56 protein-coding genes and 1 pseudogene (2 of these 57 only partly in view) are annotated in these 56,023 nt (G+C 53.3%); 31 read left to right on the forward strand and 26 right to left on the reverse strand.

The annotated features are described in order from the left end of the window. On the forward strand, positions 1-245 hold the 3' portion of the coding sequence (locus AC6I8C_RS20920) for a LysE family translocator (RefSeq protein ID WP_497823695.1). The gene continues 382 nt to the left of window position 1, outside the view; the window shows 245 of its 627 coding nt (coding positions 383-627); its start codon lies off the left edge, out of view; its stop codon occupies positions 243-245. 155 nt (positions 246-400) lie between these two features. After that, positions 401-1,201: an SDR family oxidoreductase gene (locus tag AC6I8C_RS20925; protein WP_013196107.1), complete on the forward strand. Its 801-nt coding sequence runs from the start codon at positions 401-403 to the stop codon at positions 1,199-1,201. Between the two features lie 178 nt (positions 1,202-1,379). On the opposite strand, the gene AC6I8C_RS20930 is transcribed toward AC6I8C_RS20925, so the two are convergent. Next, positions 1,380-1,928, reverse strand: a complete 549-nt coding sequence (locus AC6I8C_RS20930; protein WP_497823768.1) for a TetR/AcrR family transcriptional regulator — start codon at positions 1,926-1,928, stop codon at positions 1,380-1,382. Positions 1,929-2,061: 133 nt separating this feature from the next. Here AC6I8C_RS20930 and AC6I8C_RS20935 point away from each other — a divergent pair, with 133 nt between their 5' ends. The 3 genes from AC6I8C_RS20935 (at position 2,062) to AC6I8C_RS20945 (ending at position 4,603) form a co-directional block, all read left to right on the forward strand. Beyond that, on the forward strand, positions 2,062-2,880 hold the full coding sequence (locus AC6I8C_RS20935) for an oxidoreductase (protein WP_497823696.1): 819 nt from the start codon (positions 2,062-2,064) through the stop codon (positions 2,878-2,880). 55 nt (positions 2,881-2,935) lie between these two features. Beyond that, positions 2,936-3,958 carry an NADP-dependent oxidoreductase gene (locus AC6I8C_RS20940; protein WP_497823697.1) on the forward strand — a complete coding sequence of 341 codons (1,023 nt, stop codon included), beginning with the start codon at positions 2,936-2,938 and terminating at the stop codon, positions 3,956-3,958. A gap of 168 nt (positions 3,959-4,126) precedes the next feature. Continuing rightward, positions 4,127-4,603: a glutathione peroxidase gene (locus tag AC6I8C_RS20945; protein WP_497823698.1), complete on the forward strand. Its 477-nt coding sequence runs from the start codon at positions 4,127-4,129 to the stop codon at positions 4,601-4,603. 470 nt (positions 4,604-5,073) lie between these two features. On the opposite strand, the gene AC6I8C_RS20950 is transcribed toward AC6I8C_RS20945, so the two are convergent. Both AC6I8C_RS20950 and AC6I8C_RS20955 read right to left on the reverse strand, forming a co-directional pair. Continuing rightward, the gene (locus AC6I8C_RS20950) at positions 5,074-5,526 is read right to left on the reverse strand and encodes a GNAT family N-acetyltransferase (protein WP_497823769.1); all 453 of its coding nucleotides are present in this window, start codon (positions 5,524-5,526) and stop codon (positions 5,074-5,076) included. A 332-nt stretch (positions 5,527-5,858) separates the two neighbouring features. After that, positions 5,859-6,587 (reverse strand): SDR family NAD(P)-dependent oxidoreductase, encoded by a 729-nt coding sequence (locus tag AC6I8C_RS20955; RefSeq protein WP_497823699.1) that lies wholly within the window; start codon positions 6,585-6,587, stop codon positions 5,859-5,861. 98 nt (positions 6,588-6,685) lie between these two features. Between AC6I8C_RS20955 and AC6I8C_RS20960 the strand changes: the two genes are divergently transcribed. Further along, positions 6,686-7,069 carry a winged helix-turn-helix transcriptional regulator gene (locus AC6I8C_RS20960; RefSeq protein ID WP_497823700.1) on the forward strand — a complete coding sequence of 128 codons (384 nt, stop codon included), beginning with the start codon at positions 6,686-6,688 and terminating at the stop codon, positions 7,067-7,069. Positions 7,070-7,179: 110 nt separating this feature from the next. On the opposite strand, the gene AC6I8C_RS20965 is transcribed toward AC6I8C_RS20960, so the two are convergent. After that, the gene (locus tag AC6I8C_RS20965; protein WP_497823701.1) at positions 7,180-8,427 is read right to left on the reverse strand and encodes a diguanylate cyclase domain-containing protein; all 1,248 of its coding nucleotides are present in this window, start codon (positions 8,425-8,427) and stop codon (positions 7,180-7,182) included. Positions 8,428-9,186: 759 nt separating this feature from the next. Between AC6I8C_RS20965 and AC6I8C_RS20970 the strand changes: the two genes are divergently transcribed. Beyond that, positions 9,187-9,960 (forward strand): COG4705 family protein, encoded by a 774-nt coding sequence (locus tag AC6I8C_RS20970; RefSeq protein ID WP_497823702.1) that lies wholly within the window; start codon positions 9,187-9,189, stop codon positions 9,958-9,960. Positions 9,961-10,087: 127 nt separating this feature from the next. On the opposite strand, the gene AC6I8C_RS20975 is transcribed toward AC6I8C_RS20970, so the two are convergent. Beyond that, on the reverse strand, positions 10,088-11,158 hold the full coding sequence (locus AC6I8C_RS20975) for a LacI family DNA-binding transcriptional regulator (protein WP_497823703.1): 1,071 nt from the start codon (positions 11,156-11,158) through the stop codon (positions 10,088-10,090). Positions 11,159-11,423: 265 nt separating this feature from the next. Here AC6I8C_RS20975 and AC6I8C_RS20980 point away from each other — a divergent pair, with 265 nt between their 5' ends. Continuing rightward, on the forward strand, positions 11,424-12,686 hold the full coding sequence (locus AC6I8C_RS20980) for a maltoporin (RefSeq protein WP_497823704.1): 1,263 nt from the start codon (positions 11,424-11,426) through the stop codon (positions 12,684-12,686). A 106-nt stretch (positions 12,687-12,792) separates the two neighbouring features. Here the strand turns inward: AC6I8C_RS20980 and AC6I8C_RS20985 are convergent, their stop codons facing one another. The 6 genes from AC6I8C_RS20985 to AC6I8C_RS21010 form a co-directional block, all read right to left on the reverse strand. Beyond that, positions 12,793-13,107 carry a PTS sugar transporter subunit IIB gene (locus AC6I8C_RS20985; protein ID WP_033735499.1) on the reverse strand — a complete coding sequence of 105 codons (315 nt, stop codon included), beginning with the start codon at positions 13,105-13,107 and terminating at the stop codon, positions 12,793-12,795. 213 nt (positions 13,108-13,320) lie between these two features. Continuing rightward, positions 13,321-15,378: a beta-galactosidase gene (locus AC6I8C_RS20990; RefSeq protein WP_497823705.1), complete on the reverse strand. Its 2,058-nt coding sequence runs from the start codon at positions 15,376-15,378 to the stop codon at positions 13,321-13,323. 41 nt (positions 15,379-15,419) lie between these two features. After that, on the reverse strand, positions 15,420-16,613 hold the full coding sequence (locus tag AC6I8C_RS20995; RefSeq protein WP_497823706.1) for a glycoside hydrolase family 53 protein: 1,194 nt from the start codon (positions 16,611-16,613) through the stop codon (positions 15,420-15,422). 3 nt (positions 16,614-16,616) lie between these two features. After that, positions 16,617-17,468: a sugar ABC transporter permease gene (locus AC6I8C_RS21000; protein WP_013196085.1), complete on the reverse strand. Its 852-nt coding sequence runs from the start codon at positions 17,466-17,468 to the stop codon at positions 16,617-16,619. 10 nt (positions 17,469-17,478) lie between these two features. Continuing rightward, positions 17,479-18,828, reverse strand: coding sequence for a carbohydrate ABC transporter permease (locus AC6I8C_RS21005; RefSeq protein WP_420371904.1), 1,350 nt, complete (start codon positions 18,826-18,828; stop codon positions 17,479-17,481). After that, on the reverse strand, positions 18,828-20,048 hold the full coding sequence (locus tag AC6I8C_RS21010; RefSeq protein ID WP_497823707.1) for an extracellular solute-binding protein: 1,221 nt from the start codon (positions 20,046-20,048) through the stop codon (positions 18,828-18,830). Before AC6I8C_RS21010 ends, AC6I8C_RS21005 begins: the two co-directional genes overlap by 1 nt. Positions 20,049-20,362: 314 nt before the next feature. Here AC6I8C_RS21010 and AC6I8C_RS21015 point away from each other — a divergent pair, with 314 nt between their 5' ends. After that, positions 20,363-21,481: an ABC transporter ATP-binding protein gene (locus AC6I8C_RS21015; RefSeq protein WP_497823708.1), complete on the forward strand. Its 1,119-nt coding sequence runs from the start codon at positions 20,363-20,365 to the stop codon at positions 21,479-21,481. A gap of 174 nt (positions 21,482-21,655) precedes the next feature. Here the strand turns inward: AC6I8C_RS21015 and AC6I8C_RS21020 are convergent, their stop codons facing one another. Further along, on the reverse strand, positions 21,656-21,967 hold the full coding sequence (locus AC6I8C_RS21020) for a cupin domain-containing protein (RefSeq protein WP_497823709.1): 312 nt from the start codon (positions 21,965-21,967) through the stop codon (positions 21,656-21,658). A 450-nt stretch (positions 21,968-22,417) separates the two neighbouring features. Here AC6I8C_RS21020 and AC6I8C_RS21025 point away from each other — a divergent pair, with 450 nt between their 5' ends. Both AC6I8C_RS21025 and AC6I8C_RS21030 read left to right on the forward strand, forming a co-directional pair. Further along, positions 22,418-23,152 carry an SDR family oxidoreductase gene (locus AC6I8C_RS21025; RefSeq protein WP_497823770.1) on the forward strand — a complete coding sequence of 245 codons (735 nt, stop codon included), beginning with the start codon at positions 22,418-22,420 and terminating at the stop codon, positions 23,150-23,152. A gap of 559 nt (positions 23,153-23,711) precedes the next feature. Then, positions 23,712-24,224 (forward strand): GrpB family protein, encoded by a 513-nt coding sequence (locus AC6I8C_RS21030; protein ID WP_497823710.1) that lies wholly within the window; start codon positions 23,712-23,714, stop codon positions 24,222-24,224. A gap of 191 nt (positions 24,225-24,415) precedes the next feature. Here AC6I8C_RS21030 and AC6I8C_RS21035 read toward each other — a convergent pair whose 3' ends face one another. Further along, entirely contained in the window at positions 24,416-24,841 is a 426-nt protein-coding gene (locus tag AC6I8C_RS21035; protein ID WP_497823711.1) for a VOC family protein, read from the reverse strand. A 56-nt stretch (positions 24,842-24,897) separates the two neighbouring features. On the opposite strand from AC6I8C_RS21035, the gene AC6I8C_RS21040 reads away from it, so the two are divergent. The 4 genes from AC6I8C_RS21040 to AC6I8C_RS21055 all read left to right on the forward strand — a co-directional run bounded on the left by AC6I8C_RS21040 (position 24,898) and on the right by AC6I8C_RS21055 (position 27,787). Next, complete coding sequence (locus AC6I8C_RS21040; protein ID WP_497823712.1) at positions 24,898-25,083, forward strand: hypothetical protein; 186 nt, start codon at positions 24,898-24,900, stop codon at positions 25,081-25,083. 108 nt (positions 25,084-25,191) lie between these two features. Further along, complete coding sequence (locus AC6I8C_RS21045) at positions 25,192-25,806, forward strand: protein phosphatase CheZ (protein ID WP_497823713.1); 615 nt, start codon at positions 25,192-25,194, stop codon at positions 25,804-25,806. A 440-nt stretch (positions 25,807-26,246) separates the two neighbouring features. Further along, positions 26,247-26,948 (forward strand): glutathione S-transferase family protein, encoded by a 702-nt coding sequence (locus tag AC6I8C_RS21050; protein WP_275222106.1) that lies wholly within the window; start codon positions 26,247-26,249, stop codon positions 26,946-26,948. 248 nt (positions 26,949-27,196) lie between these two features. Beyond that, the gene (locus AC6I8C_RS21055) at positions 27,197-27,787 is read left to right on the forward strand and encodes a TetR/AcrR family transcriptional regulator (protein ID WP_497823714.1); all 591 of its coding nucleotides are present in this window, start codon (positions 27,197-27,199) and stop codon (positions 27,785-27,787) included. A 172-nt stretch (positions 27,788-27,959) separates the two neighbouring features. Here the strand turns inward: AC6I8C_RS21055 and AC6I8C_RS21060 are convergent, their stop codons facing one another. Then, entirely contained in the window at positions 27,960-29,318 is a 1,359-nt protein-coding gene (locus tag AC6I8C_RS21060) for an esterase-like activity of phytase family protein (RefSeq protein ID WP_497823715.1), read from the reverse strand. Positions 29,319-29,696: 378 nt separating this feature from the next. Here AC6I8C_RS21060 and AC6I8C_RS21065 point away from each other — a divergent pair, with 378 nt between their 5' ends. From AC6I8C_RS21065 to eptA, 11 genes and pseudogenes are all read left to right on the forward strand, one after another. Continuing rightward, positions 29,697-31,907 (forward strand): DUF2157 domain-containing protein, encoded by a 2,211-nt coding sequence (locus AC6I8C_RS21065; protein ID WP_497823716.1) that lies wholly within the window; start codon positions 29,697-29,699, stop codon positions 31,905-31,907. Continuing rightward, on the forward strand, positions 31,900-32,430 hold the full coding sequence (locus AC6I8C_RS21070; RefSeq protein WP_497823717.1) for a GDYXXLXY domain-containing protein: 531 nt from the start codon (positions 31,900-31,902) through the stop codon (positions 32,428-32,430). Before AC6I8C_RS21065 ends, AC6I8C_RS21070 begins: the two co-directional genes overlap by 8 nt. 594 nt (positions 32,431-33,024) lie before the next feature. After that, a complete protein-coding gene (locus tag AC6I8C_RS21075; protein WP_497823718.1) occupies positions 33,025-33,336 on the forward strand; it encodes a hypothetical protein in 312 nt (103 codons plus the stop codon). A 70-nt stretch (positions 33,337-33,406) separates the two neighbouring features. Continuing rightward, the gene (locus AC6I8C_RS21080) at positions 33,407-33,829 is read left to right on the forward strand and encodes a hypothetical protein (protein WP_497823719.1); all 423 of its coding nucleotides are present in this window, start codon (positions 33,407-33,409) and stop codon (positions 33,827-33,829) included. A gap of 116 nt (positions 33,830-33,945) precedes the next feature. After that, positions 33,946-34,200, forward strand: coding sequence for a hypothetical protein (locus AC6I8C_RS21085; protein WP_497823720.1), 255 nt, complete (start codon positions 33,946-33,948; stop codon positions 34,198-34,200). A 140-nt stretch (positions 34,201-34,340) separates the two neighbouring features. After that, positions 34,341-34,568, forward strand: a complete 228-nt coding sequence (locus AC6I8C_RS21090) for a hypothetical protein (RefSeq protein WP_497823721.1) — start codon at positions 34,341-34,343, stop codon at positions 34,566-34,568. 638 nt (positions 34,569-35,206) lie between these two features. Then, entirely contained in the window at positions 35,207-35,893 is a 687-nt protein-coding gene (locus AC6I8C_RS21095) for a hypothetical protein (RefSeq protein WP_497823722.1), read from the forward strand. Between the two features lie 364 nt (positions 35,894-36,257). Then, positions 36,258-36,878, forward strand: a complete 621-nt coding sequence (locus AC6I8C_RS21100) for a dTMP kinase (protein ID WP_497823723.1) — start codon at positions 36,258-36,260, stop codon at positions 36,876-36,878. A 182-nt stretch (positions 36,879-37,060) separates the two neighbouring features. Beyond that, positions 37,061-38,374, forward strand: coding sequence for an NAD(P)/FAD-dependent oxidoreductase (locus tag AC6I8C_RS21105; protein ID WP_497823724.1), 1,314 nt, complete (start codon positions 37,061-37,063; stop codon positions 38,372-38,374). Between the two features lie 66 nt (positions 38,375-38,440). Beyond that, a pseudogene (locus tag AC6I8C_RS21110) lies at positions 38,441-38,785 on the forward strand (LysR substrate-binding domain-containing protein); the annotation flags it as partial. 715 nt (positions 38,786-39,500) lie between these two features. Continuing rightward, a complete protein-coding gene (gene eptA / locus AC6I8C_RS21115) occupies positions 39,501-41,150 on the forward strand; it encodes a phosphoethanolamine transferase EptA (protein ID WP_497823725.1) in 1,650 nt (549 codons plus the stop codon). 119 nt (positions 41,151-41,269) lie between these two features. Here eptA and AC6I8C_RS21120 read toward each other — a convergent pair whose 3' ends face one another. Further along, on the reverse strand, positions 41,270-42,178 hold the full coding sequence (locus AC6I8C_RS21120; protein ID WP_497823726.1) for a LysR family transcriptional regulator: 909 nt from the start codon (positions 42,176-42,178) through the stop codon (positions 41,270-41,272). Between the two features lie 128 nt (positions 42,179-42,306). On the opposite strand from AC6I8C_RS21120, the gene AC6I8C_RS21125 reads away from it, so the two are divergent. Genes AC6I8C_RS21125 through AC6I8C_RS21135 form a run of 3 tightly spaced genes read left to right on the forward strand, consistent with a single transcriptional unit; the run spans position 42,307 to position 45,982 of the window. Next, on the forward strand, positions 42,307-43,617 hold the full coding sequence (locus tag AC6I8C_RS21125) for an MFS transporter (RefSeq protein ID WP_497823727.1): 1,311 nt from the start codon (positions 42,307-42,309) through the stop codon (positions 43,615-43,617). A gap of 14 nt (positions 43,618-43,631) precedes the next feature. Beyond that, positions 43,632-44,720, forward strand: a complete 1,089-nt coding sequence (locus AC6I8C_RS21130; protein ID WP_497823728.1) for a tartrate dehydrogenase — start codon at positions 43,632-43,634, stop codon at positions 44,718-44,720. 2 nt (positions 44,721-44,722) lie between these two features. Next, complete coding sequence (locus AC6I8C_RS21135; protein ID WP_497823729.1) at positions 44,723-45,982, forward strand: glycerate kinase type-2 family protein; 1,260 nt, start codon at positions 44,723-44,725, stop codon at positions 45,980-45,982. Positions 45,983-46,204: 222 nt separating this feature from the next. Here the strand turns inward: AC6I8C_RS21135 and AC6I8C_RS21140 are convergent, their stop codons facing one another. The 4 genes from AC6I8C_RS21140 to AC6I8C_RS21155 form a co-directional block, all read right to left on the reverse strand. After that, complete coding sequence (locus tag AC6I8C_RS21140) at positions 46,205-46,882, reverse strand: anti-sigma factor (protein ID WP_497823730.1); 678 nt, start codon at positions 46,880-46,882, stop codon at positions 46,205-46,207. Further along, complete coding sequence (locus AC6I8C_RS21145) at positions 46,879-47,427, reverse strand: sigma-70 family RNA polymerase sigma factor (RefSeq protein ID WP_497823731.1); 549 nt, start codon at positions 47,425-47,427, stop codon at positions 46,879-46,881. The genes AC6I8C_RS21140 and AC6I8C_RS21145 overlap by 4 nt, the downstream gene beginning before the upstream one ends. Positions 47,428-47,488: 61 nt before the next feature. Continuing rightward, entirely contained in the window at positions 47,489-48,049 is a 561-nt protein-coding gene (locus tag AC6I8C_RS21150; protein ID WP_095707976.1) for a fasciclin domain-containing protein, read from the reverse strand. A gap of 129 nt (positions 48,050-48,178) precedes the next feature. Continuing rightward, the gene (locus AC6I8C_RS21155; RefSeq protein ID WP_497823732.1) at positions 48,179-48,580 is read right to left on the reverse strand and encodes a RidA family protein; all 402 of its coding nucleotides are present in this window, start codon (positions 48,578-48,580) and stop codon (positions 48,179-48,181) included. 143 nt (positions 48,581-48,723) lie between these two features. Here AC6I8C_RS21155 and AC6I8C_RS21160 point away from each other — a divergent pair, with 143 nt between their 5' ends. Next, positions 48,724-49,317 (forward strand): TetR/AcrR family transcriptional regulator, encoded by a 594-nt coding sequence (locus AC6I8C_RS21160; protein WP_497823733.1) that lies wholly within the window; start codon positions 48,724-48,726, stop codon positions 49,315-49,317. A 64-nt stretch (positions 49,318-49,381) separates the two neighbouring features. Here AC6I8C_RS21160 and AC6I8C_RS21165 read toward each other — a convergent pair whose 3' ends face one another. The 7 genes from AC6I8C_RS21165 to AC6I8C_RS21195 all read right to left on the reverse strand — a co-directional run bounded on the left by AC6I8C_RS21165 (position 49,382) and on the right by AC6I8C_RS21195 (position 55,450). Further along, complete coding sequence (locus AC6I8C_RS21165) at positions 49,382-50,161, reverse strand: ABC transporter ATP-binding protein (protein WP_052271289.1); 780 nt, start codon at positions 50,159-50,161, stop codon at positions 49,382-49,384. After that, positions 50,158-50,844, reverse strand: coding sequence for an ABC transporter permease (locus AC6I8C_RS21170; protein ID WP_135910984.1), 687 nt, complete (start codon positions 50,842-50,844; stop codon positions 50,158-50,160). Before AC6I8C_RS21170 ends, AC6I8C_RS21165 begins: the two co-directional genes overlap by 4 nt. A 9-nt stretch (positions 50,845-50,853) precedes the next feature. Further along, positions 50,854-51,579, reverse strand: a complete 726-nt coding sequence (locus AC6I8C_RS21175; RefSeq protein WP_497823734.1) for an ABC transporter permease — start codon at positions 51,577-51,579, stop codon at positions 50,854-50,856. 6 nt (positions 51,580-51,585) lie between these two features. Continuing rightward, a complete protein-coding gene (locus AC6I8C_RS21180) occupies positions 51,586-52,434 on the reverse strand; it encodes an ABC transporter substrate-binding protein (RefSeq protein WP_497823735.1) in 849 nt (282 codons plus the stop codon). Between the two features lie 21 nt (positions 52,435-52,455). After that, complete coding sequence (locus AC6I8C_RS21185) at positions 52,456-53,643, reverse strand: M20 metallopeptidase family protein (protein ID WP_497823736.1); 1,188 nt, start codon at positions 53,641-53,643, stop codon at positions 52,456-52,458. A gap of 274 nt (positions 53,644-53,917) precedes the next feature. Continuing rightward, on the reverse strand, positions 53,918-54,784 hold the full coding sequence (locus tag AC6I8C_RS21190) for an alpha/beta fold hydrolase (protein WP_497823737.1): 867 nt from the start codon (positions 54,782-54,784) through the stop codon (positions 53,918-53,920). Between the two features lie 51 nt (positions 54,785-54,835). Then, positions 54,836-55,450 carry a TetR/AcrR family transcriptional regulator gene (locus tag AC6I8C_RS21195; RefSeq protein ID WP_497823738.1) on the reverse strand — a complete coding sequence of 205 codons (615 nt, stop codon included), beginning with the start codon at positions 55,448-55,450 and terminating at the stop codon, positions 54,836-54,838. Positions 55,451-55,638: 188 nt separating this feature from the next. Between AC6I8C_RS21195 and AC6I8C_RS21200 the strand changes: the two genes are divergently transcribed. Beyond that, positions 55,639-56,023: the beginning of an AI-2E family transporter gene (locus AC6I8C_RS21200; protein WP_497823739.1), read on the forward strand. The gene runs 647 nt beyond the window's last position; only the first 385 of its 1,032 coding nucleotides appear in the window; it begins with the start codon at positions 55,639-55,641; its stop codon lies beyond the right edge, outside the window.

A 56,023-nucleotide genomic window follows, 5' to 3' on the forward strand; every position in this document is an offset into this window, starting at 1 on the left:
TCGCTTTCTATCTGGCGATACTGCCTCTGGTTATCTCTCTGGATAATGTTTCGCTACAGATTTGGGGAGGGATTCTGGTCCCACTTACCGTGTTCGTGCTGTTAAGTGTTGGCGCGGTTTTTATTATGGCCGCGCTCAGAATTCGTCATTTTCTGACCAGTGCAAAAGCGCAGAGACTCGTTTTTCGTTCAGCCGGAGCCATTATGATGCTGGCTGCGGCTGGGATGGTGGTAAAAACGCTTTAAGTTCATTACCACCTGTTATGGATCAACTCTTTTCGACCCTGCATGTCAGGCAAACCCACGGGCAACCCTGCACTTCGCATCTATAATTCAGTGACTCAGGCCTATGCACTCGTCCAGGTTAATACGCTCATCATTCACAGAATTAAGGAAGCCTCATGATCTTATCACTCGAAAATCAGGTTGCGCTGGTTACCGGCGCCAGCTCAGGTCTGGGCTATGCCTGCGCAGAAGCCCTCGCCAAAGCAGGTGCCGGTGTGGTGGTTAACTACCACAGCCAGGCGGAACCTGCCGAAGAATTGGTTGATAAAATCCGTGCAGACGGTGGACGCGCCATTGCGGTAAAGGGTGATGTCTCAAAGGAAGCTGATGTAGAAAATCTCTTTGCTCAGACGATTGCTGAATTTGGCAGGCTGGATATTCTGGTGGCGAACTCAGGGCTGCAGAAAGATGCGCCTTCCATCGAGATGTCGCTTGCAGACTGGAATACCGTCCTGGATGTGAACCTGACCGGGCAGTTCCTTTGCGCTCGGGCTGCGCTGCGTCAGTTTCGTGACCAGGCGCACCGCCCGGAGATCAGCCGGGCTGTAGGTAAGATCATTCACATGAGCTCGGTGCATCAGCTCATTCCCTGGGCCGGACATGTTAACTATGCTGCCTCAAAAGGCGGGGTTGATTTGCTGATGAAAAGCCTGGCACAGGAAGTGGGTGAAGATCGCATACGCGTCAACTCAGTCGCACCTGGCGCTATTGCAACCGCCATTAATGAAGAAACCACTCAGGGCGAAGCGGGCAAAGCGCTGTTAAAACTCATCCCTTACGGACGTATCGGTGCGGCGGAAGATGTGGCGAATGCGGTGGTCTGGCTGGCCAGTGACCTTTCCGACTATGTTCACGGCACCACACTGTTTATTGATGGCGGAATGAGTCTTTATCCCGGATTCCGCGACAACGGCTGAGTCATGCAGTACTTTACAAGCCTGGCGGCCGACTGATTGGTAACCTGTATGCCAGAAATATATCCGGAACGGGAAGTCCGGATTACGCGCTCCCGCTGCCGCAATTGAGACGCCAGCAGGCTGGGCAGTCCAGCCTGTGTCGCATTGGCTTCATTCCAGTTAAACGGAAAAGCACCGCTCAAATCCCACTGGCATCCGGACAGAGCAAATGCGCACGGCAGACCTCCAGAATCTCATCAGCGAGTCCGGAACCATCCGGACAGGCTCGCGAAAGCATCAATGCACCAACAAGCTGCGCAATGGTATTTATCAGCTCTGCCCGCGTGATATTTTGGGATTCCAGGATGGCAATCTGTCGTTCAATCCCGGCCGCAAATGTCTCGCGGATTGATTCAGACTGCCGGGCTGCATCGGTGCCCAGAGCCGACATCACGCACCCCTTTCCCATGTCATCACGATGCTGACGGGAAAGGTAGTACTCCATAAACGCTTCCCGACTTACCCCTCTGGTTTTTTCTGCCGACTGCTTAAAACCACAACTTATCGCTTCAGCTAACAAATCCGCTTTCGACCCAAAATGCTTGTAAAAACCGCCATGTGTTAATCCGGCGGCTGACATCAGTTCAGCGACGCCTACCCCATCGTAACCACGCTCACGAAAAAGCTCTGACGCCGTTTCAACGATCCGCAACCGGTTCTCGCGAACCTGCTCTTTAGACACTTTCATGTTTTTTCCTCCTGAAACAGAACCCAAGCATACATTGATGATGATCATAATCAAACCAGTTGACTTTAATGATTATGATCATCATCATTAAATCAGTTATTCCTTCGAACCCTATTACAAGAGCGTACACAGAATGAGCCAAAAACGTGTAGCACTGGTGACCGGCGCCTCTTCTGGCATTGGTGAAGCCTCTGCGAACAAACTTATAGCAGCGGGTTATAAAGTGTATGGCACCAGCCGTCGTGGCCCACAGGCGAATAAACAGCCCTTTCCATTACTCACTCTTAATGTGACTGACGACGCTTCGGTGGAGGGTGCTATTAACGAATTGATGCAGCTTGAGGGTCGAATAGACCTGCTGGTGAACAACGCAGGCTTTGGCGTCGCTCCGGCAGCGGCGGAAGAGAATTCTGTCGAACAGGCGCAGCATATCTTCGACACAAACTTCATGGGCATCGTCAGGCTGACACGCGCCGTACTGCCTTACATGCGTCGCCAGGGCAGCGGGCGCATCATCAATATCGGTTCCATTCTGGGGGTTGTGCCACTGCCCTATGTCGCACTCTATGCGGCCAGTAAGCATGCGGTCGAGGGGTATACAGGCGCACTTGATCATGAACTGCGCACCCAGGGCATCAGGGTTTCTGTCATTGAGCCGGCATACATAAAAACGCAGTTTGAAGTCCACAATATCGAACCGGATGCGAAGCTTGAAGAGTATGAACTCATCCGGGCTAAGTTGAAGAAAGTGGTTGGTAAGGCAATGGCTGAAGCGGAAAGTCCGGAGGTCGTGGCCGCGGTGGTGCTTAAAGCGGCCCAATCCTCACGGCCAAAAATACGCTACACGGCGGGAACGCTCGCAGCAAAACTGAATTTCGTCCTACGCTTTGCGCCTGCAACCCTGCTGGATAAGGTCGTGCGGAACAGCCTTCAGCTCGATACGAGAATCTGAAAATGAAATTTTTGGGACGGGCTACGGTGTGGGTGTTATTGCACAGGATGAATAAATGAAAACCAGGATGATGAAAGCCTTTACGTTTAAACGCTACGGAAAATCACCTGAGCTGGGATTTGATAATGTGGATTACCCTAGCCCCGGTCCCAATGAAATCCTGGTGAAAGTTTATGCTGTGGGTCTGAATCCCATAGACAACATGATCCCTACGGGAATATTCAAACCGGTTTTACATTTTAAACTTCCAGCGACTCTGGGCAGTGATCTGGCGGGTGTGGTTATTGCAACAGGAAGTCGGGTAACGCGTTTTAGTCCGGGTGATGAAGTGTTCGCCAGCATTTTCGACAGGGGCAACGGCTCACTGGCCGAGTTTGCCCGGGTTCCTGAAAGTCTCGCGTCCATCAAACCTGAAAATCTGGATTTCGTTCAGGCTGCTTCGCTCCCGATGGTCAGCCTCACCGCCTGGCAGGCTTTCACAGAGCGAGCCCGTCTGCGGCCAGGGCAGAGGGTGTTCATTCCGGCAGGTTCGGGAGGAATTGGCAGCTTTGCGATTCAGCTGGCGAAATATCTTGGCGCAAAGGTCGCGACGACGACCAGTTCAGCTAATGTGGAGTGGGTCAGTCAGCTGGGCGCAGATCAAGTCGTTGACTATAAAAAGCAGGAATTCGAAAACGTGCTGAGTGGCTTTGATCTTGTCCTCGGCACGCTTCGGGGTGATTCGATTGAGAAATCTATGAACATCCTCAAGCCAGGCGGAAAAATAGTCTCTCTGATCGGGCCTTTAGACGTTAATTTTGCGCGTACCAGACAACTCAATATCGTCCTGCGGATGATATTTGGCCTGATGAGCCGCAGGATTTTGCGACTGTCAAAAAAGCGCGGTCTGGATTATTCCTTTCTTTTTGTTCGTCCTGATGGCAACCAGCTGGGCCAGATGAGCAATTTAATTGAAGCTGGAAAAATCAGGCCAGTGATCGACCGTGTGTTCCCTTTTGCAGAAACTCAGGATGCTCTTAACTGGCTTCAACAGGGACATGCAAAAGGTAAGGTCGTGGTTAAAATTCATCATGAATAACAACCAGGATTTACATCAGAAGCGGAAATAATCATCAGCGCCTGGCGATAACGTCTGAAATCCGGATGCCGGGCATTCTCACTCAGTACCTGCTCTCCATGTTCCACTTTCCTCATGTGCTCTGTGCTAATGTTGGCGTAAAACAGTTTCCGCACTGAGGATTACAACATGTCTCCCTTTTATAAACTCACGGCCACCAGCCTGAACGGCCAGCCTGTACCGATGTCCGACTTCGCTGGCAAAATCGTGCTGGTCGTTAACACCGCCAGTCACTGTGGATTCACGCCACAATACGCCGGCCTTGAAACCCTCTACAAAAAATATGCCGATCAGGGGCTGGTGGTACTGGGTTTTCCCTGCAATCAGTTTGGGAATCAGGAACCTGGCGGAGCCGACGAAATTGCGCAGACATGCCACATCAACTACGGGGTAAGTTTTCCGATGTTTGGCAAAGTGGATGTCAATGGCACCTCAACGCACCCGATTTTTCATTACCTGAAAGATGAATTACCCGGCGTTTTGGGTGGTCGTATTAAGTGGAATTTCACTAAGTTTCTGATCGGGCGCGACGGCAAACCGATTAAACGATTTGCCCCAACCACCAAGCCGGAGAAAATGGAAGCCGCCATTCTTGCTGCCCTTTGAGGGCATGGCTGTGGCTGGTGACCATCAACCAGGAGGATGAATTAACAATGTTCAGGCTCCGACATTTATTATCCCTCGTCTCCTTCTCGCTCGGGATATTTTGCCTGCCGGTATCAGCGAATACTCAGATCCTACTCACTCCGCAACTCACTGCCTGCGAAAGCCAGAATGGTCTGGATGGTCAAAGCGATTCCCCTGATGGTCAGAATGGCAGGAATGGCGTTTCTGGCACCGATTGTCTGAATGGCGGCAACGGCGGCAATGGAGCTTCAAATGGAGGCCGTGGCGGGAATGCGGGCCCTGGAGGTCTGGGTGGTCACGGAGGCAGTTATAGAGGCCAGAACGCATCTTGCCGTGCCTGAAAGAGCGGAAGATGTGCGATCCAGGTATGAGCCGGATTGACGCGGATTTGGGAAATAGCCTCGCCTGCTTCATCTCTGATGGGAATCCATCAGGTCAGATTAATACAATCAGCGCAATGCCTTTGAGAAACAGACAGCTTCTGACCTGCCTATGTAGGGGCCGTAATTTTCAATAGAAATATAACCATTTTTCTTGTAGAAATTTACAGCCCGATAGTTGATGTGTCGGGTTTCCAGCCTAAGCTCGGTATATCCCATCTCTTTTGCAGATTGTTCAAGAAAAGTGAGTAAAGCACAGCCAATCCCAGCCACACTTCGGTCTGAAAACATTCTCTTAAGCTCGGCTATATTTTGCGTTAAAGGCCGTATAGCACCGCATCCCACCGCTTTACCTTCAGAATTCTTTGCTAATGCCCATAAAGCTTTATCATCACTCATTGCTTCAACGAGGAAATTGCTTTTGCCGTTATCACCTGTAATAGCGGCAAGTTCTGCTGATAGCAATTCGATTAAGTGATTAGACTCTGAAGAAAATGGAACTGATTTCTCTACTGTTATCATGGTCATACCCTTCTCAGGATGAGTGTGACCAGCATAAAGCATCCGGCTAAGGAAAGCAGCAGTCCAAAAAGGATGATGGTAAAACACTATTCCCACACCATCCCCGGGGTGGCATGTCTGCAACTCACTCAAACCGAAGTGAGTCTGACCCGTTTTATATTTGATATTCCGTAAATATAAACCCTGATGCTACCGAAGCCAGATAGACCTCCTCTTTCGGCTAGACTTCCTCTTTCTTGAGTGTGCATGATTTATAGAGGAGGAATACAGATTACCCTGTTGCTATCCCTGCCAACCCACTAAGCCATCACACATCACCCGGCCAAAATCCCCTATGCAGTCATGCCGCCATCAATCACCAGTTCGGTGCCGCTGACATAACTGCTTTCATCGGACGCCAGAAACAGGACTGCAGCCGCCACTTCATCAGGATTACCCAGCCGCTTTGCCGGGATCCGGGCGGTCAGCGTCTGCCTGATTTCATCGCTGGCCTGGCTAAACATCGGTGTGTCGGTGGGGCCAGGGCTGAGTGTGTTAACTCTGATGCCGCGCGATGCCAGCTCGCTGTTCCAGGTGCGCGCATACGAACGCACTGCAGCCTTGCTGGCGGAATAGGCAGCATAGCCGGGATTCGCGATGCTTCCCGCAATCGAACCCACCAGCACAACGCTGCTGCCCTCACTCATGAGTCGCACCGCATGCTGCACCGTCAACACCATGGCGCGTACATTCAGATTAAAGATGCGATCAAAATGCTCCTCCGTGGTCTCTTCCAGGCTGGCAGGTTCTGACACGCCAGACGAGTTGACGAGGATGTCGAGTCGGCCAGCCCTGGCATTGAGGGTTTCAAACAGACGCTCAAGGTCGCTTGTGCGGGTGATGTCAGCTGCAATCGCCTCGACGTCTCCGCCAATCAGCGCAACGGCTTCTGCCAGCTGAGCTTCACGTCGGCCCGTTATAAAAACCTGTGCACCTTCCTGAACAAAACGGCGAGCGACAGCAAGACCAATACCGCTATTACCCCCGGTGACAAGGGCGATTTTTCCACTCAGTTTCATCATTGCGACTCCGGTTAAAGACTAGAAACCTGATGGTATATTTATTATATTTAGTGTCAATTACGCACCTGATGTACACCAGATATCCTTAAGGAAACCTCATGGCAACTGATATCACCCAGCTACTGGCCGAGATCAACAGCACGCGCCCTGTCCTGGAACAGGTAGCGAATAAGTGGTCAGTCTTAATCCTCACCGTTTTATGCTCTCAGCCCTCGCGTTTTAATGCCATCAAGCGCAGGCTCGACCCCATCACCCATAAATCTCTGACAGAAGCATTACGCCGTCTGGAACGCAATGGACTGGTGAGCCGCCGCGTGATTGCTTCATCGCCAGTGGCGGTCGAATATGCGATCACGCCGTTGGGCCGGACATTGCAGGACCCTTTTGTCACGCTGGTAAACTGGGCAAAGCAACATGGAGGCGCCATGGAGCAGGCGCAGGCGGGTTATGATGAAGGGCGGAAAAACGAAGAATCTGCATGAACTTAGTCTGAGCACCGTTCCTGCATATGGATAACGCAGGTTGATGCGCAGATAAGTTCAGGATATGCACGACAGGAGTGAAAGCGGAGACGCGCCATCATATACAACGGTTACTCCGCTGCTGGCTCAAAAAACTGATAAGAACCATCACGTCGTGCTTTAGCCTGGTACATCGCCTTGTCTGCGTTTTCGAATAACATTTTGGCCGTTGCTGTCCCGAAGCGGGCAAGGCTGATACCAATCGCCGCGCCGATGCGTACATCCATGTTATCGATGGCGAAAGGTGCCTGCAGACTGTCAATAATCCGCAGGGCAATAGCGGACGCGGCCTCGTGATTGCTGCACTTAGCAGCCACGACAAACTCATCGCCACCCAGACGCGCAACGGAGTCGCCCGGACGCATACAGTGCTGCAGCCGTTCACTGACCTGTTGCAGCAGGGCATCGCCTGTTGCGTGACCCATCAGATCGTTCACCGCCTTGAAGCCATTAAGATCAATAAACATCACCGTGGTGTAGACCTGATCGTCTGCCTGCGCCAGCATGAATCCCACCTTCTCGTTAATCCAGGCACGATTGTGCAGTCCGGTCAGCGTGTCCAGAGTTGCCAGCTTCTCAAGATTACGCATCCGCTCTTTGTCACGCGTGATATCGCGCGATACCAGCACAGCACCAATATTTTTTCCTGAATTAGGATTGATGACGCCACAGGCTTTGGTACCCAGTGAGATGTAATGGCCGTCGCGATGCAGTTTGCGCACCTCAACAACATCCGGCAGTACCCCGCCGCTGAAGATGCATCCCAGCGCTTCGGTGGCTAATTCGCGGTCATCGGGATGCAGGAAATCCACCACCAGTTGCCCCACAACCTCCTCGGTTGTCCAGCCTATGATTTCGCTGTAAGAGGGAGAGATTGATACGTATCTGCCTTCCGCGTCGCAATGGGCAATCAGATCGGTACTGTTTTCAATCAGAAGACGATATTCTGCCGCCGTGCGAAACGCATCTTCCAGCGCTTTACGCTGCCCGGTCACATCCAGAATAAAGCCGTTGTACTGCAGATGGGAGTTGCCAGGCTGGCAATCCGGCAGGCCGGATACAAGGACCCGGCGCGTCTTGCCATCCAGACAATGGATCGGCACTTCAATATGGAAAGGGGTCAGCAATTCCAGGGCCGCAGTCAGTTGCAGCGCGATCTTTGCATCGTCGTCAGCCTGCGCCAGTCTCAGCCATGAACTCAGCGTCACGCCCTTGAGTTCAGGCATCAGACCCGCAGGACTTTCCTGACTGGCGATGCAGATCCCCTGGGCATCCGTAGACCAAACAGCGGTAAAAGAAGGTTTGATCACTGGGTTCATGGTGGCCGACTCCGACGTTGCTGACGATGTTAAATAAGTTCAATACACGTCGCTACAGACCTGATTATAACCGTTAATGCCTGCCTGTAGCGTGGGGAGGCTATGGATAAGGGTTCAGTATCGCGGGCCGTGATAAATGCGGGGGGAAACTGAGGCCTTACCGCCAGCAGTATCTGAGGTCCCCTCTCCTGTGGCATTACGCAAAGCTGTCAGGTTGCAGTGTCAGAAGTATGAGCCTGTGTATATCGGCTCATCGGGCCATAATCTTTAATCACGGCTTGTTGTCTCAGGGCTTTGAAGCCTGAAACCGGCAGAACATCGCTGCGTCAGAAAAGCTCTGCGGGTTATGGGGCGTCACTCAGTGACGTTATTCCGGCTGGCTGAATGACAGAGGAACAGCTAGCCGGAATGACAAAGACTACGCTGCTGGCAATTAATTACGCCTCACAATTTGTTAATTTTTTTACTCATAGATAATGTGCTGTCAGAGAGAGCCATTTGAGCCATTCTGAAAATTTCATCAGGACAGTAACGATTTAATTCCCACGGGGATGTATAAAAACGCTTTTAATACAGCTCGGTGAGCATACTAAGCCTGTAAAAAATTGCACATCATGGCGCAGTTCTACCCTCAAGGCTTCAGTAAAAAGACGGTCAGAAATTTCTCTCCCCCCACTTCAGCTTAATCTTTACTTAAGATTAATCCCATAACATCGCCGCTGTATGAGCCCATGTTGGGCTTTTCCGGAGTATCACCCTATGCAAAATAACCACACAGCTTCTCATGCTCTGAGTAAAGTTCCGGCCGTTACCGCGGCGTTCTGGTTGACCAAAATCGCTGCAACCACCCTGGGTGAAACCGGCGGCGATGCGGTGACGATGTCGATGAATCTCGGTTACCTGACCGGAACACTGATCTTCGCCATCATCTTTCTGGTCGCTGTCGTGGTACAGATCAATCGCAACAGCTTTAACAAATGGATCTACTGGTTCACCGTCGTGGCAACGACCACCGTCGGCACAACAATGGCGGACTTTGCCGATCGCTCGCTGAACATGGGTTATCTGGGCGGTACGCTGCTGCTGAGCACTCTGCTGATCCTCTCTCTTTTTCTCTGGAAAATGACCTGTGGAACGGTCGCAGTGAGTTCGATAAACAACGGTGTTACTGAGAGTTTTTACTGGGTAACCATTATGTTTTCTCAGACACTGGGCACAGCATTGGGTGACTGGACGGCAGACAGCGAAGGGCTGGGTTATGATGGCGGGATCCTGCTGTTTGTCGGCGCACTAGCGATCATCTGGGCGGCAAGTCGCTTTACCTCTCTTTCACGCACCGCGCTGTTCTGGGCAGCCTTTATCCTGACCCGACCACTGGGTGCCGTTGTCGGTGACTTCCTGGACAAACCACTTGCTTCGGGCGGACTGGCGCTGAGTCGCTATAGTGCCTCGCTGACGCTGGCACTGATCATCATCGCTTTTCTGGTGATGCTGCCTCAGCGCCCGGCAACGAAGACCGCTCCCGCAAATTAAAAAGCCTCACCGGCAGATTTACCGGCAACGCTTACATAAAAATCATCAGGGCCGCCAGCAATGGCGGCTATTCTTGTCCGGGTGAATGCAGGTTTATCACGCCGGGTTGTATCGATAAAAAGGCGGGCTACTCCAGCCTACTGGCAATCAGCCGCAGTTGTTCTGCAATCTGCTTTAAATCTCGCTGCTGTTGTCCGGCGATACCGGTCGAGCTGCGCACCACCAGCTTTGCCGGCAGAATCGAGGAGGAACGCTGCTCGTCCTGCTCACTGGCCAGCAACAGACGGGCAACCGCCTCTTTGCCCTGCAAATCGAGATCCAGCGACACCGTGGTCAGCGCCGGATGGAAAAAGGCACTTTCATAGGTGTCATCGTAGCCAATCACCGAAATCTGCCCTGGCACGGCCACACCGCGCTGATGCAGCGCACTCAGCACACCCAGCGCCATCTGATCGTTGCCGACCAGTAGCGCACTGAACTCCGGTGCTTCACGCAGCAGTTGCAGCACGCCATTGTAACCACTCTGCGCATCCCAGTTACCGTGACTGATGCTGACCGGCTTCAGACGGTAGCTTTCCAGCGTGTCGAGCCAGCTCTTTAACCGCAGATTGGCGGAGACCGACTGCTCTGGCCCGGCCAGCAGCGCGAATTCGCGATGCCCCTGCTCATAGAGATATTTAACACTGGCGCGGGTGCCGTCAGCCGGGTTAAACGAAACGTTAAACACTGCGCTGTAGGGATCAACATCCAGGAACAGACAGAGAATATCGTCGTTCTCCTGGACGACCTGCTCAGCAGCGCTGCTCTCCAGCGGGACATTAATGATCACTTTATCCACCCGCTGAGACTTCAGCTCATTGATGCAATCCTGCAGACTTTGATTGACGTTCTCATCAATCATGGCGATCAGCACCTGATAGTCCGCTGCATTCGCATAACGTTTAACCGCAGCGGCCACCTGCGAGGGCGCATGCAATGCCAGCGACGTCGTTACCAGACCCAGGGTTGTGCTCTGCTTGCCCACCAGTTGCTGTGCCAGCCGGTTAGGCACGTAGCGCAGCGTCTCAATTGCATGTTCTACCTTGCGCCGCGTTGATTCCGAGACGTTTGCCGACTTATTCAGGACCCTTGATACCGTCTGATACGACACGCCAGCCTGACGGGCGACATCCTCTAAGGTGGCATTTTTTGATTTCATAATTCGCATCCCTGATTACAGATGGCGGAATGTTATCACAGCCCTGATGTCAGCCAGACTACCGCAGTCACATTGCGCGAATAAAAAGTAAAAGTAATACCTTCACATTGTGAAATTTGGTGATCTGATTCACTAATCGTTACATATTGCGGCATTTTATTTGCAGTACTTCACACATTATCGCGATTTTATTTGTCACCCCTCTGGCAAAAGGCGTTTACTGCCTCTGTCATGTGAACGTATTACAAATAAAATCGAGGATAACATGGAAACAAGGTTACGTACTGCTGCTGTGGCGCTTGCTGCGGCCCTGACCTCCCCGACGCTTTATGCCGCCATCGACAACATCGATTTCCATGGCTATCTGCGTGGTGGCGTTGGTGTCTCGCAGGATGGCGGTATTGAAGAGTATCAAAAGAATAAGGTTGGCCGTCTCGGCAACGAAGCCGACACGTATGGCGAGGTTGAGCTGGGCAGCGAAGTCTACAAAAAGGATGACGTCAGTTTCTACGTTGACACCATGGTCAGTATGTTCTCCGACGGCTCAAACGATAACGAAACCACCTTCGGCGACGATGCGCAGTTTGGCCTGCGTCAGCTCAACCTGCAGATCAAAGGACTGGTGCCGGGTGATAAAGATGCGGTGATCTGGGGCGGTAAACGCTACTACCAGCGTCACGATCTGCACATCATTGATACCAAGTACTGGAACATCTCGGGGTCGGGTGCCGGTATCGAAAATTACACGCTCGGTCCGGGCGCTATCTCCTTTGCCTGGATTCGTGGCGATGCGAATGACGTGGATTACCGTGTCGATGGCGACAACGACGTCAACATTAACTACCTCGATCTTCGCTATGCCGGCTGGAAACCCTGGAACGGTGCCTGGACCGAGTTTGGTATCGATTACGCCATGCCAAACACCACCAACAAACAGAAAGAATATGGTGGCCTCTATGACGCAGATAACGGCGTCATGTTCACCAGTGAAATCAGTCAGGACATGTGGGGCGGCTACCAGAAGCTGGTGTTCCAGTACGCCAACAAAGGTCTGGCGCAGAACATGATTTCGCAGGGCGGCGGCTGGTATGACATGTGGAATGATACTCAAAACGCCACTGGCTACCGCGTGATTAACACCGGTCTGCTCCCAATCACCGATAAGTTCTCCCTGAATCAGGTCTTTACCTGGGGATCGGCGGACGATATCACCGCGCAGACCAGCAAAAGCACCCTGCTGTCGCTGGTGGGTCGTGGTCAGTATCAGTTTACGCAGTATGTTCGCGGCATCGGTGAAGTTGGTAGCTTCTGGCAGAAAGATGAAAACAAAGTGGGCAGCGACTACAAAGCGGCGGGACAGAAATATACGCTGGCGCTGGGTCTGGCAGCCGGTCCCGAATTTATGTCTCGTCCGGAACTGCGACTGTTTGCCTCTTACCTGAATGACTCAGAGGATGGACACAGCTTCAAAGACAACACCAGTAATAACACCTGGAACTTCGGCGTACAGGTCGAAGCCTGGTGGTAACCGCGCAATCTCCTCATTGTGATCATTATTGAGTCCTTATGCAGGGGCTTATTTGGATAACCGGCGACGGTTATCCATTTTTTTATGCGTATTTCCAGGGCGGCTGTTACTCCGGTTTAAAGAAACGTTCTTCCAGCAACTGACGCAGCTGGTCGGACTGCTTACCAAAGATCGCATGCACCTCATGCCCCAGGATCACCACACCAATCGCCCCGGCTTTCTGTAATCCCGCCGTGTCTACGGCTTTCAGCGATGTCACCTTCACCCGCAGCCGGGTTATACAGGCGTCCACCTGCTGAATATTGTCACGCCCGCCAAAACACCCGACAAGCCGCTCCAGTAATGCGTTGTCTATCTCAACCTCTTCTGCCGTTATCGGCTGTCGGCTGAAATATTGCTTAAACGATTTCAGACTCACCATGTTGTTCTCCTTCAGATGATAAAAAGGCGGGCTGCTGCCCGCCACTCACGACTGATAAATGAAAACGAGGGATACATGCCCGGGGCTGCTCACAAAATATACACGACTCCTGCGATCAGCCTCTAAAAAACCTGCCGTACATCAACAGTAAAACCCAGCTCTTCCTACAGACAATGGCCAAACCCAAAGCGATGGGGGCATATGCTTCCCTTACTACAGCGGCCCACTCAACACCCGACATCCCCAGGGCGCAAGCATCAGCGACCCTCCTGATGGCGTGCCATCAATCAAATCACTCAGCCCGGCGGGCAACGACACCCGCTGCGTCTGACCGGTAAAATTCTGCACAAAAAGAAACGCCTGTTCACCATCAGTTCGCCGCTGAACGACAACGCCTGGCGGCAGCTCAGTCGCCAGCGCACGCGGTAATTCCAGTTGCTTAATCAGCGCACCATAAAAATCCCGATGGAACGGCAGATCATTACGCGACGCGATATACCAGGCTTTACCCTGACCGACCCGATTCACCGTCACCGCCGGGGTTCCGGCATAAAAATCACTCTCGTAACTGGCCAGCGCCGTGGCCCCTTCCAGATGAATATGCTCGCAAAGCTCCCGCGCCTGATAGGGCCCACTCAGACCCAGCTCATTGCCGCGTACACCGCGCACACCGTTAAACTCCTCATCGGTCAGACTGTCGATCTCTTCTGACCAGATGCCGAGCAGCGGCCGCAGCGGACCCGGGAATCCTCCCAGATAACAAAGATCGCTCTCATTCACGATGCCGCTCCAGTAGCTGGCCACAAAATGCCCGCCCCGCTCAACATGCGCTTCTGCTCGCGCGGCAAAACCGTCGCGCACCATATAGAGCATCGGCGCTATCACCAGATCGTAACCGCTGAGATCGCTATCGCCGTTAATCACCTCTACCGCAATACCCTGCTCCCAGAAAGCCCGGTAGTGCTCGTTCACCGTACGCTCATAATGCAGACCAAGATTGCGTGGACCCTGCGCATTATCCATCGCCCAGCGACTCTCCCAGTCGAAAATAATCGCGACGCGCGCCTCAACCCGACTGCCCATCACCGGCGTCATCGCTGCCAGCATCCGGCCCAGCTCACTCACTTCACGCCCGGTTCGCGTATCAATATGACCGACATGATCGACCACCGCGCCGTGAAACTTCTCGACCGACCCCCGACTCTTGCGCCACTGGAAATACTGCACCGCGTCCGCACCATGCGCCACTGCCTGAAGTGAAGAGAGAATATGCATCCCCGGCTTCTTCAGCTTACTGGTTGGCTGCCAGTTCGTTGAGCCCGGCGTCGATTCCATCAATACAAACGGTTTACCCTGCTTCAGAGTGCGCATCAAATCGTGGTACATCGCGGTGTAACAGGCGAGCGTGGTCTCATCCTTCTCGTTGTGCCACATCGGGTAGCTGTCCCAGGAAATAAAATCGAGCGCCGATGCCAGCTTCCAGTAATCGTAGTCGTAGAAATACTCCATAAAATTGGTGGTCGCGGGCAGATCGGGATTCGCCTGTTTCAGCGGTTTAATCTCCTCACGACAGAAGTCAGTCACCTGATCGGTCATAAATCGCCGCCAGTCCAGATTCAGACCATGAATCGACATCTCGCCCTGCGGTGCAGGCGACGCAATCTGTGACCAGTCTGTGTAGGTATGACTCCAGAAATCACTCCACCAGGCGAGATTCAGCGTCTCCAGCGTCTCGTAGCGACGCTGCAGCCAGCCGCGAAAGGCCTGCTGACAGCGATCGCAATGACATTCGCCACCATACTCATTAGAGATATGCCAGCCGACCACCGCCGGATGATGCGCGTAACGCGCGGCCAGGCGGCTATTCATCGCCTGTACTTTCTGGCGATAAACCGGCGAGGTCATACAGTGGTTATGGCGGCCACCGTGCAGGGCGGGAACGCGATCGCGCCCCACACGCAACACCTCCGGATACGCCTGCGACATCCAGGCAGGCCTGGCCCCACTCGGTGTGGCGAGAAACACGGAAATCCCCTGCAACCACAGCGTATCGATCACCTCATCCAGCCAGCCAAACTCATAGCGCCCCTCTTCCGGCTCCAGCTTCGCCCAGCTGAAAATACCTACTGACATCACGTTGCAGTTCGCCTGCTTCATCATCGCGACATCGTCATCAATAATGCCCGGCTGGTGCGCCCACTGTTCCGGATTGTAGTCAGCACCATGCAGCAACCGGTTAACCCGGGCGCTCAGCGGGGGAAATTTATTCATACCTGTTCCTCAGAGGAAAAGATCAGCGTGAGTGCTGATAGTTAATGAAAAACCTGTAGCGAAGGCAGCGCCTTGCCGTGACAGTCAAACAGCGCCTGGTTCTCGCGGGCGTTACCCTGTTTCCATTCGTCGTGGATATATTTCATGCCGGCGGGCGTAGACCAGGTATTGCCGGGCGCGGGGATCCACGCCGGTTCCCAGTAGACCACGCCCTTGCCGCGATGGTCCGGCACTGCCAGCACCGCTTTAATCAGGTCATGCAGATAGGCCGCCTGCCCCGCGACCGTGCCGGGATAGCCGCCGGCTTTCTCCTCTTTCGCCTGGAAACTGTTCTCAGCACTGTCACAGTTTTCCAGCGTGTAGCCATAGGCGGCTTCCACCACCATCACGTCTTTGTCATAGCGCCGGGAGATATCATCCATGTTGGCTTTAAGGGCACTGATGGGACCATTCCAGTAGGTGTACATCGACAGGCCAATCACATCGAACGGCACATCACGCTTAACGATCTCATCGAACCACCAGCGGAAGGTATCGTTTTTAGTCCCCTCAGCCAGATGCAGCATGATCTTCACCTGATGCGGATCGCTGAGGTTCTCGCGCAGCCCGCTGATGCCCGCCTTCAGCAGGCCCGCCAGCCGATCAAACTCGCCGCCGTTCTGGCCCCAGCTCTTGCCTTCCGGCCAGAGCATGCCGCCGTTAAGTTCGTTGCCAATCTGCACGATATCCGGCATAACGCCCTCCGCTTTAAAGCGGCTGATGGTGTCTCGGGTATAGTCATGCACCCGCGTTTCCAGCTGCGGAAAGGTCAGTGACTGCCAGGCTTTGGGCTTGAACTGCTTGCCAGGATCGGTCCAGAAGTCGCTGTAATGAATATCCAGCAGCAGCTTAAGTCCCGCCGCTTTCACGCGCTTCGCCAGCGCCAGTGTGGTCGCCAGGTCATTGCCGCCACCGCCGTAGGTGTGACCGCTGCCGTCGGTGGGATCGACCCACAGCCGCAGCCGGATAGTGTTGATGCCGCTGGCTTTCAGAATGGCGATAGCATCCTGCTGCTGATTATCCGCGTTGTAGAATTTCGCACCCTGCTTCTCGAGTTCAGCCAGTGAAGAGATGTCCGCACCTTTGATAAAATCGGCGGGCCACGGCCCGGCAGAGGCGATGACAGGCTGAGCGGCGGCGAGCAGCGGCGTCGCCCAGGCCAGCGCCAGGGCGAGAATCAATGTTTTGGGCGTCATGATTTATCCTTTAGTGCTGCCTGAAGCCAGGCCAGAGACGAAGTATTTTTGCAAAGCCAGATAAAACACGGCTACCGGCACAGCGATCAGTACGGCTCCGGCCGCATAGGTGGTGTAACTGGCACCCATTTTTTGCGACACCAGGTTGTAGAGGCCAATCGGCAGCGTGAACTGTTCCGGCGTGCGCAGAATGGTGCTGGAGAGAATGAAATCGCCCAGCGGCCCCGTGAACGAGAACAGCGCAACGACCGCCAGAATCGGCTTCGACAGCGGCATGATGATCTCAACAAAGATGCGGAAGTTGCCCGCACCATCCATGCGCGCTGACTCATCCAGATCTTTGGGAATCGAGTCGAGATAGCCCTTCATCAGATACGTGTTCATCGGGATCATCCCGCCGACATAGATCAGTACCAGCGCCAGGTGGCTGTTAATCAATCCCAGCAGTTGCGACAGGACGAAGATCGCGATCAGCGCCGAAAATTGCGGGATCATCTGCAGCAGCAGAAACAGCATCAGTCCGTTCTGCCGTCCCTTAAACCGAAAACGGGAAAAGGCATAGGCGGTACAGCTGACGCTGATGAGCGTCAGCACCATGGTCAGGAAACTGATTTTCATCGAATTCCAGTACCAGGTCAGGTAAGGCACCGTACCGTTGAACAGGTCGCGATAATGCTGAAGCGACGCATTCTCCGGAATGATCGAACTGCTGAGCAGACTGTTGCCCGCATTCAGTGATGCCCCTACCGTCCAGACCAGCGGATAAATGATGATGGTCGAGACGGCCAGCACCACCAGCCAGGTCAGCGACAGGCGTATCCACCTTTCGCGTTTAATACTGCCGGACTTAGCCATAACTGCTCCCTTACGCCATCTCATCTTGTTTAAACGACCGGGTCGCGCGGAACTGCCATAGCGCCAGACCTACCACGAAAATCGACAGCAGAATGGTGATCGTGGCGGCGATAGCATATTGCGACGACGACATGGTGAGCTTGTAGATCCATGACACCAGGATATCCGTGCCTCCGGCATTCGATCCCGCCACCGCCGGACCGCCGTTGTTAAACAGATAAATGATGTTGAAATTGTTAAAGTTGAAGGTGTATTGCGTGATAATGATCGGCGCAATGGCGTAGAGCACCAGCGGCAGCGTAATGGTTTTCAGCCGCGTCCAGGCGCTGGCGCCATCCATGATGGCCGCCTCATAGAGGTCGTCCGGGATCGCCTGCAGCACCCCGGTGGTCATCGCAAAGACAAACGGGAAGCCGAGCCAGGTCTGCATCATAATCAGCGCAGTTTTGGTCCAGAACGGATCGGTCATCCAGGCTTTCGGTGCGATGCCAAAGAAGTCGAGAATCGCGTTATTGATCACCCCAAAGCTGTCGTTGAACATCCCGGCAAACACCAGAATGGTGACAAAACCCGGCACTGCCCACGGCAGGATAAAGATAGTGCGGATCAGCGGTTTAAAGCGCAGGTCTTTCTGATTGACCAGAATCGCCAGCATCACGCCGACGGTGCACTGCAGCGTGGTCGCCAGCAGCGTCCAGACCACCGTCCACTGCAGCACATCGAAGAAGGTGGAGCGCCAGATCGACAGCGTGAAAATGTTGATGAAGTTTTTGAATCCTACCCAGTCCACCAGCTTCGCCGGCGGCGTGTGATAGAGGTTGTAGTTGGTGAAGGCGATGGCAAAACCAAACAGAATCGGAAACACCACCACGAACACCAGCAGAATAAAGCCCGGCGAAATCATCAGGTAGGGGAAGCCGTCGCGCAGCAGCAACTGATACTGCTGACGCACGCTGTTAAGCGGTTGCCCCCTGTCGCGCTTAACGCCATTGACCCAGGCATCGCGCACCGACAATCCCCAGACCGCCACGCCGAAGGCGGCGATCAGCACGCTGATAATTCCCTCCGCCAGCAGGAAAATGGAGTTATCGCGCGGCACCGATTCACCCAGCGTGTATAGCCCCCAGAATCCCTCACGCAGAAAATCGTGGAAGACGCCGGTAAAACTGCTGAGCAGAATCAGAAAGCACAGGCCTTTCGCCCACTGGCGGTGATAAAACTGGCCGAAGCCAGGCAGCAGTGCCAGCAACGCACCAGTCGTCGCATGACGACGTGGACGCTTAGCGGTCACCAGATGTTCATCGGAAGATATAGCCACACTCTGATCCTTATCCTGTACGGTTATCCCGTGAACCGGCATTACTGGTTGCTGGCCTGCATCGCTTCAATCTGCATGGTGATCTGTTTCACCGCGTTATCCAGCGCCGCTTTTGGCTCCTGCTTGCCGGAAACGCTCAGCTCCAGCGCCGCATTGGCCGGACCCCACACTTCCTGCATCTCCGGCACGCCCGGCATGGCTGAGGCTCGCGCCGCCTGCACCGCGACCGCGTTGGCTTTCTCATCATCTTTGATAATCGGATCGTTCATCAGCGCAGTAACCGGTGGGATCTCCTGGGTTTTCTGATAGCGCGCTTTCACGTACTGCGGCTGGTTGATAAAGGTAAGGAACTTCTGCGCCAGCGGCTGATCTTTGCTCCAGGTCGATACCACATAGCCTTTCACACCCAGGAAGGAACTCATCGGCTTGCCGTTTGGCAGCAGCGGCAGGGGCGCCACGCCGTAGTTGATCCCGGCCGCCTGATAAGGCTGGAACGCCCACGGCCCGTTGATCACCGCTGCCGCTTTTTTCTCGGTAAACAGCGAGTCGATAGCGTTAAGGCCGTTGTCACCCATGATGCCGCCAGGCAGCAATCCTTCGTTGAAGAAGCGCTTAAGGTACGTCACCGCCTCCACGCTGCCTGGGGTGTTCAGCCCGATATCCTGCGTGTTAATCACGCCTTTTGCGTCTTTACCAAAAATGTAAGACCCCATTGGCGCCATCACGCCCCAGCTGTAGTAAATCTGGTCGAACTTCGCCAGCAGGCCATACTGTTTTGCCTCGCGCTGCTTCTGCGAGAACGCGCGATACTCATCCAGGGTTTTCAGCGGTGCGGGCAGCAGTTCTTTGTTGTAGATCAGCACCAGGGTTTCAACCGCCTTAGGCAGGCCGTAGACCACGTTATTCTGTGTGAACGCGGCCATTGCCGAAGGCGTATAAGCACTCTGCTCTGCCGCATCGATTTTCAGTGGAGCCAGCAAGCCCTGCACCACCGCACTGCCGAGCTGGTCGTTGGGGATCACCAGCACATCCGGGCCGATACCTGCCGGACCATCCAGACGCAGCTTCTCAATCTGCTGCGCAAAGGGCATCTCCTGCACTTTCACTTCAACGCCGAACTGTTTCTGAAAATCGGCGATCGCCGTTTTGATGCCGTCCGATTTTTTAATGTCTTCCCAGACGGTGAGTTGCTGAGCGGCCCAGACGGATTGATTAAGCATCATGGCTGACAGGAGTAGCGTAACGCTGATTTTGATTTTCATTACCGGCCTCGTGTGAAGGTATGACATTTTTAGCTGCCATTTGCTGATGTTCTTTTTATAAACATATGCTGATAGTGCATATGAAGTATGAGTAACGTATCGCATTTAAGTCATACGCTACGCGGAACAGGTGCTGCGCTCCAGCCCGTTTGCACCAATGTGTGATCGGTATTACAGAAATCAAAAACAGCGATAGGGCGTGCCCTGACGGAACGTTATAGTCAACGCAGGCACCATCAGGGCTGACGTGGAAACTGACCAACTGTTATACGTCATACATTTTAGCCGCCAAACTCCTTGCCATGAGGTTCAGCATGTCCAGCATCAGATTGAGAAATGTCACCAAACGCTTTGGTAAAACAGAAACGCTGAAAAATATCGCACTTGATATTGAAGCTGGTGAGTTTGCAGTATTTGTCGGTCCATCAGGCTGCGGAAAATCCACGCTATTGCGGCTGATTGCCGGGCTGGAAGAGATCAGTGACGGTGAGATTCTGATTGGCGATGAGGTGATGAATGATGTGGCACCTTCGCACCGGGGCGTGGCGATGGTGTTCCAGAGTTATGCGCTCTATCCCCATATGACGGTGGCGGAGAATATCGGCTACGGCCTGAAGGTCAACGGGCTGCCCAAGGCGCAGATTCAGCATCAGGTGGAGATGGTGGCGAAGACGCTGCAGCTGGCGCACTTGCTGGATCGCAAACCTAAACAGCTTTCCGGCGGACAGCGTCAGCGTGTCGCCATTGGTCGCGCCATCGTGCGTAATCCCCGGGTATTTATGTTTGATGAGCCATTATCGAACCTGGATGCAGAGCTGCGCGTCGATATGCGTCTGCACATCGCTAAGCTTCATCAGGAGCTGAAAACCACCATGGTTTATGTGACGCACGATCAGACGGAAGCGATGACGCTGGCCGACAAGATTGTGGTGATGAACTACGGCAAGGTGGAACAGGTAGGTTCGCCCATGGAACTCTACTACAACCCGATCAACCGCTTCGTTGCGGGCTTTATCGGTTCACCGAAGATGAACTTCCTGCCCGCACGTGTGGAGCAGTGTGGCCCTGGCGGGCTGGTCGCCCTGATCAACGACGGCGAACACCGGCTGCAACTCCCCTCGCCCATCCGCCCGTTGCAGCCAGGAGATGAAATCACCCTGGGTATCCGACCGGAACAGTTGCAGATAAACGGCGATGCGCCTCTGAATATCGACTTCCACTGCGAAGTCGTTGAGCGACTCGGCAATAATACGTATCTGTTTGGTCAGAGCCACGGCCACGATGGCTTTAAGATGCTGCTGCCGGGCGATGTGCATTTCCGCCCTTACCAGACACTGCGGCCCAGCTTCCATCCGCACCACTGCATGGTGTTTGATGCCGACGGCGCACGTATCAGCGCAGATATTGCGATGCCGCAGGTGCGCGCGGCCTGAGGTTATATGAATCTGGCAGGCTGGATAAGACATCGACAGCCTGCCCCTGGCAAATAAAGGTCTGGTCTGCCAGTTCCTGCAGGATTATCCCGTTCACAGGTAGCTGGCTGGTATTACTGATGGCCAAAGCGGACACTGACATCCGGCTTTACCCGCTAACGGAGCGGACATTAATTAAACGGAACCCTCTTTTTCAATGACCAGCACGCGGGCGGCACCTTGCGGACGCGCTATATGTTCTGTCCCTTCGCTGGCATAGAAAATATCACCTGTGTTGAGTGTCCTGCTTTTGATCTCACCGTTTTCTTTGTATTGCATCTCAACACACCCATCCATCACAGCAAAAACCTCCTGTCCGTCATTGATGTGCCATTTATAGGGCTGATCGGTCCAGTGAAGTTTCACGCTGATATTATCGAAGCTGGTAATGTGTTGAGCATCCCAGGCTTTAGAGCCGGTAAATGCTTTACTGCGATAAAAGTTCATCTTTTCTCTCTCAACAGACGTGATTTAACGTCATGAATAGCAGAGAGCGTTGATGGGTTCTACACGCTCGCCGTCTGTTGTCCTGATTTGTCCCTGGGTTGTCCGTTTGATAGCAAAGCTGGGAGGTAGGATCAGAGAACGAGGGCGGGAAATCAGGTGCTCTTCGAATCAGGGTGCTTCGAAGTCTGAACCTTTTTCTTTATCAGATCACGGCCTGATGATCTCTGTGTATGGCTAAGGCTCTCTAATGGAAGATCCCAGACCCGGAACGGAGCCGATGTCCTCTTTGTGCCAGAAGCGGACATTGCTAATCCCCTGGCACACGCTAAACAGTTTGCGGTGCAGCTTATTTCTGTTCCCATGTAAAAAGGCATTAACTGAAAGATGTCACTTAACTTCCTCATGTATATCTACATCCACATATAGTCATCAGGAAAAGGATGAATGAAGATGCTGAGAGGTAAAAGAGCTGTTATTACCGGTGGCGGCGGGGGATTTGGCCAGGTGCTGTGCGTGTGGCTGGCACGAGAGGGCGTCGAGGTGGATTTTTGCGCACGGCGGGCTGAAGATATTCAAAAAACCTGCAGCATCATCACTGCTGAAAGCGGCATTGCAAAAGGGTATATCTGTGATTTAACACGCCCTGAATCCCTTTCTCAGTTTTCCTCACAGCTGTTAATTTCAGACAAGCCTATAGACATTTTAATCCTGAATGCTGCTCAGTGGTTATCAGGGAGATTAGACGATCAGCCTGACACAGAAATTATCAATACCGTCAGTTCAGGTCTGACAGGTTCGATTCTGCTGACTCAGGCTCTGCTGCCCGGGTTAAGACGTTCAGACAATGCTGATATCATCTCAATTATATCTTCATGTGGGATCCCGAATTTTACGGATTCAATTGCGCATCCTGCTTTTTTCGCCAGTAAACATGGGCTTAGCGGGTTTATCACCAAACTGTCACAGCAGTTGTCCGAAGAAAACATACGTGTGACCGGGTTGTATCCACCGGATTTCGAACTTACAGGGTTAGATACGCTTGTCGACAGTGAATCCAGAATGGGGGAACGTCTGATGAATGGGCGCTCAGTCTGGGAAACAATTCGTTTTGTGCTGACTCAGCCACGTAGTTGCCATATAAGCAGTATCTACTTTCAAGGTCCAACTCGCGAAGACCTGGGATAAGAGTGGCTAAAAGCCAATAGAGTTAAACAAACATTCATACTTCCGCTTCTCGCTCTTTGCAGACAATATGTCCATCAGAAATTGCCTGTATCAGCAGTGAAGACACAGGCGCACTGTTATAGTCTTTGAAACGTCCGGCATGATCATTTGAGGGTAAGCAGAATGCTTCTGGAAAAGCTCAGATTACTTGAGTGCAGCCTTCATGGTGACAGGCGAAACGATCGGGAGTGGCTTGAGCTGATTCTTCATCCTGCGTTCCGGGAAATCACCCGATCAGGTGTAATGGTCAACCGATCAGAGACTATTACGGCGCTGCTTAGAGAGAAGGATGCCCCCTTTATTCTCAGCAGCGATTTCCGGCTCACAAAGATGGGCTGCGATTGCGCTCTGCTTCACTATCGGACGTTTTACGCTGATGGCAGCCATCCGGCATTACGTTCCTCTTACTGGATTTGTTCAGATGAAGGCCAGTGGACGCTTTTTTTTCACCAGGGAACGCCGGCAGCAGGCACAGAGGTTCAGGGATGAATTGCATATTCAGGGCTGACGAGGTGTATTGATGCGGACGGTTATAGTTGTGCCATACGATGATAAATGGCCTGAGATGTTTGAAGCGGAAAGTTTACTGATAAAGACACTGCTCGGTGGAGTGGCTAAAGATGTCCATCACATTGGCAGCACATCCGTGCCTGGTCTCTCAGCAAAGCCCATTATCGACATACTGCTGGAAGTCTCCGACATCCATGAACTGGATAGATACAATAGTGCAATGGCCCACGCCGGTTATGTTATCCGCGGTGAGAACGGGATTTCAGGGCGCAGATATTTCATTAAGGGTGGCGATCAGCGTAGCCATCAGGTGCATGCATTTGCTAGTGGCGATAGGCAGATACTAAGACATCTTGTTTTCCGCGATTACTTACGAAAAAACACTCACATCGTAAGGATGTATGCTGAGCTGAAACACTCAGCAGCACGACTCAGCAGGAACGATGCTCATCGCTACAGCGCGCTCAAAGCGAACTTTATAGCGCATCATTTACGTCTGGCCCAGGCTGAGTCAGAACGATAAGGAATGAGTTCACTGCAGGATGTCATGTCTCCTTTTATCCTTCAGCAGACTTCACCATGCTGGTATCTCCGCTTTGTGCCAGAATCGCACTGCGCCAGCCGTATACTGAATTAAGATTTCTCACCGTTAACGCAGAAATTCACGGCTGACTTAGTCACCGCTTAAATCGTGAAATTTTATCAATGGGATGACTACTGTTCATCTGTGTAGTTATCTGCTTCAGGAGAATAACCCCGACAAACGCATGCCAGCTTATGCCCGTCAGGATCGCGCAGGTAGGCAACATAAAAGTCGGGGCCGTATGCGGTTCGTGTGCCTGGAGCGCCTTCATTCTCTCCACCCGCAAGAAGGCCAGCTGCATGAAAGCGTCTGACAAGCTCTGCGTTATCTGCACTGAATGCGAACATGGTTCCGTTCCCGGCCGTCGCGGTATGTCCGTCAAAAGGGGGGCAAATACAAAAGCTGAACCCCTCATCCGGATTATCATCATCTCCCCACATTGCCCAGCCCTCTGTCCAGGCTGGCTGTCGCGAATAGCCGAGGACGTTAAAAATAGCGTCATAAAAGTCCACGGAGCGCTGAAGGTCATTTGTACCAGTCGTGATATACGTAAGCATTTGATTACAACCTCTCGCCGTTTGTCTGAACAGATACTATACCGTTCACAGCAGCAATGAATATTTACCTGATGCGCCAGTTTCCGCTTCAGATCATCGACCGGTTATTAAAAGCACCATTATTAATGGTTGCCACTGGCATTCTGCTCCATGCAGAAAAGCCCGCTGTGTGTACACAGATATTCAGCCGCATTTTTCTCTTTCCCAAACCTGACAACCCCCGTGCCGAGGCGTCTTCTTAACATTCTGATACGTCTGTTCTGAGGGAAAAATCACAGGAAATTTAATAAACCGCCGGACGCTGCCGATAACCTCAGTTATCGACACTTCGTACGCAGGAAACAGCATCCATGTCACCATCCGACACCCATAGTAAGCAGCAGGAAATTACCGAGATTACGGCACGTGCTGGCTACATCCTGCGGCAGCTTCGCGACAGTCTGCAACAGCTGGGCCTTGATAAAACCATTGCCGATGTGGCGGGAAGTATCCCGAACGCCCGTGAAAGACTGGGTTATGTGGTCACAATGACCCGTGAAGCCGCAGAAGGCGTCATCAACAGCGTGGAGATCACGCAGCCTCTGCAAACCGAACTGGGCGAAAAAGCGGAGAAACTCACACAACGCTGGGATGCCGCTTCCGGGAATCCGTCGGACAAAGAACAGGCTCAGGTATTAGCAGTGGATACCGCTGCCTTGCTGGATGAAGTCCCCCGTATCACGGGTCTGACACAACAGCAGCTGCACGCGATTATGATGTCACAGGGCTTCCAGGATCTCACCGGACAGATAGTCCAGGCGATGATGGCCGTGCTGAATCAGGCTGAGCAACAGCTGATACAGGTTATCCGTGATAACACCGGCTCACATGGCACGGCCAGTGCGCCGTCTAAACCCGCTTCCTCATCAGAAACTCCTGCCAGTCAGGATGATGTAGACGACCTGCTGGCCAGTCTGGGAATGTAAACCGAACGAACGAGGCCCGGATAGCACTGACAACAAATATCAGGGTAATCCGGCATTCTTCCTGAAAACAGATGTGTTATTAAACGTCCGCTCGTAGCGGCCGCCTGTTTTCGTAACCCGTTAAGATGCCGACACCCGTCGGCTACATGGGCAGACCTGACTGCGACCACCTCAACCCATTGCCTTTTCGGAATAGCACTGCACCTGAATACCCGTTTGCATCGCTCCACACCCGTCATCTGCATTCGTTCAACCCTCCTGCGTCATCCTGTTCCCGCCTTCAGCTCAGCCTGCGTTGAGATGCTGTACCGACCAGATGGACTGCCAGAATATTTACCTAACAAATGTTAGGTAGGCATTGACGTAGGTCGATCTGGCAGCTAAGGTTTATCTACCTAACAATTGTTAGGCAACTCAGCCACCAACCCACAGGATTGACCATGACCGCTAAACTTCAGCTTTTCACCTCGCCTTCGGCCTTTCCGAACCCACAGCGTCTGCGTCTGTTCATGCACGAAAAGGGCATCGCTGATCAGTTTGCCGAGACCATCTATGACATGTCTCCCGGAGGAGAACAGCGTGGCTGGCGTCATTTGAATATGAACCCGTGGGGTGAAACGCCTACCCTTCAACTGGCTGACGGTAGTTATATTTCCGAAACGGCTGCTATCGTTCGTTATCTTGATCAGGCGTATCCGGGGCGCAGGATTATGGGAGAGACCGCGCTGGAACAGGGTCTGGATAATATGTGGGATAACCGGGTGTGGGTACATATCCTGTACCGCATCGTTACCGCGTTCCACGTGTTGCACACCGGGCTTGGCTTCAAGCTGGAACTGACCAAAAATGAGGCCTGGGGCGAACACTGCCGTAAGGAAGCGTTGTCTCACGCCGCTCTGGTCAATCGTCACCTGTCAGACGGTCGCGAATGGCTGCTCGGCGGAGATGCTCCGACCTTCTCGGACATTACGCTGGCAACCGCGATCGCTTTCTCGAAATTCCCGGTCAATGCCACCCCACTGGACGAGCGTTTTGAGTTCTTAGATGCGTACTGGCAGCGCTGGACTAAACGTCCCGCTTTCCAGGCAGCCTACGCCGATGGCAATAGCGGCATTCCTGAGCTGGATTCGCCGGCCCGGTAATCCGCTCTTACTGGAAACGCTGGTACACTGGGATCGTTATCTGCTGACTTTCCCGGTGAGCACGGTTTTCCGGAAAGCGTCGGCTGTCGATGTCGCTTGCTGAATCTTAATGAAGTGACATCTGCCTGAGCATCCTGGACGCATCGAACTCATTGCGCTTACTGACAATCTGCCTGTCACCCGGTAAGCGTTTACTGTAAATTAGCGTTCCCAGTTTAAGAAAGTATCCCAATACCTAAGGCATCAAGATGAGCGTCAACGCCAGGGAAGCCATTTTGTTGGCGGCCAAAAAAATTGCCCAATCCCAGGGTTACAATGGTCTGAATTTCCGCGACCTCGCCCAGGAAGTGGGTATTAAAGCGGCGAGTATTTATTACCATTTTCCAGGTAAGGCCGCTCTGGGCACTGCGGTTGCCAGACGATACTGGGAGGACGGTGTGCTCGCGCTGGAAACAATCGAATCAGAAAGTCCCACTCCGATTGATGCTCTGCATCGCTTTCCTGAAATATTCCGCAGATCGCTGGAGGCCGACAATCGTCTCTGCCTGGGCAGTTTCATGGGTGCGGAAAAAGATACTTTACCCCCTGAGATGAGCGAAGAGATTCAGAAGTTTGCTGATGTCAACATTGCATGGCTGAACAGGCTTCTGGTGGCGGCAAAGGTGTGCGAATCAGAGGAGAGTGAATCAAGAGCACGAGCAATTTTCACGGCCATTGCCGGTGCCCAGCTTATTGCCAGAAGTCGCTCTGATATCTCGCTTTTCGATTCACTGGTGGATTCATACCGCGCCTTCGGACCTCTGCCGGCATTGCCGCTTTCAGCAACTCACTTCAGCTAACATCCAGCTTACTAAATGCGCGCCAATGCGAAGCGGCGGCCGGTAGCGCCTGTACTTTTCCACTCAGGATTCTCCCCTTTGGCTCAATGCGCGACGGGCAAGAGCAAATGTATTACGCCGTGTCTCATCATCACCTGCGCTAAAGGGGTGAAGCCCCGAATCAGAAAAGCATTTATTTCAGCGATTCCGCCAGCGTGATAATCCACAACTCACTGTCTGACTCCGGTTTTTTCAGCGGCTTCAGACCAATCGTCGTGGCAACCGGCTTGTCATCCACCGTAAGTGTCCCCTGCTCCGTCACCCGATAATCCTTACGCTTCTTACCTTCAACCGGATTCTGCATCACCGCTTTCACGCCAAAGTCATTGTCATTAGTGACCGCGAGCGTTTTATTGTCGATCAGCGCCAGCCCTTCGGCTTTCTCCTGCTGCCAGCCCAGCTGACGTAAATCAACCACCCGCTTTTTAGCGGCGAACTTTATGCCACGATTCAGCAGCGTTTTCTCGTCGTCAGACTCGGGATATTCACCGGGCTTATCATATGCTGAAAGCTCGGTAGCGGGGCTGAGATCCACCTTATAAACAAGGTTGCGCATCGCATCGTTTTTGTCGGTGCCCTGCTCTATCAGCAGGATATGCTGATTGTCGATCGCCACGATATCGCCAATTTTTGCGTCACTGTTTTTACTGTAAGCCTCGCTGTCGATCGGGTACCCATACATTGCGGTTTTCCCGGTCGCCGGATCGAAACTCACCAGGCGGGTAAAGCGCGCCTGCTTTTTACTTTTACCGTCGATATCCAGCGTGCTCTGCACCGCGGCGAGGATACGCCCATCAGGCATGCGGGTAATCCCCTCAAAACCACGGTTTGGCTGACGCCATTTGAGTATGTTCGGCAGACCGCCCGCGATGGATTTCTCCCCTTCGGCTGCCTGCGGCCCGTGAATCGCCAGGATTTTACCTCGCTCATCTACGTTAATCAGGAACGGACCATACTCATCGCACAGCCAGTATCCGCCCTTGCCATCCGGCGTAATGCCTTCCGTATCCAGACCACGGTTGTCACCCTGCAGCGCTTTCAGCGTATCGCTTAGCGCGACTTCATTGGTTGATCCGATGACGCCATCCTGCAACGGCAATCCGTTAACGTTTCCCTTATCGTCATGCAATGGTCGGACATCTGTGGCCTCGGCTTTGCCGTTCTGTACCCGAATATTCATCAGTAGTGGCGCGAAGCCTGGCGTGACGAATATTTTTGCCTCTTTCTTACCCACATCAGGCGAGTCGGCATTGGGCCCGCGATCGGTGACGGTAACAAAGGTCAGCGCATCTCCCTGCTTACCGGTAAACAGCAAACCGGAGCCGATACCCATCGGCAGACCCTGAGGAAATGCGCTGGCGAACGCACCGTTGTAGCTCACGCGCGTTCCTTCGGGGAAACTGACGATGTAGCTTTCGACCTTCGACTGTGCCGCCAGCGTTGATAACGAGAGTGCGCAACCGACAACCAGAGAAATCGCTTTTATTTTCATATTTTTATATCCGTTGAGCAAAGACACGAGCCTAGAGAATAAAAATGACAGAAAAATGAAATCACCGGGAAACACTGGCGGTTAACAGAGTGATTATTTTCCCGTGAATTAAGAGAGATGAAACTGTCTGTTCAGACAAAATGGTCCGTGTCAGGACATCAGTAAACGGAGGTACTTCTGGTTAACGATGCTCACGATCATAACAATGCGACAGATCGCGCAGCGTTCACTCCCCGCCTTTGATTTACGCTGTTATATCCCGGAAAAGATGTTTACATTTGTTCAGCAAAATTATCTGCCGCTCATCAAAGCGCCATCACAGGGAAGAACCGTGGTTAACATCGTCAAAGTCACACCGCAAACAGAGGCACGGAAAATATGAGGGGGATTACGGCCGATAAGATAACCGGGATGCCATCACGAACGGCAGCGTATGTTTGCCGTCAAATCGGGCATCTGGTCAAAGCAGGAAGCCTGAGCCCAGAGACCTGCCAGCGCATCTTTGCTTTCTGTGGTATCAGACCCTCAGATTCGCAGTGGCGTCAGTTTCTTATCCCGGTACTTTGCTTTCTGGGATTACTGTCACTGGTTGCAGGTGCGGTGTTTTTTATTGCCTGGAACTGGGCCAGGATGCCGAAGATGGCGAAATTTGCCCTCACCGAACTGCTGATCGTCGCACTGGCAGTAGTGGTCTGGTGGCGCTGGTACAGCACGCTGGCACGCAGCGCATTGCTGGCAGCAGGATTAAGTTTCGGTGCCCTGTTTGCGCTTTACGGGCAGATTTATCAGACGGGTGCGGATAGCTGGGAGCTCTTCCGGGCCTGGTTATGCGTTCTTCTGCCGCTGGCGCTGATTGCCCGGCAAAACAGCCTGTGGTTTTGCAGCTGGCTGGTCGCTAACCTGGCGTTCCAGCTCTATTACACCGCCATGTTACCGACGTCACTGCTGGACCTTGCCGTGTCTGACAGCTTTTTCTGGCTCCCGACGACAGTGCTGCACGGCTATCTGGCGCTGCTGGCAGCCTGCCTGATTATCAGGGAAGTTCTGGCCTGGCGGGCAATAACACATCATCCTGAGAGCTGGCTGGCAAGCCGTTGGTTCTCACGCGTCATGGCCGGATATTTACTGCTGCTGCTGACCGCCATCATGGCCGGAAATATCTCTGACTGGCACGGTGCTAACCACTTTACGTTAGTGACGGGCGGCTGGGTGGTTACCCTGCTGGCAGGCTATTACCTGTACCGCTATCGCCATGTGGATCTCTGCATACTGACGCTGGGCATCGCCAGCCTGACGGTTGTGGGCTGCGCGCTGATCATGCAGTTATTTCTGGTGGCCAATGTTACGGCTGACCTGTACCTGACCGGCGTCCTGATGATTTTCTGGGTAGCGGCAAATGGTTCGATCCTGCTGATGTGGCAGCGCAAACTGGCTGAAAAGGGACCGATCGATCTGGCTCCGGCCAGACTGACCTTACTGACAGACGGACTTCGTCAGCAGGGCCTGCTGAGCGACGCACAGATTAGGGAGATTCAGCAACGTGGTCACGCATCGGACCTGCCCTGGTATCTGAGGCTTGCGCTGAGCGTCGGAGGCTGGGTCGCCGCGATTATCACTCTGTTACTGATGGCACTGGTGCTCTATTCCACTGACCTGCTCGATGACCAGAATGCTGTCACCCTTATCCTGCCTTCACTGGTCCTCGCCGTAATTGCCCGCGGCCTGTTACGCAGCGATCGTGACGGTAAGTATCACCTCGGGCTGGCATGGGCCATTGCGGCGACGTGCGGTCTGGTTTTCGGCGTTGTGTTACAAATCCAGAGCAATGACGTCAGCTTTATGATGCTGAGCTCACTGTGCGCATTACCGATTCTTACGGCGATGACGGTGGCGATGCCTGACCGCACTTACCGCTTTATGGCCATCACTGCCCTGACTTTTTTTCTGGTGCTGGCAGGCTATTTACTTTCCCTGCACTACCTGTCGCCAATGGCAGGCCGCGTTGCTGTTTCCCTGCTGGTGGCAGCGGTGATGTTTTTGTGGCTGTGGATTGTCAGCCATCAGCTGGAATTACTGGCAGGATCCTATGCTGACGCCGTACATCCGCTGCTGTATGGCATTCCGGCGGGTCTGATGCTGCTGAGTTTCCTCGGAATAAACGCGGCGGTTCTCATGGATTTTTTCTGGTCTTCTGCGCAGTTTTCGATGCTTCAGTCTGCGACAGGCACCGGTATTGCGGCAGGTTTAGTGCTGAGTGCGCTCAGTCAGAAAAGAAGCGGGCAGCCGCTGTTTTCGATAATTACACTGCCCGCCGCCGTGATCTGCGGGGCTGCCGCCCTTTATGCCCCAGGTATCGGGCTGGGCTTATGGTTGATTCTGATGTCGCGTTATCTGGGAAGTCCGGGGTTGCTGGTGGTCAGTGGCGGGTTCGTGGTGCTCTATGTCATTGGCTGGTATTACTTCCTGGAGGTGATGCTGCTGCATAAAGCGCTGTTGCTGCTGGCTGGCGGTCTGGTTTTGCTGGGGCTGGCGTGGGGCGTCACAAAAGCGTTACCCGCACAAACCGGAGGTGCGAGTGAGAATGCGTAATAAGAGCCGATGGCTTGCAGGCGCGGTGATAGCGCTGGCGCTGGTGACCGTTAATATCAGCATCTGGCAAAAAGAGCAGTTGCTGAAACAGGGTGCGGTCATGATTTTACCCCTTGCGCCGGTTGACCCGCGATCCCTGATGCAGGGTGATTACATGGCCCTGAATTATGCCCTCACCCGATCGCTGGAGCAGACGCTGTATCAACAGGTGGTGGCCTGCGGCGCGACCCGGTCATCGCCATGCCTGCCCACCAGCAGGACCCTGGTTGTGGATCTCGATGCGCAGCGTCATGCAACTCAGGCCCGGTTTGATCAGGGTGAGCCGCTACATACGAATCAGCTACGGGTGAAATACCATCAACACTCCGGATCGCTGACCGTCGGCACCAACGCTTATTTCTTTCAGGAAGGTCATGGCGAGCGTTTCGCGCAGGCACGCTACGGGGCATTCCGCGTGGGAGAGGATGGCACAGCTCTCCTGACAGATCTGCTTGATGAGCAGGGAAAGGTGATTCAGCCTTAGCTATGAAAGACGCTCGCTGACCTGCACAAAACAGACTGACAGGCGGGCTTAATAGTTTTACTGAAAGGATTTCTGTAGCAGCGCATCACGATGCCTTCGCAGGTTTTTGGCCAGCGTTCTGGCTTGTGTAATCGCTTAACCCTTCATAGCCTCAGCTGAAAAACGGGCAATACTCTTTCAAAGTGCCATTCGTTAAATAATATCTATCAGAACATCCCTTTTAATGTTCAGCATAATTATACAGAAATGACATTTTCGCCTTTTTTCTTAAATTTATATACGCCACTTTTTGTTTATTGATAGAAAAACCACTTTAATAATAGTGTAATGTGTGTATATTCATGAAAAAAGTAAACCATTAGCAGATTAATTATTAGCCTTAAATTTTACCGAAAAAATCAATAACTTAACTAATAATTAACACCTCCGATGCTTCCACTAAAATTCAAACAAAAATATCCCAAGACATCGATATACGTTTCATTACACTCCTGTGATTTTAATTTTTAATGAATTTATCTTTAATCAAATGGCTCATTACTTACGTAATGGGCCGCGATTATCTCATGTATTTCTTACCTTTAAGGATGGATTATGAGACATAAAAAACTAACTCTTGCTTTAGGCCTTTTTGTTCTCTCGGCGGCGCGAATTTCTGTCGCCGCACCGTTAATCAACGAACCGCTTACTGACCGCCCCTCCCATCCCTTCGTACTTATTGGCGATGCTAATGGTGGTGACGGCGGGAACGGCGGCTCTGGAGCCAATTCTCCAGGTGGCCCGGGCGGAGATGGCGGTAATAACAGCGGCAGCGGTAACGGGAACCACAGCGGTAATGGTAACGGCACTGGCAACGGCTCAGCTAACGGCAATGGTTCCGGTGACGGTGACGGCGGCGGTGCGTAATCAGGCTGTTAAATCTTACTAAAAATGGTCGCCTCCGGAAGTCGGCCATTAATTAAAGGATGGAAATTTTATGTCAAAGCTGCTCAACACTCTGATTCTCATGCCGCTTTCGGCAGGACTTCTTTTTTCCCTTCCGGTCTTCAGTCAGACATTGCCGCAGGGCACTATCCAGCTGTCTGACTGTGAAAGTCAGAACGGACAGAATGGGAACGCCACTTCACCCAACGGAGAAAATGGTAAAAATGGCGTACCAGGCACCGGTTGTCTGAACGGAGGTAATGGCGGTAACGGTTCTGCTTCAGGTGGTAACGGCGGAAATGGGGGGAACGGTGCAGGCGCCGGGACTGAAACCCGTCACAAGCACCATAAACATCATAAAAGTACACCCGGTAGCGCCAATGGCGGAAACGGTGGTGATGGCGGATCAACAGATAACGCCCCCGGCGGGGCTGGCGGTGATGGAGGTAACAATGACCAGTCACAACATCTGTAAACGATGCCGAACCTTATTAAGGTGCTCCACTCTGCTGCTGGCGGTTTTAACACATTACGGTTATGCATCTTCGGCATACCCGAGTCTACTTTCTGCTTCTTTATCACTGATTTCGGATGGTGGAAACGGCGGTGACGGTGGTCCGGGTGAAAACGGCGGAAATGGCGGTAACGGCGGTAACGCTGGCACGGGTTCCAACTCAGATGGCGGAAATGGCGGAAATGGAGGCACAAACGGAGCTGATGGAGGGAATGGTGGCAACGGAGGAAGCGGGAATAATTCACCCGGCGGTGATGGTGGTGATGGCGGTGATGGCAGTGGCGGTGATAGTGGTGATGACGGCGGCATATAATTCACAACGCAGGAGATGATATGAAAAACCTTCTCAGGAAAGTTGCATACCTCATTATTCTCACCTCAGCATTACTGAGACCTTTCATTGTCGTATTCACTGTAACGTCCTCACTGGCGGCAGGAATATTCAGCACTGCGGCATTGGCAGACGGCGACGGTGGCGACGGTGGTGACGGTGGCGGTGATGGAAACGGGGGAGACGGAGGGAATGCGGGTTCTGGCAGCAACGGAGACGGCGGCGACGGTGGTAATGGGGGTGAAAACGGCGGTAATGGTGACGGATCAGGTAATGGCGGAAACGGCGGCGATGCGGGTCCAGGCGGCGTCGGCGGTCAGGGTGGCAGCGGCGGGAGTCAGGGAGGACATGATGGTTCTCCCGGGATGAGCGGAGCCAGGGCATCTAAGTAATTATCCGTATGCTGTTAACGCGGTCTGTCGGAGGTTGATTACTCCGGCGGCCTCATGCCTGCAGACTAAACAGACAGCACAGCAATGCTGATACGTTATGCTGCAGGACCTGAACTGTAAAAGCTGATGGAGTTGCCAGCTCAGGCAACTTAAAAAACACCGTATTGTGTCAGCCTGAGCAATGGCAGCTTATTCGGCACCATTCAGCGTTCCGGCTCGTGCGTCATCCCTGTCGATTCCTCTGACAGAAAACCGGCCTCTGCACCGATTCACCATAATGGCTGTCCAGTCATTTCCCATGTACATCTGGCTACCAGGGAAATTCTGGCGTGTTAAAAGCTGATACTGCAATGTGATTCAAATGCCTTTTTGCTTCAGATTACCCACCAGTCTGTAAAAATTGCCACTGTTCGCTATAAGGCCGAGGCGCACGTTTAGCACCTTGTTAAACGCTCGCGATGAGCCACAGAGACACGCCTGATGAGATCCACACTGGATTAACCTTTCACATTTTTTTAATGTCCGAATGATCACTCAAAGATTAATCAGGTAGCCTGAAACGTCAGTAAGAAATATCCTTAGCGACAAACAGATTTAAATGGCAAAAGGTCTGACATGGAATCGATGAATCTGCACAACATTTACCGTTCTGCAAATGAGAATACCGTTGCGATGTGGCGGGAAAATGCAGGCATTGGCGATATCAGGCAAGGAAATTACTACGATCCGGTAAAACTCGCTCTCGCAGCAGGCATACAACCGTCTGTATCCTCTGATGTCTCACGTCTGCTGCGTGAACTGCAGCAACTCACCAGCGATGATCCGCTGGCCGATGTTCTGCCAGCAGACGGTTTTCATTTTACCTTCTTACCTCTGACCCTGCCCCTCTATCACGAAAACGCGCCGTTGCCCGAAAAAGTGGATCAGCTGACGGCTATCTGGACCGGATTTGAGGCGAAGAAAATCGTTATCAGGGATCTCCGGCTCGTTGCGTTGCCCGGTCAGTTGTTGCTCGCAGGGATCCCTGAACGTCCTGCCGTAGCCATGCGTCAGTCATTCTGCGAAAATGTGCTCGATTCTGACTGGAAGAATGAGCTGATGATGCGTCATTCGGGCAGCCCATTACCGGCCCCCTTCTGGCACAGCACCCTGCTGCGCTACAACGCGGCTTTTTTACCCGCAACCTTACGTCACTATTTTCTGGAACGTCAGGCCGTTGATTTTGGGGAGGTCGCCGGAGAACTGACGCTGGCAAAGATCAACTACAACTGGACAAAATGTTACCCGTTGCGGGTTAACTGATGCGATGCGATTCCCTGTCAGAAACGATTTTTAGCCTGCATCTATGTGAGCTGACTTATAGCCGCATACGTTCAGGTCCGTTTTTCTCTCAAACCCTCCGTCAGCAGACTAAATCATGATCTTTTCGTTTACCTGGCTGTTCCCGTAAACTACAGGACGCAGGTTTTAATTCATGAGCACGAAAAGAGGATGATAAAGCCTGCCAGGCAGAGCCGTTCCATTATTGTCTGTGACTACTCCTCGATTTTGTTCTCGCAACCAGGGCCGACGGCTCAGGAAAATACCCGCTTATCACACCAGGAAATAACATGCTTTTGGCGAATGTACCTTTTACTGCAATCCTGACTCAATCGTCCCCCCTGGCATGAGTCGTCAGCTGTTTGTTTCTCTGGATGGCCCCAAGGGAGCCGGTAAAACCACGCTGCTGGAGGCCATCACGCACGTGCTGAGGGCAGACAACATGAAAGTGATCCGACTCAGCGAGAAAAAGAGCGATCCTTTCAGGTCGGAATCCATGGCACTGGTTAACCGGCTCGCCAGAGATCCCTCGGCAGATCTGGAATGGGAAATCTGTCAGCGCTTTGCTGTCAGCCGCGCCTGGATTTCACAGAACGTACTGACTAAACAGCCGCAGGACAGCGTTATCCTGATGGATCGCTGGTATCCATCGGATGCCGCGTTTCGACGGATGGTTTCTTTTACAGAGATTTTGCAGCTAAACCGTGAACACAACGTCCGCGCGCCAGATCTGCATGTCGGGGTCGTCACCGCGCCAGAGGTTTCCTGGGAAAGAGCCGCAGCACGATCGCGTGGCCTGGGAAGTACGGTAATTCATCGGCTGGAAGAACATATCGCCTGCACCCGCGCGTTTGAGCAGGAAGTTGCGAATAACGGCTGGTTTTTATGCCGCAATGAGGGGAGCATTGAAGAGGCAACGATGCAGGTGGTGGCTGAAATTAACAGCGTGATCATCGGACCTGAATAGCAAAACATAAAACTCTGTGGGCGCGTTATCCTCTTTCCTCCGCAAATTCGCACGCATCGGGTTGTGCAGAAAAAACCCTTTATTTTACTTGTCTGAAATCAAGATTAGTCAGATTACCGCTGGCACAGGCATCCCGCTTTCCCCTATAAAATTGCTTTATTTTTCATATAAGGCACAGGGAATTGCGCTACGCATCAATACCATTCAATCATAATCAACCGGGCTGGCCTGCGGGTGAGCACAGTTTTTCGCCACAGCCAGCGTTGCAGGGCGATATCACTGCAGACTCGGTCATCGTCGGGGCAGGATTTGCAGGCGTCGCCTTTGCGCGCCGTCTGGCGGAAATCAATCCGAACCTGAAAATCATCATCGTCGAAGCTCATAGCACACAGCAAAGCGCATCGGCACGTAATTCCGGCTTCGTTATCGGCCTGCCGCATAATATTGGCAGTTCAACTGCCGAATTAAAAAAGGCAAACGCATACCGGAATTTACTTCAGGAAGGCATTCGTCAGCTGGAGCAGGTTATTTCGCAGCATCATCTTCAGTGCGACTGGGAACGGGTCGGCAAATATCACTGTCAGGCTGAACCTGGTAATGACGCTATTTTAAAGGAGTATGCCAGCCATCTCGATCTGATGAACGAGCCGTGGCAGATGTCAGACAGCGAGGAGCTGTACCAGAAACTCGGTACGCGCTTTTACAGCAAAGGGATTTATACACCGGGCTGCGTGCTGGTTAATCCGGCGCAGCTGATTGCCGGCCTGAACGCGTGTTTACCTGAGAATGTTCAGCGCTTCGATAACACACCCGTGCTGGGGATCCGTTACAGCAGCATGGCTGAAGTGCTGACACCATTTGGTATGATCAAAACGCCAAAAGTGATGCTGGCTACCAATGCACTATCGCCGGAGCTGCGTCCGGGGCTTTCGCGTCAGGCTGCCATGGCTACCTTCGCCAGCATCACCGATCCGCTGACGGACGAACAACTGGCTACCCTGCCCCCGATGCAGAGCTGGGGACTCACGCCGGTTAATGCGATTGCCGGAGCGACCTTCCGTTTTACCTCAGATCGCCGTTTCCTGATTCGCCAGCATGTCATACCCGCGCTCAGGGGTCAGGTGAATGCGGCCCGGACTTACGAGGCGACCCGGCTGCATGAGCACTTATTTAAGAAAGTCTATCCGACGCTGGGCAGTGTGAAGATCACCCACACCTGGTCTGGCACCATCAGCGTCACGCGTAACGGCGCGCCAGAATGGGGTATGCTGAACAAATTTCTCTGCACGGCGGGCGGCTGTAACGGCGCAGGCATTTCAAAGCAGACCGTGGCAGGCACGCTGCTGGCGGATTTCATGATGAAACAGGATAACCCGCATATTGCAGATATGCTGTCGCTGGGCAAAGCCAATATCATGCCCCCCTCGCCAGCACTGGATATCGGCATTGCCCTTTCGCTGATGAAAGAGCAATATCTGGGCCGTAAAGAAGTTTAATTTTATACAAACGGGCCTGAACAGACCGCTTACGAGGATATTTATTCAGGCCCGCCTTTTCGTTAAACGGTGGAAGACCTGCAGCATCATCAGGCTATTAACTGGATTAATAGCAGCAGCCGACAAATTATGCCCTGGACATTCACTATTCCCGGAGGTATCGCTGAAATCAGCTCACCGGGTAAACTTGTTGTCGATAACTCAGAAGCTTACGTTGCTGCAGGTCTTGCCGACCTGGGAATCATGCAGGGAATGGATGTCTTCCTGCAACCCTATATTGACCGCGGGCTGTTAACAGAAGTGTTGCCTGCCAATGCTTCTCCTGAACGCAAATTGTCGCTTCTTTATCCGCATCGTCACCTCTCCCATAAAGTGCGTGTCTTTACCGAGTGGCTTGAAATCCTGTTGTGAGAGCTCGCTTAAGGTGAAACGGCTGGAGTGATTTGCAAACTGAGTTTTCAGATCACTTCCTGCTGCCGAAGCTCTTATTTGTCAGCATAAACGGCGATTAAGCCCACAAAGCCTGATAGTCCTGCGAATAAATTGTCAGTCTGAAACGTAATCCCGAGAGAACTGAAACCCTGATCGCAGAAGTAGCAGCGTACGGGCCAGTGGTTTCAACCGCAGGTTTAAGGACAAGCCGGGTTTTTAACATAGATGCTATCTGTGCGGATTCACCCTTCTTAGTCTGGTAATCGCGGCGGCTTACAGATTTATAAAAGAGAATTAAAGACCAGGTAATGTTAACTGAGAGGATAATTCCGGTTCCAGCCCACCGCGATCGCAGCGCTCAAAACGTTCCATTACGCCGCTACCAACACTTAACAAACATCGCCAGGTTAAACGAAACGGCGTGATCAATGTCACATAACTGCCACATAAACCGCACAAATTGTAGCATAAAGTTCATTTTTATTTAACATTAGCGAATAGTGTAAAATGATCCTTCAGGCATACTGAATGTTTAGAATTTCAACAAGTGAGTGTTTTTCGGTGATTATTTCCATGGCAATCGTCCTCGCCTTTCTTTACATCTGGTTCACAGCGCATGATTTTTATTAAAGCCTGTTAATCATTTAAGAAAAATGCCATTGGCGCGATTTCTTCCAGGTCAGGGAATACCTTTATGTCACGATTTAATATCAGTCAGCCCGTACTAACCCGGGTTACCTATATCATATTATTTTCTCTTTATATCGCTGTTTTTCTTAACTTCGCTTTTTACAGACAGGCCTGGTCGCTTATCGCCCCAGACGGGATTAGCAATGTTCTTTTTTTCCTGTCCATGCCCATTGTGGCTTTTAGTGTCATAAATATTGTGGTGACGCTGGCCTCTTTCATCTGGCTGGACAGAATAATCATTGCATTATTTATCATTGTTTCTGCCACGGCTCAGTATTTTATTCAACACTACGGCATCATTCTTGATCGTTCAATGATCACCAACATGGTGGATACTACGCCAGCTGAAAGCATGGCCCTGCTGACGCCAAAAATGATCTTAGTAATATCTTTGACCGGTATCTTTATGGCCGCATTGGCTTTCTGGCCCGCTTTCAAAAAATCACTTCCGGTATGGAAAAGCCTGATTCAGCGCGGTATCAGTCTGGTTGTTTCTGTTGCGTTGATAGCAGTGATAGCCATGTTATTTTATAAAGATTACGCTTCACTGTTTCGTAATAATCACGAACTGGTTAAGTCCCTGAGCCCTTCTAATTTTATTGCTGCCTCGCTCTCTTACTATAATCATCGTGAGCGGGCGAATCTTCCTCTGGTGAAAATAGGTGAAGATGCCCATCAACACCCCCAGATGCTTAACGGCCCGAAAAAGAACCTGACGATTCTGGTCGTAGGCGAAACGTCCCGCGCCGCTAATTTTTCTCTGGGCGGTTACCCACGCCCCACCAACCCTTTGCTGGCAGAAGAAGACGTTGTCTACTTCCCTGACGTCGCATCATGTGGTACCTCTACGGCAGTCTCTGTCCCCTGCATGTTCTCAAATATGCCGCGCAGACACTACGATGATGCGCTGGCCAGTCATCAGGAGGGGTTGCTGGATATCATTCAGCGGGCGGGCCTGAGCGTCTTGTGGCATGAGAATGATGGTGGATGCAAAGGAGCCTGCGACCGGGTGCCTAATCAGGATATGACAGCGCTGAATCTTTCGGAAATGTGCATCAAAGGCGAGTGCTATGACGAGGTGCTTTTCCATGGCCTGGAGGCCTATATCAACCAGCTTCAGGGTAATGGCGTTATTGTGCTGCATACGATTGGCAGCCACGGCCCAACCTATAATCATCGTTATCCCCCGGCGTTTAGTAAATTTACGCCAACCTGTGAGACGAAACAGATACAGGAGTGCTCTCAGGAGCAGCTGATTAATACGTACGACAATACCATTCTCTATGCGGACTATATTGTCGATAAAGCGATTGAATTACTCAAAGCCCATCAGGAGAAGTTTACGACCAGTCTGGTTTATCTGTCAGATCATGGTGAGTCACTGGGCGAGAAAGGCGTCTATCTGCATGGCCTGCCCTATGCTATCGCACCTGAATTTCAGACTCGCGTGCCGCTGCTGATCTGGCTGTCACCCGATTACCAGCAGCGTTATGCCGTTGACTACACATGCCTGAACCGGCTGGCGACTTCGCAAAAATATTCTCAGGATAGTCTTTTTTCAACCATGCTGGGCATGACAGGCGTTCAGACCCGCGAATATGTCGCAGCGGACGATATACTGGCGACATGCCGCAATAAGCCCGCAGAAAAATAAGAGTGATAAAGCCCTTGGTTGAGCTTTTATCTGGCTGGATGCTATCGGTAAAACTGTACATCGCTCAGGTAAAAATTAATTATCTGATCCGGTAATTTATTCCTGAAAATAATCGATATTTACAGGTCATGGGTCAGCGCATCGAGATTATCAGCAAGCATATCCAGCAGGGCGCTGACATAAAGATTATTGTTTCCCTGATGCCACATCGCACTGAGCGGCAGCCCCTCAATGTCTATGACTGGCGAAAAAGTCAGATACTTAACCCCGTCAGCATTCATATTTTTATAGGATGACGGCACCAGAGCAATGCCCAGACCGGCAGCAACAAAGCTCAGGATGGTCTGTTTCTCTTCAGCATACTGTGCAATGACAGGTGTGCAGCCACCCGCTTTGAACACATTCATCGTGAGATCATGGCTGTGAGGCCGGGTACGCCTTTCTGGCATGATCACCGGCTCATGACAAAAATCACGGATGGTGACCTCGGGATAATTAACAAGCCGGTGATGGGCAGGAACAGCGAGCACGCAGGTTTCATTCGCGATGAAACGCGTCGTCAGCATGGCATCAACCTGTTCAGGAGGGCGTATCAGGACCACATCCAGCCACCCCGATAAAAGCCGCGGAATAAGAGTGTGAGATTTATCTTCCGTAATATGGATATCCGCGTCAGGAAACTGCCTGACAAACAGATTAATTAGTTTCGGCAGTAGTCCTCTGGCGGCGCTGTCAATAGCGCCAATTCGTAGCGTTCTTTTCTGCGTTAAGCTGTTTTTAAGGAATCGCAACCGCAGCGCATCGAAATCCGCGATAACGGTTTTGGCCTCATTCAGGAAAGCCGCCCCTTCAGGCGTCAGCGAGACGTTTCTGGTTGAACGGTTCAGCAGCCTTATTCCCAAATCCTCCTCAAGCAGTCTGATGAAACGACTCAGTGACGCAGGCATCATTTCAAGCTTACGGGCAGCCCGTCCAAAGTGAAGCTCATCACCCAGCACAATAAAGCAACGTAACTGATTTATATCCATTTTTTTACCAGAATCTGATTATGCAAATTATTTGTATAAAGCTGTGCCGATGATAAAGCTGCTCAAAACTTCATACTGGGATTATTACAAAACAATAACAACCCTACATGACTGTGGAGCATCGCGAAATGAATAATGACCTCGAAAAAAAGGTTATGCGCAAGGTTACCCTTCGCATCATACCTTTTATCATGCTGCTGTATTTCATCGCATTTCTGGACCGGGTGAACATCGGTTTTGCGGCCCTGACCATGAATCAGGATCTGGGATTTTCACCCACCGTATTCGGGCTGGGCGCTGGCATATTCTTTCTCGGCTATTTTCTGTTTGAGGTCCCGTCAAACTTAATTCTGCATAAAGTTGGTGCCCGCATCTGGATTGCCCGCGTGATGATCACCTGGGGCCTGGTTTCTGGCTGTATGGCCTTTGTGCAGGGCACAACCAGCTTTTATGTTCTGCGTTTTCTGCTCGGCGTGGCAGAGGCCGGTTTTTTCCCCGGCATCATCCTCTATCTCAGCTACTGGTTCCCGGCAGCAAAACGCGCTCAGGTCACGGCGATTTTTATGGCTGCAGCGCCCCTTTCAACGGCACTCGGATCGCCCATCTCGGCGGCACTGCTGGAGATGCATGGCTTTCTGGGTTATGCCGGCTGGCAGTGGATGTTCGTCGTTGAAGCGATACCGGCATTACTGCTCGGCGTGGTTGTCCTGTTCTTTCTTACTGACCGCCCGGCCAAAGCGAAATGGCTGACCGACGAGGAGCGCACCTGGCTGGAAAACACCATGCGCGCCGAGGAGCAGGCACGGGCAGCTAAACAGAGCCACACCAGCGCCTGGCAGGGACTGGCGGATAAACGCGTTCTGGCGCTGGCCCTGGTCTACTTCGGTACATCGGCCGGGTTGTACACGCTTGGCATCTGGTCCCCGCAGATTATCCGCAGCTTCGGCGCAACCTCAATGGAGACTGGCTTCCTGAACGCCTTTCCGGCTGTGATCGGTGTTATCGCTATGATCCTCTGGGCGCGGCACTCTGACCGCACCCGGGAACGCAGTTGGCACGTAATTGGCGCGTGCCTGCTGGCTGCCGTCGGACTCATTTATGCCGGTAACGTCAGCACGCTTTTCACCGTCATCGTCGCCCTGACCCTGGTCACCGCAGGTATCAGTGCCTCCAAGCCCCCACTGTGGAGTATGCCGACGCTCTTCCTCAGCGGGCCGGCGGCAGCGGCGGGCATCGCCACCATCAACTCGATTGGCAACCTCGGCGGATTTGTCGGCCCGATGATGATTGGCGTGATCCGTCAGCAGACGGGTAGCTATACCTGGGGCCTCTACTTTGTCGCCGGATTGCTGGGGCTCTCTGCTCTGGTTGTTCTGATTCTCTCTGCCAGAACGAATAAGCCGCAAACAGCCGAAATTCCTCATCCTCATACTCATTAACTGGAGAAGTTACTATGCGTAATTACAAAATTGCTGCCATCCCTGCCGACGGTATCGGTCCGGAAGTTATTTCAGCGGGTATTGAAGTTCTGCAGGCGCTGACACGCCACAATCCGCAGCTGAAGTTTGAGATTGAGACGTTTGACTGGGGCTCAGACTATTACAAACAGCATGGCGTGATGATGCCGGAAACCGGGCTGAACACGCTGAAGACATTTGATGCTATTTACTTTGGCGCGGTCGGTGCACCGGATGTGCCTGACCACATTACGCTGTGGGGTCTGCGTCTGCCCATCTGCCAGGGTTTCGATCAATACGCCAATGTCAGACCCACCAAAATCCTGCCTGGCGTAACCTCTCCGCTGCGAAACCGCGGTCCGGGCGATCTGGACTGGGTCATTGTGCGTGAAAACTCCGAAGGTGAATATTCCGGGAATGGCGGCCGCGCACATCGTGGTTTACCGGAAGAAGTGGGCACCGAGGTGGCGATCTTTACCCGCGTAGGCGTGACGCGGATTATGCGCTATGCCTTCAGAATGGCGCAGTCCCGTCCGCGCAAACTGCTGACCGTGGTGACTAAATCAAATGCCCAGCGCCACGGGATGGTGATGTGGGATGAAATCGCCGCCGAAGTGGCGCTGGAGTTCCCGGATGTGCAGTGGGACAAAATGCTGGTCGATGCCATGACACACCGTATGACGCTGCATCCGCAGACGCTGGATACCATCGTTGCCACTAACCTGCACGCCGATATCCTTTCAGACCTTGCCGGTGCGCTGGCCGGAAGTCTGGGCGTTGCACCGACCGCCAATATTGATCCTGAACTCCGCTTCCCTTCCATGTTTGAACCGATCCATGGCTCAGCCTTCGACATTACCGGCAAAGGCATCGCAAACCCGATAGCCACGTTCTGGACCGCCGTACAGATGCTGGAGCATCTGGGCGAGCGTGACGCCGCTGCGCTGATTATGGACAGCATCGAATATGTTTGCGAGAAAGGCATTCTGACGCCGGATGTGGGTGGCACTGCCACGACCGCTGACGTCACCCGCGCGGTCGTGCAGTTTATCGAAGCCAGCGCTGACGTTACCGAGACGGCATAACCATGAGAAATGAACAGGCCGCGACGATCCTTCGCGATATTTTTCAGCACGCTGTTGACAGCGCCCGGGCCGGGCCGGTTATCCCGCCGAACCTGCCGGAAAAACCGTGTGGCCGCTGTGTGGTGATCGGTGCCGGTAAAGCCTCAGCGGCGATGGCAGCAGCGGTCGATGCGGCCTGGCCGGATGTGGATGTGTCAGGCGTCGTCGTCACGCGTTACGGGCACGCGGTGCCTGCCGGACGCATCCGAATTATCGAGGCGGCCCACCCGGTGTCAGATGCCATGAGCGAAACGGCGGCGATGCTGATTGTGGAGATGTTGCGCGGGTTAACACCGGCTGATCTGGTGCTGGCGTTGATTTCAGGAGGAGGATCAGCGCTGATGGCGCTGCCTGCACCGGGACTGACGCTGGCAGATAAGCAGAAAATTACCCGCGCACTGCTGCACAGCGGTGCCAGCATCAGGGAGATGAACCTGGTCCGTCGCCATCTTTCTGCAGTAAAAGGCGGCAAGCTGGCACGCCTGGCGCAGCCGGCGCGTATCGTGTCATTGATCATCAGTGATGTGCCGGGCGATAACCCGACGGACGTGGCGTCTGGCCCTACCGTTGCCGATCACAGTACGCCACCCGACGCGCTCAGGATGCTCGAACGTTACGGTATTGCGGTCCCGGAAGCGGTTCGCAAAGTGCTTAACCAGCCCGCCAGTCCAGTGGAAAACGCAGTGAACAGTGAAGTCAGGCTGATCGCGGCACCTGCGCTGGCGTTGCAGGCGGCGGCGCAGGCCGCACGCCTGCACGGGCTGACGCCGCTGATTCTGGGTGACGCAATAGAGGGTGAAAGCCGTGAAGTGGCGGTGGTGATGGCCGGTATCGCCAGGTCGGTGAAGCAGCATGGTCAGCCGGTTCGCGGTCCTGCGCTGCTGCTATCGGGAGGCGAGACTACCGTGACGGTCAGGCAGGGTCAGGCTGGAAAAGGGGGACGTAATACCGAGTTTCTGCTCAGCCTTGCCTGTGCATTGCAGGGTCAGGAGGGTATCTGGGCCATCGCTGGTGACAGTGACGGTATTGATGGCACAGAAGATGCGGCAGGTGCGATCGTCTTTCCCGACACACTCACACGCGGCAAACTGAGCGGCCTTAATGCGCTTCACTCTCTCGATGACCATGACAGTTACAGCTATTTTCACGCGCTGGATGATCTGCTGATAACCGGTCCTACGTTAACAAACGTCAACGATATCCGGGCAATCCTGATTGCGTGAGCGTGTCGCTCTCCCGCGTGCCGGGGGAGCGACGTTTTATCCGTTAACGCAGATTACTGCCCTGGCCATTCACGAACGGGCTGGCTGACGGGGCGACTCATTTCAGCCAAAAATCAAAAAAACAGACTAACCGTCTGGTGCACGTTTTGGACTGGCTACCCCTCTTCCAGGCTAAAACGTGCAATAACGGCCAGGCGGCAGATAAATCCCTGCTGATGAGGGTTAAAGCAGCGTGACTTTGCCCTGGAAAATCACCGGCCCGGACGGCCCGCTGAGTTTAGAACCCCCCACCGGTTCCAGACTTACCGCCAGTATGGTCTTATTATCCAGCTCCCCGGAAGGCAACTTAAAGGCGTTACTGTCACGGTGATCGATCAGTCCCAGTGATTGTGGCGGAGCACTGCCCTTTATCAGCCACAGCTGTAAGTTTTTATTTTCTGGCAGCGTGACGTTCAGTGCAGAGACCTGAATTGATGACGCGCTCTTGTCCAGACTCACCACAAACTGTGCATCAGGCTGCGCGCCGCTGAGTACCGCAATCGGCTGCAGCGCGTGTGTCGCATCTGGCTTCGTCACCCAGCTAAATACGAGGATGCCGGTCATTGCCGCGGCGAGGCCCCAGCCGAGCCAGAATCCGGGAGGCTGCTGTCTGCGTTTTTTTCCGGGGGTGCCAGCTTTCCGATCAAGATCCTGCGCAATCTGCTGCCAGAGTGCAGAAGGCGGTGCGACCTCCTGAGTCGTCAGGTCAATGCCACTGAACGCGTTCTGCCAGCGCACCACCTCTGCGGCAAAGGCTGCATCGTCATTAAAGCGTTTATCCAGCCGTTGCCGGGTGTCAGCGTCCGTTAGCCCAAGCACATATTCCGCGGCAGTGAGATCATCATTTTCCTGACCAGTCATAAGCCTATGCACTCCCGAAGATGGGTTAACGCGCGACGGATCCAGCTTTTTACCGTGCCTTCGGGCTGGCTCATGGAGAGTGCGATCTCACTCTGTGACAGACCACGATAATAGGCGAGCGAAAGGCTTTGTCGCTGTTCTGACGGTAACTGCGCCATACAGTGCTGAAGGCGGCGCGCCTCTGCAGGACTGTCGTCAGAGGGACGTGAACGCTCAAAACCCGCTTCCGCTTCGCTGATTTCCTCTATCGAACAGCATCTGTTCTCGTGTTTACGCAGAAAATCGATCGCCTTGTTTCTTGCAATGTGACTGAGCCAGATGAGCGGTTCACTGCGCTTGTGGTCGTAGTAGTTTGCCGACTGCCAGATTTGAATAAAGGTGTCGTGGAGGATCTCTTCTGCCCAGTCGCGCCGTCTGACCATACGCAGAATAATGCCGTAAAGCCGGGGTGAGAGGACGTGATAGATCTGCGCCAGCGCAGATTTATCGCCGCAGGCAATCTGGTTCATTAAGTCAGCCTGAATATGAGGCACAGTTTTTGTCATCGGCTTCCCTGTTAAAGGTGTAGCCACAGTATCAGTGGCTACACACAGTATAGGTAACGCTTTACGGCATCAGCACGGTATCGATAACGTCAATGACGCCGTTACTCTGATTCACATCATAAGTGGTAATGTTAGCGACATTGCCCTGAGCATCTTTAAGCTGAATGTTGTGCGGGCCGTTTGCCATCACCCACAGGGAGGCGCCATTTACCGTTTTCAGCTCCGCTTTGCCTCCACCCGCTTTGATTTTTTTCTCCAGCGCTTTCATATCCAGTTTTCCTGCGACCACGTGATAGGTCAGAACGCTGGTGAGCTTCTGTTTGTTCTCTGGCTTAAGCAGAGAGTCGACCGTGCCCTGCGGCAATTTTGCAAAGGCAGCATTGGTCGGCGCAAAAACGGTAAATGGCCCCTTCCCTTCGAGCGTCGGAACCAGACCGGCGGCTTTAACAGCCGCGACCAGTGTGGTGTGATCTTTCGAGTTAACAGCATTCTCAACAATATTTTTTGACGGGTACATGGCTGCGCCACCGACCATGACCGTATCGCTGTCCATGGATGCCGCATAGGTGGCACCGCTGAAAACTAATGCAGAAAAAAGCAGAGTTGGCAGGAATGGTTTCATTTTCACTTCCCTCATTGAGTTTGCAGACAGGGCCGATGTGCCCTTATCTGTTAATACGAATGAGTGAAGAAAACGGATGCAAAAATTTTTAATTATTTTCTTCCGGCATCCGTTTACGGCATGAACAGATTATTTTTGTTGTTCCGGAATGCGGGCAATCACCTTGATTTCAAAATCAAATCCCGCCAGCCAGGTGACCCCTACCGCTGTCCAGTTAGGGTAAGGCGGCTGCGGAAAAATGGACTGCTTCACCTGCATGATGGTTTCAAACTGTTTCTCCGGAACGGTGTGGAACGTGGTGACATCGACCAGGTCGTCAAAAGTGCAGCCTGCCGCAGTGAGCGTGGCCGCCAGATTTTCAAACGCCAGCTTAACCTGAGCAGAAAAATCGGGTTCGGGCGTGCCGTCAGCACGGCTGCCCACCTGACCGGAGACAAACAGCAGATCGCCTGATCGGATGGCAGCAGAATAACCATGCTGCTCGTAAAGGGCATGACGGTTAGCGGGGAAAACAGGTTCGCGCGTAATCATAGTGGTTCCTTGCGTTGCGTCAGTCGGGAAAGCAGGATGCGGCGTACACAGGATTGATTTAATATACGCGGCGTATGTCACATTAATCACGCATACGCTGCGTATGTCAAATAATATACGAGGCGTATATGAAAGGAGAGCTTATGGCCGCTAAACGTCGCGCTGAAACAATGGAAGAGAATCGTACAAAGCTGATTGCAGCAGCGCGCAGCGCATTTGCTGAAAAAGGCTTTGCGGCGGCATCTATGGATGAACTGACGGCCAGCGTGGGCCTGACCCGTGGTGCGCTTTACCATAATTTCGGCGATAAAAAGGGGCTGCTGGCGGCGGTCGTGGCTCAGGTTGATGGTGAGATGGCGCAGCGGGCTAAAGCAGCTGCGTCCGGTGTGGAAGATGAGTGGGAGAGGCTGGTGGCAGAAGGCATCGCCTATATTCAGTTAGCCATGGAGGCCGAAGTGCAGCGTATTGTGCTGCGCGATGGCCCGGCATTTCTGGGTGATCCCGCGCAATGGCCCAGCCAGAACAGCTGTCTGGAAGCCACGCGCGAAACGATTGTGAAGCTGACCGAAAGCGGAACCATCAAGCCGGTAGACGCCGATGCCGCCGCGCATCTGCTGAATAGCGCAGCGCTGAATGCCGCACTCTGGGTCGGCTCCAGCAGTGACCCGGAAAAGGCACTGCCAAAGATGATCGAGGTGTTCACCCAGCTGGCGGGCGGCCTGCGCCAGAGTGATTAATCCTGAACATGGCTTCAAACGATAGCTATCAGTGCTGAAGCCAGATTGCATGATCCCGGTTATTCTAGCCTGCATTGCGCTCAAAGTGGCTGTTCACAAAGGCACGGCAGCGCGGCGAGATCGGATCGAGGAACACCTGTTCCGGCGAACCCGACTCCTCAATCATCCCCTGATGCAGAAACACCGCTTTGTTCGACACGTCACGCGCAAAGCCCATTTCATGGGTCACGATAATCATGGTGCGCCCTTCTTCTGCCAGACTGCGGATCACCCGCAGCACTTCACCCACCAGCTCCGGATCCAGCGCTGAGGTCGGTTCGTCAAACAGGATCGCTTTCGGCTGCTGCGCCAGCGCCCGGGCAATCGCCACGCGCTGCTGCTGTCCGCCCGACAACTGTGACGGCCAGGCGTCGCGTTTTGCGTAAAGCCCCACTTTATGCAGCAGCGCTTCGGCTTCTTCAGTCGCCTCTTTATGACTGCGCTTCTGCACATGAACCGGCGCTTCAATGATGTTCTGCATCACCGTTTTATGCGGCCACAGATTGAAGCTCTGAAACACAAAGCCAAGCTGCATCCGCATCAGCTTGATGCGACGGCGCTGCTCACGACTCAGTTTTTCGTCGGCGTTATCCAGCGTGACGTTTACCTCGCCGACCGCAATTTCACCCGCCTGCGGCACTTCAAGAAACGGGATGCAGCGTAGCAGCGTACTTTTGCCTGAGCCGCTGGCACCAATCAGCGAAATCACATCGCCATCCTGCGCGGTCAGGCTGATGTCGTGCAGCACTTCGTGTCCCGCATAACTCTTTCTGAGATGACTCAGCATGATAGTAGGTGCGGTCATGATCGTGCTCCGAAATAGTAAGGTGATAAGCGTCGTTCCAGCATCGATACGCCTTTGCTGACCAGCATGGTCAGTATCAGGTAGATCACCGCCGCGCTCAGGAACACCTCCAGCGCCCGGAACGTGGAGGAAACAATTGAATCGGCAATGCCGGTCATTTCCATCAGGCTGATGGTGCTGACCAGCGACGTCGCTTTAATCATCGAGATGATTTCATTGCTGTAAGCTGGCAGCGCCTGACGAATCGCAATCGGCAGGGTGATGCGGGTAAAGATCTTGTACGACGACATGCCCGAGACTTTAGCCGCCTCCAGCGACTGCTGGCTGACGGCACGCAGCCCGCCGCGCAGAATCTCCGAGGTGTAAGCCGCATCGTTAAGGATCAGCGCCAGCAAACCGCACCAGTAAGGATCGCGCAGCAGCGGCCAGAACAGGCTGTCGCGCACTGCCGGTAAACTGCCGAGGCCGTAATAGACCATAAAAATCTGGATCAGCAATGGCGTACCGCGAAACAGCCAGACGTAGAAACGGCAGAACAGGCTGCCGACGCGCGTCATGCGCAGCAGGTTAAGCAGCAATGCCAGCACGCCGCCCCCCAGCAGCGAGAGCAGCGCCAGATTGATCGTCAGCGGCAATCCTTTCAGCAGCGCCAGCAGCGTCTGCTGTAAAAACATCATATCCACGTGGACTCCTTATCCCTTCACGCGCTGTTGACCGCGTATCGCAAACTTTTCCACGTAGCGGAAAACCATATCGGAACAGGTGGTGATAATCAGGTAGATCACCGCACCCACGCTGTAGAAGAAAAAGGACATCTGGGTAGAGTTGGCTGCGGTCGAGACCTGGTTCATGGTTTCCACCAGCCCGGTGACCGAGACCAGCGCCGACTCTTTGATCACCGATTGCCACTGGTTGCCCATACCCGGCAGCGCGGTGCGTAACGCCTGCGGCACGATGATGCGGCGAAACATCATCAGCCGTCCCATGCCGGTCACGGTCGCCGCTTCCAGCGTACCGCCCGGAATGGCGTAAAACGCGCCGCGAAATACGCCGCTCTGATAAGCACCGGAGATCAGCCCGATGGCGATCGCGCCCGCCACAAAACCGTTCACATCGAACGGCCCCTGGAAGCCCAGCGCGGTGCCCACCGTGGAGACCACCTGACGTCCACCGAAGTAGAAGAGATAGATCACCAGCAGTTCCGGCACGCCGCGAAACAGCGTGATGTACCCCGCCGCCAGCCGCTGCTGCCAGCGCGAACCGGCAATCTGCATCCAGCAGAGCACGCTGCCCAACAGGGCGCCCAGCAGCCAGGCGCAGAGCGACACGCTGACCGTGACGGCGGCGGCGTTAAGCAGCACGCCTCCCCAGCCCTCATCTCCGAAGCCCAGTATCTGCCAGTCAATATTCATCAGCATCAGCGGTTACGCTTTTGGCGCGACATCTTCGCCAAACCATTTCATCGACAGTTTGCTCAGCGTGCCATCTTTGATCATCGAGTCCAGCGCCTGATTCAGCACCTGCTGCAGCTCGCTGTTGCCTTTACGCAGACCAATCGCCGAGCCTGCACCCAGCACACCACCCGAGAAGCCATAACCGCTGCTGCTGATGGCATCGTTGTGTTTTTTCACAAAGGCATTGAGGTTGGTACGTGAAGCCATGACGGCATCCACGCGGCCATTCATCAGATCAGCGAAGGTTTCAGGACCGGCCTGATAGGTGCGGATAGTGGCCACATCGCCCAGGTATTTCTGCAGGAAGTCAGCCTGAATAGTGGCGACCTGCACGGCAATAGTTTTGCCTTTAAACGTAGTTTTCAGATCGTCGATTGCTTTTTTCATGCCGGCGTCGTCATCCGCCGTTACCACCGTGTCGCTGCCTGGCAGCGTGGCGAGCGGGCTTTTTTTGGCGGTCACAAAGCTGGAGACGCTGACGGTGTACTGATGAGTAAAATCGATCGCTTCAGCGCGCTTTGGCGTCACCGTCACCGCATCTATCACCGCATCATATTTACCGTCAAGCAGGCCCGGAATCATGCCTGACCATTTCTGGGCAATGATTTCATATTTAAAACCTGCACGCTTCGCCAGCTCCGCCACCATATCCGGCTCATAGCCGACGATTTTTCCACTCGGGGTCGTCTGGTTAAACGGAGGATAAGCCGCTTCGGTAGCAAATTTCAGGGTGCCGAAATCTTTCGCCTGAATGAAGGCAGAAGTGGCAAGCAGCGCCACGGTCAGAGACGCCTTCAGGAGACGGTTACGCATCATCATATAAACCTCATGTCTTTATTATTAAGAGAGTAAATCAATAGCAAAGCGGGTCAGCGCCTGCGTCCCGGCGGCAATGCTGCGTTCGTCCGGCTGATAGTCGGAGTTATGCAGATGATCGTCACGGCCCGGCGTAGCGGATCCAATATGAATCTGACAACCCGGTACCCGTTCCGTAAACAGTGAAAAATCCTCAGCACCAAAGCTGGCGCTGGGCTGCGCGATGATGGCCTTCTCAAACTGATGCGACAGAATCTGCTCCAGTGAATCGATGAGGCGATCGTCGTTCATTAAGGGTGGAACGCCACGCTGGAAGTTAACTTCTACGCGGACGTTCTGCGCCAGTGCCACCCCTTCGCACATCCGTTTGAATGACGCTTCCATCGCAGCCCGCACGTCCGGCGATTTAGTGCGGATGGTGCCCTGAAACAGACAGCTGTCAGGAATGATGTTGTGGGTGGTGCCGCCCTGAATGTGCCCGATGGTTAACACGGCGGAGTGAGCAGGATCGCGTTCACGCGAGATGATGGTCTGGAGCTGGCTGATGAGATGCACGGTGGCGAGGATCGGATCGGTGCCCATATGCGGACGGGCCGCGTGGGTCGATATGCCGTGCACCGTCACGTCGAATTCGTCGCTGGAGGCGGTACTGGCGCCGCGCGTCAGGGCAACGTCACCCGCCGCCAGTTCAGGTTTGTTATGCAGGGTTACCGCCCAGTCAATGCCGTCGGCCACGCCGTCGGCGATCATCGCCTCAGCACCACTTTCTGGCGTCTCTTCCGCAGGCTGGAAGATCAGCCGGACGCGGCCTTTTAGCTGCTGACGATAGTGCGGCAGGATTGTGGCCACACCCAGCATCGTCGCCGTGTGAATGTCGTGACCACAGGCGTGCATTTTGCCGGGATAGCGGCTGGCAAAGGATAAACCCGTCTGTTCATGTATGGGCAGCGCGTCCATATCAGCACGCAATAGCAGTGTCCTGCCCGGCTCCGCGCCGTCGATATCGACCACGACACCGCTGCGGCCAACACCGGTCCGGGGATTCAATCCCAGCGCCTGCAGATACTCTGTGACCAGACTGGCCGTACGCAGCGTATCAAAGCCTAATTCCGGATGCGCATGGATATCACGCCGAATCGCCACTAATTGCGGTTCAATCTCATTAACTCTGGCTTTTATTTCCCCGGCCAGTTGTTCTTTTTCCTGATTCATCGCAGCCCCGGCAATATGAGGCCGGCAGTCTGGTGCCGGCCCTCTTTTTAATCTCATCCTGACGTTGGATGGTGGTGACCGTTTATTTATTCACAGCACGTGACAGAAAGCAACGCGTTATAACACACGAGGAACCATTAAAAATCAGTAACTTATGTTTATTTATTGGAAAGCCGTATGAGATAGCAGCGGATCAGCAATAATATTAATAATCCACCGCCCCACATTACTTTCCCTACTTTCTGCGCGGTGTTATTCAGCGTATATCCGGAGGTTAAATAAAGAAGTCTGACAGTATTTCCGCTAATTTCTCCGGTTGTTCATCAGGAATAAAATGACCGCAGTTAAGAATAGTTTCACTGTTTACCTGCTGCGCCACAGCGCGTAACGGCTTAGCCATATCAGGTATCGATCCCTGATCAGCACTCACCGCCAGCAGCGGCATTGCCAGCTTACCGTTTAACGCACGCTGACGGTTCTGCTCTGCCGACTGCGAGAAGGCGCGGTAAAAAGCCAGTCCCGCGCGTAACGCGCCGGGCTGCTGAAAAATGCGCAAATATTCGCGACGGGCCGTCGCATCAATGCGACGAGGATTCGCTGCTTTGCGGTTAAAAAACCAGTCAAGGTAGATCGCCTCCCTGCCGGTGATCAGGGCTTCCGGCAGATCATCCACACAGTGAAAGCCGAAATGCCAGGTTTTCCAGGCGCTATCACCGACCATCGGCAGCAGGTCAGGCAGAGTCACACCGGGAATACCGCCATCCAGCAGCGCGAGACGGCTGACCTTATCGGGATGGGCTGCCGCCAGTGACCAGGCGATCCATGCTCCGATATCATGTCCGGCCAGATGAAAGCGTTCAATTCCCAGCTGATTTAGCAACGTCACAATGCATGTCGCTACACTGTCGGTGTCATAGCCACTGACCGGGAAATCTGAATCACCCTGCCCCGGCAAGTCGGGTGCAATGACATGAAAACGACTGGCCAGCCGGGGAATCACCTCCCGCCAGGCGTAACTGCTCTGCGGAAAACCAGCGAGCAACACCACCGTTTCTGCGTGTCCGCTGCCAGCGCTAAGGTAGTGCAGGCGCTTTGTGCCCACGTTGATAAAATGATGCTGATAAGCGGGTTGAGAATACATAAAGCCTCCGGATAATAAGGAAACGATCACTTCCTTAATGGATAAAAAAATTCAGTCGAGTAATTTCAGTGCCAGAGGGATGATGCTGCTATCGGGCCGGGTAGCCGCAACTTTACCGGCGACGCGCATCCCCAGCACGATACAGAGCATCAGCGAAGCGGTGGCTTCACAGTCAAGTGCAGGATTAACTGAACCATCCTGCTGACCCAGCCTGATCATCTGCTGTAAGTTCTGCTGATTGCGCATCAGCGCCGCACTGACCGCGCTGGCCAGCTCCTCATCCAGCGTCTGCAACTCCACGGCACTTACCGCGACCAGACAGCCGCGCTCGCCCTCCACATCGCGCACTGAATCCACGTAAAAATGCAGCAGCGCCGCCAGTTGCTCACGGCCGTTTTCACATTGCGCCAGCCGCGCAGCTAAGCTGCCGTTACGCTGTGAGAGATAGCGAGCAAAGACCGTAGCAAACAGCGTTTGTTTGTCGGTAAAGGCTTTATAAATGCTGCCGGTGGTCAGCTGCATAGCCTGGCCCAAATCGCCGATTGAGGTGGCGTGATAGCCTTTCTGCCGGAAAACCAGCATTGCACTGTCGAGTGCCGCATCGGTGTCAAATGCCCGTGGTCGTCCCCGATCTTTATTACGGTTATCGTGCATTGATAGCACCATTAGGAAATGATTGTTCTCTTAAAGATAGACTGATTTGACTGCGATAAAAAGCATTTCTATGCTGGCATAAAAACAGCAGGGCCAATCTTTCATCTTCCCGCCCCTTCCACACACTCTGACCTGACGCAAAGCACTGAAGCTTAAGCCTCATCTATACTGCAGCTTATCTTTGCTGAAGGAGCCCGAACATGGGACTGAGCTGGTTTACTCTCTGGCAACCGCTGGCACGCGTGCTGTTTATTCTCGCCTCTCTGACCATTATTCTCACCGGCCTTTATCTGGCGGCACCGCTAATCAATCAGGTCCTGCTGGCGGCGTTACTGGCTATCATGCTCGACCCACTGATTACCCGGCTGGATAAAAAGCGCATCCCACGCATTATCTCATCCCTGCTGGTGATTACGCTGATGCTGATGGTCATGGTGGTCACCACGCTCAAGTTAACGGCACTGACGCCCGATTTAATGCAGCTCAGCCGCCAGGCCCCCATGCTGCTGGCGGCACGGCTGGAACAGCTGACGCTGGCTTTTGCCCGGCTTGATATCGGTATTACGCCCGACCAGATGCTCACTT

This window comes from Pantoea sp. X-Soil-YNGN-844, from assembly GCF_059730595.1.

What these genes read in the sequence shown, in the direction of transcription:
- AC6I8C_RS20925 (WP_013196107.1), top strand. Translation starts at nt 401, where the DNA reads ATGATCTTATCACTCGAAAATCAGGTTGCGCTGGTTACCGGCGCCAGC.
- AC6I8C_RS20930 (WP_497823768.1), bottom strand. Translation starts at nt 1,928, where the DNA reads ATGAAAGTGTCTAAAGAGCAGGTTCGCGAGAACCGGTTGCGGATCGTT.
- AC6I8C_RS20935 (WP_497823696.1), top strand. Translation starts at nt 2,062, where the DNA reads ATGAGCCAAAAACGTGTAGCACTGGTGACCGGCGCCTCTTCTGGCATT.
- AC6I8C_RS20940 (WP_497823697.1), top strand. Translation starts at nt 2,936, where the DNA reads ATGAAAACCAGGATGATGAAAGCCTTTACGTTTAAACGCTACGGAAAA.
- AC6I8C_RS20945 (WP_497823698.1), top strand. Translation starts at nt 4,127, where the DNA reads ATGTCTCCCTTTTATAAACTCACGGCCACCAGCCTGAACGGCCAGCCT.
- AC6I8C_RS20950 (WP_497823769.1), bottom strand. Translation starts at nt 5,526, where the DNA reads ATGATAACAGTAGAGAAATCAGTTCCATTTTCTTCAGAGTCTAATCAC.
- AC6I8C_RS20955 (WP_497823699.1), bottom strand. Translation starts at nt 6,587, where the DNA reads ATGATGAAACTGAGTGGAAAAATCGCCCTTGTCACCGGGGGTAATAGC.
- AC6I8C_RS20960 (WP_497823700.1), top strand. Translation starts at nt 6,686, where the DNA reads ATGGCAACTGATATCACCCAGCTACTGGCCGAGATCAACAGCACGCGC.
- AC6I8C_RS20965 (WP_497823701.1), bottom strand. Translation starts at nt 8,427, where the DNA reads ATGAACCCAGTGATCAAACCTTCTTTTACCGCTGTTTGGTCTACGGAT.
- AC6I8C_RS20970 (WP_497823702.1), top strand. Translation starts at nt 9,187, where the DNA reads ATGCAAAATAACCACACAGCTTCTCATGCTCTGAGTAAAGTTCCGGCC.
- AC6I8C_RS20975 (WP_497823703.1), bottom strand. Translation starts at nt 11,158, where the DNA reads ATGAAATCAAAAAATGCCACCTTAGAGGATGTCGCCCGTCAGGCTGGC.
- AC6I8C_RS20980 (WP_497823704.1), top strand. Translation starts at nt 11,424, where the DNA reads ATGGAAACAAGGTTACGTACTGCTGCTGTGGCGCTTGCTGCGGCCCTG.
- AC6I8C_RS20985 (WP_033735499.1), bottom strand. Translation starts at nt 13,107, where the DNA reads ATGGTGAGTCTGAAATCGTTTAAGCAATATTTCAGCCGACAGCCGATA.
- AC6I8C_RS20990 (WP_497823705.1), bottom strand. Translation starts at nt 15,378, where the DNA reads ATGAATAAATTTCCCCCGCTGAGCGCCCGGGTTAACCGGTTGCTGCAT.
- AC6I8C_RS20995 (WP_497823706.1), bottom strand. Translation starts at nt 16,613, where the DNA reads ATGACGCCCAAAACATTGATTCTCGCCCTGGCGCTGGCCTGGGCGACG.
- AC6I8C_RS21000 (WP_013196085.1), bottom strand. Translation starts at nt 17,468, where the DNA reads ATGGCTAAGTCCGGCAGTATTAAACGCGAAAGGTGGATACGCCTGTCG.
- AC6I8C_RS21005 (WP_420371904.1), bottom strand. Translation starts at nt 18,828, where the DNA reads ATGCCGGTTCACGGGATAACCGTACAGGATAAGGATCAGAGTGTGGCT.
- AC6I8C_RS21010 (WP_497823707.1), bottom strand. Translation starts at nt 20,048, where the DNA reads ATGAAAATCAAAATCAGCGTTACGCTACTCCTGTCAGCCATGATGCTT.
- AC6I8C_RS21015 (WP_497823708.1), top strand. Translation starts at nt 20,363, where the DNA reads ATGTCCAGCATCAGATTGAGAAATGTCACCAAACGCTTTGGTAAAACA.
- AC6I8C_RS21020 (WP_497823709.1), bottom strand. Translation starts at nt 21,967, where the DNA reads ATGAACTTTTATCGCAGTAAAGCATTTACCGGCTCTAAAGCCTGGGAT.
- AC6I8C_RS21025 (WP_497823770.1), top strand. Translation starts at nt 22,418, where the DNA reads ATGCTGAGAGGTAAAAGAGCTGTTATTACCGGTGGCGGCGGGGGATTT.
- AC6I8C_RS21030 (WP_497823710.1), top strand. Translation starts at nt 23,712, where the DNA reads ATGCGGACGGTTATAGTTGTGCCATACGATGATAAATGGCCTGAGATG.
- AC6I8C_RS21035 (WP_497823711.1), bottom strand. Translation starts at nt 24,841, where the DNA reads ATGCTTACGTATATCACGACTGGTACAAATGACCTTCAGCGCTCCGTG.
- AC6I8C_RS21040 (WP_497823712.1), top strand. Translation starts at nt 24,898, where the DNA reads ATGAATATTTACCTGATGCGCCAGTTTCCGCTTCAGATCATCGACCGG.
- AC6I8C_RS21045 (WP_497823713.1), top strand. Translation starts at nt 25,192, where the DNA reads ATGTCACCATCCGACACCCATAGTAAGCAGCAGGAAATTACCGAGATT.
- AC6I8C_RS21050 (WP_275222106.1), top strand. Translation starts at nt 26,247, where the DNA reads ATGACCGCTAAACTTCAGCTTTTCACCTCGCCTTCGGCCTTTCCGAAC.
- AC6I8C_RS21055 (WP_497823714.1), top strand. Translation starts at nt 27,197, where the DNA reads ATGAGCGTCAACGCCAGGGAAGCCATTTTGTTGGCGGCCAAAAAAATT.
- AC6I8C_RS21060 (WP_497823715.1), bottom strand. Translation starts at nt 29,318, where the DNA reads ATGAAAATAAAAGCGATTTCTCTGGTTGTCGGTTGCGCACTCTCGTTA.
- AC6I8C_RS21065 (WP_497823716.1), top strand. Translation starts at nt 29,697, where the DNA reads ATGAGGGGGATTACGGCCGATAAGATAACCGGGATGCCATCACGAACG.
- AC6I8C_RS21070 (WP_497823717.1), top strand. Translation starts at nt 31,900, where the DNA reads ATGCGTAATAAGAGCCGATGGCTTGCAGGCGCGGTGATAGCGCTGGCG.
- AC6I8C_RS21075 (WP_497823718.1), top strand. Translation starts at nt 33,025, where the DNA reads ATGAGACATAAAAAACTAACTCTTGCTTTAGGCCTTTTTGTTCTCTCG.
- AC6I8C_RS21080 (WP_497823719.1), top strand. Translation starts at nt 33,407, where the DNA reads ATGTCAAAGCTGCTCAACACTCTGATTCTCATGCCGCTTTCGGCAGGA.
- AC6I8C_RS21085 (WP_497823720.1), top strand. Translation starts at nt 33,946, where the DNA reads ATGGTGGAAACGGCGGTGACGGTGGTCCGGGTGAAAACGGCGGAAATG.
- AC6I8C_RS21095 (WP_497823722.1), top strand. Translation starts at nt 35,207, where the DNA reads ATGGAATCGATGAATCTGCACAACATTTACCGTTCTGCAAATGAGAAT.
- AC6I8C_RS21100 (WP_497823723.1), top strand. Translation starts at nt 36,258, where the DNA reads ATGAGTCGTCAGCTGTTTGTTTCTCTGGATGGCCCCAAGGGAGCCGGT.
- eptA (WP_497823725.1), top strand. Translation starts at nt 39,501, where the DNA reads ATGTCACGATTTAATATCAGTCAGCCCGTACTAACCCGGGTTACCTAT.
- AC6I8C_RS21120 (WP_497823726.1), bottom strand. Translation starts at nt 42,178, where the DNA reads ATGGATATAAATCAGTTACGTTGCTTTATTGTGCTGGGTGATGAGCTT.
- AC6I8C_RS21125 (WP_497823727.1), top strand. Translation starts at nt 42,307, where the DNA reads ATGAATAATGACCTCGAAAAAAAGGTTATGCGCAAGGTTACCCTTCGC.
- AC6I8C_RS21130 (WP_497823728.1), top strand. Translation starts at nt 43,632, where the DNA reads ATGCGTAATTACAAAATTGCTGCCATCCCTGCCGACGGTATCGGTCCG.
- AC6I8C_RS21135 (WP_497823729.1), top strand. Translation starts at nt 44,723, where the DNA reads ATGAGAAATGAACAGGCCGCGACGATCCTTCGCGATATTTTTCAGCAC.
- AC6I8C_RS21140 (WP_497823730.1), bottom strand. Translation starts at nt 46,882, where the DNA reads ATGACTGGTCAGGAAAATGATGATCTCACTGCCGCGGAATATGTGCTT.
- AC6I8C_RS21145 (WP_497823731.1), bottom strand. Translation starts at nt 47,427, where the DNA reads ATGACAAAAACTGTGCCTCATATTCAGGCTGACTTAATGAACCAGATT.
- AC6I8C_RS21150 (WP_095707976.1), bottom strand. Translation starts at nt 48,049, where the DNA reads ATGAAACCATTCCTGCCAACTCTGCTTTTTTCTGCATTAGTTTTCAGC.
- AC6I8C_RS21155 (WP_497823732.1), bottom strand. Translation starts at nt 48,580, where the DNA reads ATGATTACGCGCGAACCTGTTTTCCCCGCTAACCGTCATGCCCTTTAC.
- AC6I8C_RS21160 (WP_497823733.1), top strand. Translation starts at nt 48,724, where the DNA reads ATGGCCGCTAAACGTCGCGCTGAAACAATGGAAGAGAATCGTACAAAG.
- AC6I8C_RS21165 (WP_052271289.1), bottom strand. Translation starts at nt 50,161, where the DNA reads ATGACCGCACCTACTATCATGCTGAGTCATCTCAGAAAGAGTTATGCG.
- AC6I8C_RS21175 (WP_497823734.1), bottom strand. Translation starts at nt 51,579, where the DNA reads ATGCTGATGAATATTGACTGGCAGATACTGGGCTTCGGAGATGAGGGC.
- AC6I8C_RS21180 (WP_497823735.1), bottom strand. Translation starts at nt 52,434, where the DNA reads ATGATGATGCGTAACCGTCTCCTGAAGGCGTCTCTGACCGTGGCGCTG.
- AC6I8C_RS21185 (WP_497823736.1), bottom strand. Translation starts at nt 53,643, where the DNA reads ATGAATCAGGAAAAAGAACAACTGGCCGGGGAAATAAAAGCCAGAGTT.
- AC6I8C_RS21190 (WP_497823737.1), bottom strand. Translation starts at nt 54,784, where the DNA reads ATGTATTCTCAACCCGCTTATCAGCATCATTTTATCAACGTGGGCACA.
- AC6I8C_RS21195 (WP_497823738.1), bottom strand. Translation starts at nt 55,450, where the DNA reads ATGGTGCTATCAATGCACGATAACCGTAATAAAGATCGGGGACGACCA.